The sequence below is a fragment of the Thalassolituus alkanivorans genome, assembly GCF_020447205.1.
GTDB classification, from domain to species: domain Bacteria; phylum Pseudomonadota; class Gammaproteobacteria; order Pseudomonadales; family Oceanobacteraceae; genus Venatoribacter; species Venatoribacter alkanivorans.
Genome location: NZ_JAJAEL010000006.1, coordinates 348,948 through 405,350, shown reverse-complemented (window position 1 = coordinate 405,350; position 56,403 = coordinate 348,948). Strand labels below are relative to the sequence as shown.

The window sequence follows — 56,403 nt, the reverse complement described above, 5'->3', positions numbered from 1 at the left end:
GCTATTGGCTGGTATTGCGTATAGCCAGCGGTGCAGCCACAGCGTGTCGGGTTGTTGTTGCGGCTGTTGCAGTGCTGCAAAGAAGGCGCTCAGCAGTTCCTGTTGCACCAGCTCACGCGGGGCATCGGTATGCTGGCGGCTCCATTCGTGGCTGGCCTGAATCGCCCAGGCCTGTTTCTTGTCCCGTCCGGGCTTGCTGCTGTTGCGCGCAATCCAGCTTACCGGGCCCTGTTTAACAAAAACGGCATCTGCAGCGCAGTTCATTGCCTCTGGCAGTGTCAGCAGCAGTGTCCAGCAGGGCAGCATATCCACCTGTTCACATTGCGCTGCCAGTTGTGGCGCGGCGCTCAGCAGCGGTATGGCCTGTTGTGGTGGTGTGTTGATCAGCAGGCCGTCGAACGGGCCGAATGTCTTACCATCATCGCAGCTCAGTGACCATTGACCCGTGCTTGCCCCGCGGCTGGCGCTGACAATGCGGGTGCTGGCGATAAAGGCCGCCGCAGGCTCCAGCAACGAGCGGCTTAGGCCGGTCATGCGCGGCATGCCGACATAGCGCAGCACAGTATCCGGCGAAGGGTGCAGACCTTTGGCATCGGCAATCCAGGGAGTCATATTCCATTCCTCAACCCAGCCGTAGTGCTGCCATTGCTGCAGTTGCGCGGTAAAGGCAGCGCTGTGGGCACGGATAAACTGCGCCCCCATATCCCAGCTGGCATCGCCAACTTTTTTAGTGGCCATGCGTCCGCCGGAACCGCGGCTTTTATCAAATACCGTCACCTCGTGCCCCTGTGCGGCAAGAAGTTGCAGTGCGCTCAGTCCGGCCATGCCGGCGCCAATGATTGCTATGCGGGCCATATAAAATCCTTATCGGCTCTGTATAAGTTTTCCATTGTAGCGCTTTTCCTTGTGATGTATAACTATTGCATAGCTTTGAAAATGCTTTGCATCGTTTCAGATGCCTTGCATAGCTGTATGAAAATAAACTGCCGTTAGCGGCCCGTTGAACAACGAGGATACCCCATGAGTTATCAGGCTCCCCTGCGTGACATGCAATTTGTACTGTATGAACTGTTGAAAGGTGATGAAATTTTACCCGCATTGCCAGGCTATGAAGACGCAACCCGCGACATCATGGACGCCATGCTGACTGAGGGTGCGAAGCTGGCACAGAATGTTATCGCACCAACCAACACCAACGGCGATCGTCAGGGTTGTCATTACGACCCGGAAAGCAAAAGCGTCACCACGCCCGATGGTTTTAAAGAGGCTTATAAGCAGTTTGCTGAAGCGGGCTGGACGGCATTGTCTGCGCCGGTGGAATACGGCGGTCAGGGTATGCCGCATACGCTGAACACGCTGGCCGAAGAAATGATGTGTTCGGCTAACCTGTCGCTGGGTATGTATCCGGGCCTGACCCACGGTGCAGTGAATGCGCTGATTGGCTATGGCACCAACGAACAGAAAGATTACTTCCTGCCACGCCTGATCAGCGGTGAGTGGACTGGCACCATGTGTCTGACGGAACCGCATTGTGGTACAGATCTGGGGCTGATCCGTACCAAAGCAGAGCCGCAGGCGGATGGCTCTTATGCGATCTCCGGCACCAAAATCTGGATTACCGGTGGTGAGCATGATCTGGTCGATAACATCATTCACCTGGTGCTGGCCAAACTGCCGGATGCGCCGGCGGGCTCCAAGGGGATTTCCCTGTTCCTGGTGCCTAAAGTACTGGAAGACGGCAGCCGTAACCCGGCATTTTGTGGCGGTCTGGAACACAAAATGGGTATCAAGGGTTCTGCGACCTGTGTGATGAACTTTGAAGAAGCCAAAGGCTGGCTGATTGGCGAGCCGCACAAAGGTCTGCAGGCAATGTTCGTCATGATGAACAGCGCACGTCTGATGGTCGGTCTGCAGGGGCTGGGGGTTGCTGAAGCGGCTTATCAGGTATCTCTGGGCTTCGCCAAAGACCGTCTGCAAAGCCGTTCACTGGCGGGTCCACAGGCGCCGGATAAGCCAGCCGATCCGATCATCGTGCACCCTGATGTACGCCGTATGCTGCTGCGTCAGAAAGCCACCATTGAAGGCAGCCGTGCGCTGGCATACTTCACCGCACTGAATCTGGATATTGCCCACACTGCAGAAGATCCGGCCGAGCGTGAACATGCCGATGACATGGTGCAGTTGCTGACGCCGGTGGTTAAGGCCTTCCTCACCGATGAAGGATTTTTCTGTGCCAACGATGGTCTGCAGTTAATGGGTGGCTCCGGCTTTACTCAGGACTGGCCGCTGGAACAGCTGGTGCGTGATGCCCGTATCACCCGTATCTACGAAGGTACCAACGGTATTCAGGCGCTGGATCTGGTGGGCCGTAAAATCGGCATGAATGGCGGACGGGCACTGAAGCGTTTCTTTGCCATGCTCGACGGTTTTATCAACGACAACCCACAGGCTCCGCACCTGCCACAGCTGAAAGCGGCCATTGGTCGCCTGCAGAAAGCCACCATGTGGCTGATGCAGAATGGCATGAGTGACCGTGAACAGGCCGGTGCTGCTGCAACGCCGTATCTGCGTCTGTTTGCCCTGACGGCGGTCGCCTATTTCTGGAGCCGTATGGCCCTGACTGCACAACAGCAGCTGGATGCCGGTTCAACCGAAACCGACTTCTATCAGGCAAAAGTGCACAGTGCCCGCTTCTTTATGGACAAACTGCTGCCGCAAACCGAAGCTCTGATGAGTGAAATTGAAGCCGGTAAAGACAGCCTGATGGAAATGGCCGTCGGCCAGTTCTGATTCGATCAGGCAAACCACCGGTAAGGAGAACACGATGACAGAACAACGCATTCTGATTACCGGTGGCACCGGCTTTATTGGCCAGACACTGATCAACCGCTGGCTGGCACAGGGTGCGGTTATTACCGTGCTCAGCCGCCGCCCGGCCTGGGTGCAGCGGCGCTGGGGCGGCAGGGTGAAATCGGTGTCTGGGTTTGAGCAACTCAGCGGTCAGTTTGATGTGTTAATCAATCTGGCCGGTGAGGGCATTGCTGATAAACGCTGGACACGTGCGCGTAAGCAGGTACTGCAGGACAGCCGTATCGCGCTGACCCGCGATCTGGCGGCCTGGGCCAGCCGCAGCGGGCAGCGTTTCCGCGTGGTGCTCAGTGGTTCAGCCATTGGCTATTACGGTGGCTACAGTGGCGCAGATGACAGAGCGCATGGAGAACAGGATGCACAGGGGAGTGATTTCTCCGCGCAGCTTTGTGCGGATTGGGAAGCGGCGGCAGAACCCCTGCGGCCGCTCACTGAACGTTTTCTGATCCTGCGTACGGGTATTGTGCTGGGTGTGCATGGCGGCATGCTGAAGCGTTTATGGCTGCCGTTCAGTCTGGGGCTGGGAGGCATCATTGGCGATGGCCGCCAGAATCTGTCGTGGATTCATCTGCACGATTATTGCCGGGCTGTTGATTTATTGCTCAGTCATGATGCTGATAGCACTGTTAATGGCGTCATCAATATGACGGCACCACATCCTGTGACCAATCACGACTTTACCCTGAATCTGGCGCGCGAGCTGCAGCGGCCGGCGTTATTACCCATGCCGGCGATGGTGGTTAAACTGCTGTTTGGCGAAATGGGTGAGCTGCTGTTGAAAGGTCAGGATGTACGGCCGCTGCGGCTTCAGGAACTGGGCTTCAGCTATGACTTTGCAGACAATCGTGACGCACTCAAAGATATTGTCCGCCACTGGTAGCGGACAATAACGGGGTTTTTAGCCGAGGGTAAATACAGCAAAAAAATGGGTATTTATCCTCTTTGTAATATTCTGTTCATCTCCTGTAACACAACAAAAGATTGACGCCTGACTTTCCTATCAATGCTCTCCATCCGCAGGTAAATAACGTCGTTTTTTAACTGAAAAATGACACTTACAAAATATCTGTAGATTTGTGTTATTCCGCATTGCGATGCCTCCCCGCGACGACTAAACCTAAAGGTAACTCGCCAGTCACCGATATAGGTTTATTTATTCATGAGTATCAGCCGCCAAACACTCGATCAATATCTGTACGAATTCGATCAGGCGTATCGTGTAACCTACGTGAATTATTCACGGGCTAACGAGCTGACCGATGCCCAACTTATCCTCACATTGGAACGTGGCTGTGAACGTAAGACTTTTGCTTTTTCTCAGCCGCACTTTAACGATGTCGATAAAAACCTGATTGCCTGCCACGGCCTGTATATTGCCGCAATCAAAAGCTCACCGCTTGCTCCTAACCGGGTGGAAGTGGGCGATATAGAAGGTGGGTTCTCTTACTTCACCGCCAAAAACGTGAAAAACATTACGCCAACGGCGTAAGCCTGCGGTACGGATACCGCCAGCCAGGAGGCGGGCAGAAACGTCCTTGCACTAACCGATTCAGCACCCTGATGTCCTTTGATCACAGCACCCGATCAAACTTCGTTCTCCGAGCAGCCTGGCTGCTCTTTTTTTTGCCTGTCTTTTTTAAAATGTCGAGTCTGATCCTTCAGCGCACTACAGCGTTTTACATGACAGTAATGACAGTTAAACCTCCAGCCTCTAAGCTGTGACCTCAGTCTGCTCAGTTCAATTGCCGGAGATGGATAATGTCTGATGAAGTATTCCTGATTGCCGCTTATGGCGTCATCGTTTTAGTCGGTTTGTTGGGGCTGGTGGCGCTGGCGGTTACAGGCTGGATACTGGTGGCCTATGTGGTGGATATTACCCAGACCCGCCATACCGTTCGCCGTAACTTTCCGGTTATTGGCCGTTTCCGTTACTTCTTCGAACATCTGGGTGAGTTTTTCCGGCAGTACTTTTTTGCACTGGACCGGGAAGAGTTACCCTTTAACCGCGCTGAGCGGACCTGGGTTTACCGGGCTGCAAAAAAAGAAAATACGACAGTAGCCTTTGGTTCCACCCGCCGGCTGGATGTGCCCGGTACCATCCTGTTTGTTAACAGTGCTTTCCCGGCACTTAAGCATGACTTTGCCGATACCGGTCCGATTACTCTGGGTGAGCATTGCCGCACCCCTTACACCACCTCTTCGCTGATTAATATTTCCGGTATGAGTTTCGGAGCTATTTCCCGTCCGGCGGTACTGGCTTTGTCCAAAGGTGCCAGCCTGGCCGGTTGTTGGATGAATACCGGCGAAGGGGGCCTGTCGCCCTATCACCTTGAAGGCGGAGCCGACATCGTCTTCCAGATTGGCACCGCAAAATACGGTGTGCGTAATGAGTTCGGAGAACTGGATGAGGAAAAATTACGTACGATTGCCGCCCATGAACAGGTACGTATGTTTGAAATTAAACTCAGTCAGGGCGCCAAACCCGGTAAAGGCGGGATTTTACCCGGAACAAAAGTAACGGCTGAAATTGCGGCGATCCGTCATATTGCGGTGGGCGAAGATTCGATTTCTCCCAATGGTCATCCGGAGGTTCGTTCGGTTGACGACTTACTCGACATGATCGGTCAGGTTCGGGCCATCACCGGTAAGCCGGTCGGTTTTAAAGCGGTATTGGGTGATATTGGCTGGATTCGGGATTTATGCCGGGCTATTCAGGTGCGGGGTGTTGAGTGTGCACCGGATTTTATCACTCTCGACGGTGCTGAAGGTGGTACAGGTGCAGCACCACAATCGTTAATGGATTATATGGGCCTGCCGCTGGCTCAGGCGTTGCCGATGCTGGTTGATGTGCTGGATGAATATAAATTACGGCCGCGTATCCGCGTTGTCGCCTCGGGTAAATTAATTACCCCCGACCGGGTCGCCTGGGCATTGTGCGTGGGTGCCGATTTTGTCACCAGTGCACGTGGCTTTATGTTTGCCCTCGGCTGTATTCAGGCGTTGCAGTGTAATAAAAATACCTGCCCGACCGGCATTACCACCCATAATCCACGTTTGCAGCGTGGGCTGGTGCCAACGGATAAAGCCGCACGGGTTGCGCATTTTGTTGAAACCCTGAATCAGGAGGTTGGCATTATTGCCCACTCCTGTGGTGTAGATGAACCGCGTAAGTTAACCCGCCATCATGCGCGTATGGTACAGCCTAATGGCGAAGCAAAATTACTGTCAGAACTGTATGGCAGTGATCAGTTCCACCCGGGAACTGAGCCGGTCTTTGACGGTGAATTATCCTCAGAGTCTGTCAGATAAAGGCTGACAGGCCCTGAACAGCAACTGGTAACGTCGTTGTTATTCCATCCTGTTACTGCTGCAATCCAGATTCAGTTCCTGCACCGTCATGGTTAATATCGCCGTGGCGGCAGAAGCACATTCGTAATAAATCAGCGCGCTGTTGCCGTCGTTGTTGGTGATGGTCAGTTCGCTGTTCAGCTCCGGCGCATCGTAGGCGATGCGTATTTCGCTGCCGTTATCCAGATACCACTTTTCGCTGATCAGCTGATTATCGTCAGTCAGTTGCTGCTGATGTACCCGGCCATTATCAAGGTATGTCAGCCGTAATGCCGGGCTGCCGTTTTCGCCGAACATTTCGAACACACCCGCTGTTCCGGGCTCTGTGCTGTAGCGCCAGCGCTGGGCCAGAAAATGATTGTACAGGGTGTTCAGCGTTGTATGACGGCCATGCATAGTGATACTCCAGCCGTCGGGGTCCGAACGGGTCAGAGTGTAGGTGATGCCGTTGGCAATAAAACTGTTTGCTTCTGCAGGAAACAGCAAATAAGGAAACTGCCAAGCATTAAATACCGAGCCATAATCGCCGCCTTTGGCCTGAAACGGAATATTGAGCGGAGGACTGTTGTCGGTGTTGTTATCTGTATTGCTATTTGCACTGTTGGTTTCATCGTTGTTGCTGTTATCGCCACCACAGGCACAAAGCAGGGAGGCGATTAATAATACGGAGGGCAGGTGCATAGCACTGCGGGTCAGAGCTGACATAACGGTCTCCTGAGAAATCGGCAGAAAAGGCCAGGGTTGTTAGCCGCTGGCCTTTAACGTTTAGGTGCGGGTTAAAATGCAACCGCGCTGGTGCAACTGCTGCTATCCGATGCGAGCGTAAACAGGTCGTCTGTACAGCCTTCATAACCTGTGCCGCTGCTGCCGTTGGCATCATTGAGGTCAACGATGGTTGCCGATGCTTCGCTGGCATCTTTGCTGATAATGCGGATGCCGCCATTACTTTTTGGTACCAGCAGCGCAGTGCTCTCCGTTGTACCGCTGTCATCCTGAACGTTCAGAAAAATACGACCATTGCGGTAATAGCTCAGCTCGCTGTTAATCACATCGCTGTTGTAATGATAAAAATAGAAGCGCCCGATCAGGTCGTTACTGGCTGGCGTTTCTTCATAGCCGAAGGCGGTCCAGTCAGAAAAAACATCACCTTCATATTCGCCGTCCCAGCTGACGTACCAGCTGCCATTGCCAGAGGATATGTGCAGTGTCTGGGTCAGTCCGCCGACGGTAACCTGAAAGCCATCAACGGCAGAAAAAGCTGAGCTGGAGGCATAACCCAGATTAAATGCCTGTGCATAGGCATTGTTACCAACACCGGGTAATGACAGCGTCTTGCTGTTATTGCTGCCGCTGTCTGATCCGTTGTCGCCACCACCACAGGCGCTTAATAACGCTGACAGGCAGATACATGCAGTGAATAACCATGAATTTTTCATAAATATTTCCTCACAGATTTTCGGCAGAATTGCTGTCGCAGGTGCTGTTCAGCGTGGCGGCTGCAGCGTTCTGTAATGTTGTCAGGTTGCCTTCACAGCCGATGTAGCTGGTGGCGATACGGTTGTTGATAATAACGACGGTATAGCCGTTATGGATCTGGTTGGAACCTATGGTGATATAGCCAAAGTCGGTAATAAATCGCTGGTCATTCTGGCCGGGAAAATAATAGGTATCCGGCGCAGAACTGCTGAAATCATAGTGCGCCCGGCCGTCACGGTAATAGGTGGTCTGAGAAAAGAGATCGGTGCTGCCCGCAGCGTAATAGTAAAAAATGCCCTCAATATCGCCGCTGTCGAATGACTGATAACGGAAAGCCACCCAGTTACTGAAACTGCTGCCGCCCGTAGTTGATGTACCGTTTTTAATCAGCACGAAATCACCGTTATTTTCCTGGCGGATGGTGGTGGTGACACCGTTGACCGAGCTCTGGTATTCACTACCGCTGTATTGCTGAAACGCCGCGCAATTACCATCGAAGGTATTGGCAAATTTACCGTTAATACCATCATTAATTTCCGGCAGCGGAATGCCGGCCTGCTGAATGCGGCTGCAGATACTGTTTTGGTTGTTGTTGCCGTTATTATTGTCGCCACCGGTATCTGTGGTATCGGATGAACCACCGCAGGCCGTGAGCAGCAGACTGCTGCAAAGCAGCGCCGGTAAATAAACTGAGCGAGTGTCGAGGCCCTTCATAAATCTTTCCCTAAAGCATCTTTTATGGATGACAGCCACAGGCGATTGCCTGTGTTTCTCACTCTGATAATGGGAGAAAAGACGCAGGGACTTAACTGAGGATTTCCTTAGGTTTTGTTAAAGCGAGATCAGTTCGAGCTTTATTGCCAGGTAAATCGCGTGTTCCCTTGTGCGGGCGCCGAGTTTTTCCCGCGCGTTACGCAGGTGAAACTCAACGGTAGCTTCCGAGCGTTTCAGCAGGTCGGCAATATCACGGGTGCGCAGGCCGCAGGCGCTGAGTTCCAGACAACGCCGTTCGCGTGCGGTCAGCAGGCGGCTGTTGTCGTTGTCGGCAGCGGGGGCGTGCAGGTTACTGGCGAACATGGAGCCGTAGTAACTGATCATCTGCAGGTAGGGCAGTTTTTCCTGCAGAATACGTGTGACCTCGGCAGCACTCAGGTGCGAGCCGATATTCCAGGCATTGACCTGATTACCATCAAAACGCTGCAGGGTGCTGGAAAACCCGGAGCGGAAACCACATTCCGAGGCCTCTTCAATAACCTGCATTTCAGCGTCATTCAGATAAGGGTGCTCGCGGATATGATCGATGCCGGTGCGTACCGTGCGGTAGCTGGTGGTGCAGTAACGCAGAAAAGGGTCGCGTTCCATAAAGCCCTTTTCTACATAGTATTCGTTCCAGCTGGCATCAAAGTTGGACACGATCTGCATACGGCGGGTCGTACCGGAGAGGTGGATTATTCGGTCGAAGCCTTCATCGGAGAACGAACGGAACAGGCATTGCCACAGCTGTCTGGCGCTCTGCTGCTTTTCCATCTGTTCGATGATGTGTTCGCGCTGGCGATGCATATGTGCTCCTGATGCTTCCTTTCATCGGCGTGAGCCGCCATTTTACCGCTGGCGCAAACTCTGGCGCTGGTTATTTTTACGTCAGGCAGGTGAGGCACCGACCTTTTGCCGGGTCAGAGTGCGGTTGTTTCCGGACAAAAATAACAAGTGGCGTATTTCGTCTTTTTTTATCTCTCTGTTTTGTCCGGGGTGCTAAGATGCCCCCGAGCAGAGAATCAGGTATAAACAGCGCTGTTTATACGACATCAGCACTGAAGAGGTTCCCGAATGTTCAGACTCCACCGGTATGGCAAAGCTCCGCTGGCGTTTATCGGTATGCTGCTTTCTTCTTTGCTGCTTTCTTGTTTGTTAGTACCGTCCCAGGCCATCGCGGCCGAAGTCATGGTGGCGGTGGCCTCCAACTTTACCGCACCGATGAAAGACATCGCCGCACGCTTTCAGCAGCACAGCGGCCATCGGCTGGTTATGGCCTTTGGTTCATCCGGTAAATTCACCGCCCAGATTCATAATGGCGCGCCCTTTGAGGTATTCCTGTCGGCGGATCAGGCCAAGCCCGAAGCCCTGATCCGTGCCGGTTTTGCCAGCGCCGACAGCCGCTTTACTTATGCGTTAGGGCGTCTGGCCCTGTGGACAACTACCCCCGATGTGGACGTGCGCGCACAGCTGCACAGCGGCCAGTTCCGTAAACTGGCGCTGGCTAACCCGCGCCTGGCGCCTTACGGTGCCGCTGCACAGCAGACGCTGGCAGCTCTGGCACTGACCGACAGCGTGGCGACCCGCCAGGTGATGGGGGAAAACATCGCCCAGACCTGGCAGTTTGTTTCCAGCGGCAATGCCCAGCTTGGTTTTGTTGCGCTGTCGCAGGTGATGAGTGGCGGCCATATCAATAACGGCAGTGTCTGGATTGTGCCCGACACTCTGTATCAGCCGATCCGTCAGGATGCAGTACTACTGAAGAAAGGCGAACTGAAGAAAGGCGAACCGAATCCGGCGGCCAGAGCATTTCTGGCTTTTCTGCAATCGGCGGAAGTAACGGAGCTGATCCGTGGTTATGGTTATCACCGGGAGTAACGCATGTTGTTAACTGCAGCAGACTGGCAGGCGGTCTGGCTGACGCTGAAGCTGGCGACACTGGTCACGATGTTGCTGTTGTTAATCGGCACGCCGCTGGCGTGGTGGCTGGCACGTACCCGCTCTGTCTGGCGCGGCCCGGTATCGGCACTGGTGGCCTTGCCGCTGGTTCTGCCGCCGACCGTGCTGGGGTTTTATCTGTTGCTGGCGCTGGGCCCAAACGGTCCGCTCGGCCAGCTGACGCAGACACTTGGGCTGGGGCTGTTGCCGTTCAGCTTCAGCGGACTGGTGCTGGCCTCGCTGCTGTATTCGCTGCCCTTTGTGGTGCAGCCGGTGCAGAACGCCATTGAAGCCATGGGCGAGCGGCCGCTGGAAGTTGCGGCGACACTGGGCGCAGGGCCCTGGGATCGCTTTTTTACCGTGGTTCTGCCGCAGGCCAAACCGGGTCTGCTTACTGCGGCAGTGCTTGGCTTTGCCCATACCGTCGGCGAGTTTGGTGTGGTGCTGATGATTGGCGGCAATATTCCCGGTGAAACGCGGGTGATCTCGGTACAGATTTACGATCATGTTGAGGCCCTGAGTTACGCTCAGGCGCACAGTCTGTCGCTGATGATGCTGCTGTTTTCTTTTGTGGTGCTGCTGCTGATGTACAGCCTGAACCGCCACAGCCGCCTGAATTTTTCCATGAGCCGCCCATGACCGATTTGCACCTGAATCTTGATCTTCGCCGTGGCGACTTTCGCCTGCAACTCAATACGGCACTGGCCGGGCAGGGCGTGACGGCGGTATTTGGCCCCTCCGGCTGTGGCAAAACCACGCTGCTGCGTTGCATTGCCGGACTGGAGCAGGGTGGCGAGATTCGTCTGGGAGAAGAACTCTGGAGCAGTGCGCGGCAAAGCCTGCCGGCGCATCAGCGTCCGCTGGCACTGGTGTTTCAGGATGCCGGTCTGCTGCGTCATCTGAATGTGCAGGGCAATCTTGATTACGGCGTTAAGCGCGCGCGCAAACGTGGGCTGACCCCCTTACCAGCAGAGCAGGCCCGGCAGGTACTGGAACTGCTCGATCTGCTTCCCCTGCTGCAGCGTCCGGTGCAGCGTTTGTCTGGTGGAGAACAGCAGCGTGTGGCGCTGGCGCGGGCACTGCTGATTAATCCGCGGCTGTTATTACTCGATGAACCACTGTCAGCACTGGACAGCGCACGTAAGCAGGAGGTGTTGCCCTATCTGCGTCGCCTGCATCAGGTCTATCAGGGGCCGATACTTTATGTCAGTCATGCGCTGGAAGAGGTGGTGCAACTGGCCGATCAGCTGCTGGTGCTGGAAAAGGGTACGCTGAAAGATCAGGGCAGGCTGGGCGATGTTCTGGCACGGCTCAGCCTGGGCGATGAAACCGGCGTGGTGCTCGAAGGTACCGTGGCTGCTCAGGAAACGGACGGGCTGGCGCGGCTGGCTCTGACTGCAGACGGAACAGCCGCTGGCAGCGCAGAGCTGTTACTGAGCGCGCCTCAGGCGCTTGTGGGTGATCACTTACGTGCGCGGGTGCTGGCGCGGGATGTGAGTATCAGCCTCAGCCGTGCGGACGACAGCAGTATCCTCAATATTCTGCCGGTCAGGGTTGAAAGCCTCAGTCAGAGTGGCGCCTCGGTACTGCTGAATCTGCGCTTGCCGGATGGTGAATTACTGCGTGCCCGGCTGACGCAGCGTTCGGTGACTCAGCTGGGTTTACAGACGGGCATGTCCGTCTGGGCGCAGGTTAAGTCGGTCGCGCTGGCCGGTTAAATTGTGCTCCATAAAAAACGCCGCTGCGGCAAACCACAGCGGCGTTTTCAGTTGCATGACCCTGTTCAGTGAATCAGGCCAGAGGCCCGGCCACCCGTTGCAGGCGGTTATCGCCGCTCAGGGTGCGGTAACTGCGGGCATGGTAAGTGTCGGCAGAACGCTTAAGGATCTGTGGCACGTAGTACCAGTCGGCCTGAACCTGTTCGCGGTCAGCGCTCAGCAGGATAAACCCGTGCTGGCGCAGTTCGGCAAACTTGATGTGCGGGCTGGCATCCATAATGGTCTGTGCGCCGGCTTCGGCAATCACCGGCGGGAAACCCGGAGAGGTGACCGACGGGCAGACAAATTCCACCGCCAGAGAGCCTTCACCGCTGTAGCGGTTGTAGTTATTGCGGTCGTAAGGGTTATCGCTCAGGTCGGCAGCAAAGGAGCTGTGTACGTCGCCGGTGAGAATGACCACGTTATCAATCTGTTCATTGCGCAGCAGCGCCAGCAGACGGTCGCGGGTGGCGCTGTAGCCATCCCAGCTGTCGAGCCAGAGTGACGCCCCGCCGCCAAAATGATCCGGTAGGTTAATAAAGTAGCGCTGCGCCATCATCACCTGCTGACCTACGATCTTCCAGCGTGCGCTGCTGCTCTGTAATTGCTGATGCAGCCAGGCTTCCTGTTCAAAACCAAGCAGGGTGCGGTTTTCGTCTTTGGCTTCGCGCTGTTTATCGCTGCCGGATGGTGCTTCGTCACGGCCTTCAATACGGGTATCGAGCATCAGCAGATCAAGCAGATCGCCATAGCGCAGGTTACGGCTTATGCCGCCGTTGCTGTTTTCGCGGATCGGCATCCACTCAAAATAGGCTTGCTTGGCGGCGGCTTTACGCTCGTTCCAGTCACCTTCGCCGTCGTTATGGTTTTCGGCGCCGTAGGCATTGGAGTCGTTGGCAAATTCGTGGTCATCCCAGACGGTGATAAACGGATGACGCTGGTGGGCGGCTTTTAAATCTTCATCCAGTTTGTACATGGCGTGGCGTCGGCGGTAATCGGACAGGCTGACAATTTCGTGAGCCGGAGCCAGCGCACGTTTTTCGCGCAGCAGCAATTCGCCGTATTCGTCCTGAGCGTATTCGTAGATGTAGTCGCCGAGGTGGATGACGGCATCCAGATCGTTGCGGTTGGCCAGTGCGCGGTACACGTTAAAGTAACCGTGCGGGTAGCTGGAGCAGGACACCACGGCAAAACGGGCACTGTCGATATCGCCTTCCGGGGCGGTGCGGGTGCGGCCGATTTCGGAATCTTTGCCCAGGGCACTGAACTGGTAGAAATAGGTGGTGCCGGGCTGCAGGCCGTCGGCATCGACTTTAACGGTGTAGTCGCGGCTGGCGTCGGTGCGGAAGTCGCCGCTGCGTACCACCTGAGTCATGCCTTCATCCAGTGCGACTTTCCAGCTGACGGTCAGTGGCATATTCACTTCCGGCAGAAAGTGAGTCCAGAGGATGACGCGGTCGGCGCGCGGGTCGCCGCTGGCAACGCCGTAGTTAAAATGGCCGGGATCATTGGCTTCAATTGGCGTCGGGCTGCTCATCGCCATGCTCAGGCCGGACTGGCTCAGGGCTCCCATACCGGCAACGCCGGCGCCGGTGCGGGATAGAAATTTACGGCGGCTGATATCCATGTCGGACTCCTTTTTTATAGGTGGATCGGCATACAATCCACGCGACGGGTGAGTGTGGTGCGTGCTGCATTGATGAAAGAATGCGCGAGTCTAGGCAGGCTCTGTGTCAGCGCGGTGACAGTTTTTTGAAACTTTGGTACTTACGTTTTACAACCTTGGCCCGATTGTTCGCATGGCTGGCGTAAGTGGTGTAAACAGCCGATGGCGGTGCAACGTAGCGTTGCTATGTGGTGTTGCAACGCTGCGCTGCAGAACGGAGAAAAGAACGTGGCATTAGAGCTGCTGGCTGAAGAGCAGGTTGAGATTTCCGGTTTTGGCGGTATCCGCGAACGGGTGCTGGTAATGGACCCGCGCCTGTTTGGTCATCATGTGCGCGAGGAATGCTGGCCCGGTTTTGGCGCCTGTGTTTATTTAGCCAATGCCTGGTTTTTACCTGGTGGTTCGACCGGACTGCACAGCCATGAGCAGATTGATATCGTCAGTGTGATGACCCGTGGTGAGCTGCATCATCAGGGCAGTATCGGTGATGGTGAAGTTTTGCAGGCCGGCCAGGTGCAGTTACAGCGCAGTGGCATCAAAGGCTTTCGCCATAACGAGCAGAATCCGGGCGCAGATTATCCGGCCATGGTGCAGATCTGGCTGCTGCCACAAAGCCACGAAGGCGAGTCGTACTATCAGGTTATTGAGCTCAATCCGTCCGGCCTGACCTGTGTGTACGGTGGCGAATTGTTTGCGGCTTCAACCCGGGTGGATGTGCTGCAACTGGCGGCAGGCGATGAGTGGACGCTTGACGATGATGCGCTGGGTTATGTATTCCGTGGCACGGCCATCAGTGCCGACGGGCAGCGTTTACAGCGCGGGGATTTGTTCAGGCTCAGCGGACAGTCACTGAGCCTGATGGCGGAAAGCGGTTTTGCGCTGGTGATGATCCGCGAGGCCTGATTGCGGAATTACCACTCAATACCGGCCTGAGCTTTCACTCCGGCTTTAAAGGCGTGTTTTTCCATTTTCATATCGGTGACGGTATCGGCCAGATCGCGCAGAGCCGTTGGCGCACCACGGCCGGTCAGAATAACATTCTGCTCCGGCGGGCGGTTTTCCAGCGCGGTTTTTAATTCGTCAAAATCCAGCAGATCGTACGCCAGCATATAGGTGATTTCATCCAGCATCACGGTGCGCAGCTCTGGATTGCTGAGCATGGCTTTGGCTTTTGGCCAGACCGCATCAAAGGCACGCTGATCCTGCTCTTTATTCTGTGTTTCCCAGGTAAAACCTGAGCCCATCACTTCATGGGTAAGGCCCGGCAGGGTGGCGAGAATTTTGGCTTCGCCGCAGTCCCAGGTGCCTTTGATAAACTGCACCAGCCCAGCCTTATAGCCATGGCCCAGCGTGCGGATAACGGTGCCGAAGCCGGAGCTGCTTTTCCCCTTACCATTTCCGGTGAGCACGATGATAACGCCACGTTCTTCCTGAGCACGGGCGATGGCGGCATCGACCTTCTCTTTATGCTTCTGCATTTTCTGCTGGTGGCGATCGGTATTGGCTGTTTGCTCGCTGTTACTCATACTTTTTTGTGATTCCTGAAAGGTGGGATTTCCGCTGGCTAACGGGTGTTCACTCAGTCCTTAACTATACTGGATTACAACCATCGCCTGAACCGGGAATGCACAATGGATGAACGCAAGTTAAATCAGGATGTTACGGTCGATCCTGATCCACAGGAAACCAAAGAGTGGGTCGATGCCATTCACTCTGTGATCCGTGCCGAAGGGGTCGAACGCGCCCATTTTCTGATCGAACGTATCGCCGAACGTGCCACCCGTGATGGCATGCCGCTGCCTTATGCGCTGAATACGCCTTACCGCAATACCATCGCTCCGGAAAATGAAGCGCCGATGCCTGGTGACCTGTTTATGGAGCGTCGCATCCGCTCGCTGGTACGCTGGAATGCGCTGGCCATGGTTCTGCGCGCGAACAAAGAAGGCGCCGGCGATTTAGGTGGCCATATCTCCAGTTTTGCTTCCAGTGCCACACTTTATGATGTGGCCTTTAACCATTTTTTCCGTGCGCCTAATGCCAGCAGTGACGAATCACCACTGGGTGATCTGATTTATTACCAGGGCCATGTGGCACCGGGTATTTATGCCCGTTCTTATCTGGAAGGCCGTTTTCAGGAATCCGATCTGGAGCGCTTTCGCCGTGAAGCGTTAGCGCCGGGCTTATCCTCTTATCCACACCCGAAACTGATGCCGGATTACTGGCAGTTTCCGACTGTGTCTATGGGCCTTGGCCCATTGCAGGCAATTTATCAGGCGCATTTTATGCGTTATATGTCCGCGCGCGGACTGGTGCCGCGTAAAGGTCGCAAGGTATGGGCTTTCCTTGGTGATGGCGAATGTGACGAGCCGGAAACCCTGGGAGCTATTGGTCTGGCCGGACGGGAAAAACTCGAGAATTTAATCTTCGTTGTTAACTGCAACCTGCAGCGCCTTGATGGCCCGGTTCGTGGGAACGGTAAAATTATTCAGGAGCTTGAAAGTCAGTTCCGCGGTGCCGGCTGGAATGTGATTAAAGTCGTGTGGGGGCGGCACTGGGACCCACTGCTGGCAAAAGACCGTAAAGGCATGCTGCAGAAGCGCATGGACGAAACCGTTGATGGTGAATACCAGAATTACAAAGCCAAAGGTGGAAAATACACCCGCGAGCATTTCTTTGATAAATACCCGGAGCTGACGGAATTAATTAAAGATTTATCCGATGAAGATATTTTCCGCCTGAACCGTGGTGGCCATGATCCTTATAAAGTTTATGCCGCCTATCATGCGGCAGTAAATCATAAAGGACAGCCAACGGTTATTCTGGCTCATACTATTAAAGGCTACGGCATGGGTGCCGAAGCTGAAGGGCAGAATCAGGCGCATTCGGTTAAAAAACTCGATATAGAAAGTATTAAAGCCTTCCGCGACCGTTTTGATATTCCGGTTCGTGATGAAGATCTTCCGCATATGCCATTTTACCGGCCACCGGCAGACAGTCCGGAGCTGACCTATATGCGTAAACAGCGGGAAAAGCTTGGCGGCTATTTACCGCAGCGCACAGAAAACTGGACGGCATTAACCGCACCGGATCTGGAGTTTTTTAAAGCCCAGACCGAAGGTAGCGGTGAACGTGAAATATCCACCACCATGGCCTTTGTGCGCATTATGTCGCAGCTGGTGAAAGATAAAATCATGGGCGACCGCGTAGTACCAATCGTGCCGGATGAAGCGCGCACCTTTGGTATGGAAGGTTTATTCCGCCAGTTGGGTATTTATTCATCCGAAGGTCAGTTATACGAGCCGGTCGATCAGGGCCAGGTGATGTATTACCGCGAGGATAAAAAAGGCCGAATTCTGGAGGAAGGCATTAACGAAGCCGGTGCTTTTGCGGCCTGGATGTCAGCGGGCAGTTCGTACAGTACCAACGGTCTGGCGATGATTCCGTTTTATATTTATTACTCAATGTTTGGCTTTCAGCGCATCGGTGATCTGGCCTGGGCAGCTGGCGATATGCAGTGTCAGGGATTTCTGATTGGTGCAACTTCAGGGCGGACAACCCTGAATGGTGAAGGTTTACAGCATCAGGATGGTCACAGTCATATTCTGGCATCCACCATTCCCAACTGTGTCAGCTACGATCCGACTTACGCCTATGAGCTGGCCGTGATTATTCAGGATGGTCTGAAGCGCATGTATGAGAAGAAAGAAAAAGTCTTCTATTACATCACCAGCCTGAATGAAAACTACGTTCATCCGCCGATGCCGGAAGGTGTGGAAGAAGGTATTAAACGCGGGCTGTATCGTCTGAAAAAATCGGCAATTAAAGGCGCGAAAAACAAGAAGCCGGCACGTATTCAGCTGCTGGGCAGCGGCTCTATTTTACGCCAGGTTGAACAGGCGGCGCAGTGGCTGGAAGGTAAGGGCATTGCTGCCGATGTCTGGAGCGTAACGTCCTTTAATGAATTACGCCGTGATGGTCTGGCCTGTGAGCGGACAGCGTTATTGTCCGCGACGGAACAGCCTCCGGTTCCCTGGGTTACCCGTCAGCTGGCGGACAGCGAAGGCCCAATCGTTGCCACAACCGACCATATGAAAACCTATGCTGAACAGATACGCGCCTTTATTCCTGAAGGACGGCGTTACCGCACGCTGGGTACCGATGGTTTTGGCCGCAGCGATTCGCGTGAAAATTTACGCCGCTTCTTTGAGGTGGACTGGCAACATGTAGCCTGGGCTGCGGCAAGCGAACTGGTCAGGAGCGGTGCGTTAAAAGCCGCTGATCTCGAACAGTGGCGCAGCGAACTGAATATCGATGCCGCAAAACCTGACCCACTGTACAGCTGAGGATGGATGCATGACGACTTTAAAAATTCCGGATCTCGGTGGTGCCAGTCAGGTTGAAGTGATCGAAATTCTGGTCAGCCCCGGCGATACGGTCGAAATGGAACAGGCATTAATTGTTCTGGAAACCGATAAAGCAACGATGGAAATTCCGGCCGAAGCCGCCGGCGTGATTAAAAACCTGAGTGTTAAAGTGGGCGATAAAGTCAGTAGTGGTGATGTATTCGGCGAGCTGGATGGTGATGCCTCAGGTGCTGAAGAAAAAAACGCTGAAAGCGCTCCTGCTGCAGAACAGAAAACGACAGAAGCTCCGGTACAACCTGCTGTAGAAAGTGCGCCGTCACCGAGTGCTGAACCTGTTGCAGCCGTTGATATTGCTATCCCGGATCTTGGCGGTTCTGAGCAGGTGGAAGTGATTGAGGTTCAGGTCAGTGCCGGTGATGATATTGATGCCGAACAAACAGTGCTGGTGCTGGAATCGGATAAAGCGTCGATGGAAATTCCGGCCGGTCAGGCTGGTACTGTAATCAGTGTCGCCGTTAAAACCGGTGATAAAGTCAGTGCCGGTGATGTCATGCTTAAATTACAGCCGGCTGCTGGTAATGCTGTGTCTGCGGAAAACAACGCCGCTGAATCTGCAGTGGCTGAGGTGGCGCCAGCAGAAAAAACAGTACAAACAACAGTCGCAGCAACTGCCGCTACAGCAACGATTCCTGCTGCTGATGTGCGCTCTTCCGCTGCTGAAGTTCATGCCGGCCCGGCGGTACGCAAGCTGGCGCGCGAATTTGGTGTCGATCTGGCACAGGTCAGCGGCAGCGGGCCAAAACAGCGTATCACTAAAGACGATATCCAGCGTTATGTAAAACAACGGCTGAACGGTGAGCCAGCCTCTGTGTCGGGTGGTTCAGGTATACCTGCGGTGCCTGTGGTGGACTTTGCCAAATTCGGTGCCGTCAGTGACAGTCCGCTGAATAATATTAAACGGGCAACAGCGCGGGCGATGACAACGGCCTGGCTGAATGTGCCACAAGTCACGCAATTTGATCAGGCCGATATCACTGACCTGGAAAATTATCGCAAACAGCAGAACGAACGTTATGCGCGGCAGGGAATAAAGTTTTCTATTGTTCCCTTCGTGCTGAAAGCCATTGCCAAGGCGCTGGAGGATTTTCCATCTTTTAATGCCTCGCTCAGTGCCGATGGCGAAAAGCTGATTCTGAAGCACTATGTGCATGTCGGCGTGGCGGTCGATACGCCGAAAGGATTACTGGTGCCTGTCATTCGCGACGTGAATCAGAAATCGGTTACACAAATCACACAAGAGCTTACCGATAAGGCCGAATTGGCCCGACTGGGTAAGCTACCATTAGCTGATATGCAGGGTGGCTGTTTCAGTCTGTCCAGTCTCGGTGGTATTGGTGGTACAGCGTTTACCCCCATTGTAAATCCACCGGAAGTTGCCATTCTTGGCTTATCGAAAGCATCGATGCAACCGATATGGGATGGTACGGCTTTTATACCTCGCCTGATGCTGCCTTTATCTCTGTCTTACGACCATCGGGTGATTGATGGTGCCGAGGCGGCCCGATTCAGCCAGCGCCTGGTAATGTACCTGCAGGATTTACGTAATGTTCTGATGTAGTGATATCGCAGACACTGTCAGGCGTTGCCAGAGTAAGACGTTGTAGACAGATAATATTTTATAAATTAAGGGTACCCAGAGCGTCGTCGGTGAAAGTTTTTTTTACACCGGCGGATCTCCAGATAACAAGCATAAGTAAGGGTGTGAGGAGTCTATGCTGAAAGCACTAATGTGGCCGGCAATCAAATTTATGGGGCAGCTGAGTTATGCTGCCAAATTCGGCCTGATCAGTTTTTTGTTTATGGTGCCTCTGGTGGTTCTGAGCGGGCAGGTTTTTCTTGCTGCATTTGAATCGATGAAGAAAACGGAGCTGGAATTAAGCGGGCTGCAGAGCACTCAGCAATTATTTAATTTTGCCCATGAGCTTGAAGCATTCCGTGATCTGGCTGCGGTGGTTCCGCATCAGAATAATGCTGAACTCCGAGCCCGTGCAGAACAGCGCATGAACGATATTCCCCAGCAGATTCAGAAGTTACTGCAAAGTACTGACGATGAAGAGCTGCTCTCGCTGTTAAAAGGCTGGGAGAAAAAGTATGCCCATCGCCTGAAAATGACCGGTGAGCATCGTCAGCCGACCTTCCGTGATCAGTATAAGTATTATCAGATTGTAATTGACGAGCTGTATCTGGTTATTCGCCAGTACACCCAGTCGTCCGGTATTTCACTGGATTCTGATGGTGATATTCAGCGCCTTGTCGGCATTGTTATGACATTACCGGAAGCTCACCTTGTCGGCGGTATGGGGCATGCTGCAGGGGTGTATGCCTTTGTAGAACAGTATCTGCAATCAGCTACCTATGACCTGATGAACGTTGTCTACGACCAGCTGCTGGCCGCGCACCCCAATATGCAGCTGATGGTCAGCAGTGCGGAAGCGGTTGGTGATGCTGACTTGCTGACTGCAGCTCAGGCTGCTGTTAAGGCAGTTGACAGTATCCGTATGAAAATAGATGAAGAAATTATTGCGGCAGCAACTATCGAATCCAGCTGGCAGGATTATGATAAGTTCTATCAGAGTCAGCTACAGGTATTAAAAGACATAGAAAATAAAGCCTTCCCGCTGATCAGCCGTAAATTACAGTCGCGTCTGGACGGGCAGCAAAAACGCATCGGAATACTGGCTCTGGTTCTGCTGTCAGCGTTGACCATTATTGTTTACCTGTATCTCGCATTTTTTATGTCTATCCGTTACACCATTAAGCGTTTTTCCGGTACTGCCCGTGATATTGCCAATGGCGACCTTACCCATGAAATCAGCTTCAATGGTCGTGATGAAATGGGGCAGCTACGTGACGCTTTTAATGAAATGATCAGCAATATCCGCAATACCCTGACCGCAGTAAAAGACAGTGCCGGCTCGGTCAGCGCGAATGTTAATGAGGTAGAAAGCATTGCCAACCGCAGCCGTCAGGCCGTACAGATTCAGCTTGAACAAACCAATCAGGTTTCACAGATTATCAGTGATATGGCAGACCGTGCTGTTACGGTAACCCACCTGGCCGAAGAGGCAGAAGAAGCGGCGCACAGTGGCCATAAAAAATCGGATGAAGCCGGACAGGTTGTTACCCGGGTGATGGATCAGGTACGCAGTCTGGCCGATGAAATGGCTAACTCAATGGAGGCGGTGAACCGTCTGGCAGAGAATTCTTCTAGCATCAGCAGTATTCTGGCGACCATTAAAGGTATTGCGGAGCAGACCAACTTATTGGCATTGAATGCGGCCATTGAAGCAGCCCGGGCCGGTGAACAGGGCCGTGGTTTTGCTGTGGTTGCTGATGAGGTACGCACACTGGCCAGCCGCACTCAGGGATCAGCACAGGAAATTGAAGGTCTGATCAGTGAAGTGCAGAAAAATATTGTCAGTGCAGTGGATACCATGGAAGTGAACCGCAAAATGGTCGAAAGCACCGTCTCTCACTCTGAACAGGTCAGCACCACGCTGAATGAAATTCAGATCAGTATGGGTGATATTCAGAAGAAGACGACGGATATTGTCGTGACGGCCAATGAGCAAAAACGCAGCGCAGCTGATCTCGAACATAACCTGGAAGCAATCCGTAACAGTGGCCAGCAGACGTCCAGCAACGCCGAAGGAACCGTGCAGGCCGTACGTCAGACTCAGGCCATTACCGATTCACTTGCGCAGCGGGTTGAGCAATTTAAGGTCCGATAAATACCAGCGATATGTCAATAAAAAACGCCCACGATACAGTGGGCGTTTTTTCTTGTGCAGCAGCCTGGCGGAGTCAGGCATTATCGTTATCGTCACTACGTTTATGCCGGCTTTGCCAGATAACCTCCTGACCATTATCACGCCGCGCAAGAACCCGGGCGAGAATAAACAGCAGATCTGATAAACGGTTGAGATAACGCAGCGCCAGCGAGCTGACAGTTTCAGTGCGGGCCATTTCTACCAGAGAACGCTCAGCACGGCGACAAACGGTACGTGCCATATGGGCACAGGCGGCGCAACGGTTGCCTCCGGGAAGAATAAAATCTTTCAGCGCTGGCAGAGTATCGTTAAGAGCTTCCAGATTATCTTCAATATCCTGCAGTAACTCTTCACTGAGGGCATAAAATCCCGGTACTGAAAGTTCACCGCCAAGGTCGAACAGATCATGCTGAATCTGATGCAGCAATGGCTGCAGGTCGTCATCAGCACTCAGTTCGGCGCGCAGTAATCCCATCCAGGAATTCAGCTCGTCCACATCGCCGATGGCATGGATACGTTCGCTGCTTTTACTGACACGGGAACCGTCGCCCAGACCGGTTTCACCACCGTCGCCGGTTTTGGTTACGATTTTGGATAAACGGTTGCCCATATGATCTCCGTTCAGTCGATACTCAGGAAACTAATAGATTTAGGTGGCATTTGCAGCTCAATACGATTACCGCTTTGAGTGTTGGTGTCGGTGTCTATCACGACGATACCAGGGTTTGTTTCATTGGAAACTCCTACCCAAAGGCGTTGGTTAGTATCGATCGCAATATCTGAAATAATGACTTCATTCAATGAAGTTATATTGAGCGGCTGACCTATTGTCTTACTAGTTGGATTAAATTCATACACTTTTGACGATAGTGTATCGTAGTTTTTTTCAATATTTACCGTGACATAACCGTGTTGATCGCTGGCCAGTGCAACATCAGTGATATGGAAGTAAGTGTTAGTTTCAGTATTATTCAGAGATGTAAACGTAGTGTTGTTAATAATATTACTGGAAACAAATGTTGTCATATCAATTTTTTCCAGACCACCAGTGTCAGAACCGTAGTTGCCGCGACCTGCGATGTAGAGATAGCCATTGTCAGCTTCTGCTGAAATCGGGTTGGTGACAGATAGTGGAATACCTTTTAATCCGCTCGTGCTTGGATCGGTATCAATTTCTGTGTTATCAGCAGTATCTATCACGGCAACATAAGCTGTTTGTGGATTATAGGCAGCATCAAGACGTTGCATAACTACAAACAGTTTGTCGTTATAGAGTGCGGCTTCACTCATACGGGGAAAGTCTGAATCAGGATAGTTGTAGGCTGAAAGATCAATGGTGTCGACAACCAATTGGTCGGCATTTTCTGCTTGAGGATTAATTTGCCATACCGTCTTGGCGCCGTAACGGATTACGTAAGCCTTATCATCGGAGACATGAACGATTTTATATGGGTTAGATTTCTCCGCACCATTATCATTAGTACTGTACTCCCATTGGGCTACGTTCAGGCTATTGGTAGAATCATAGCGAGCGATACTGTCTGTGTTGTACCGACCGATATGGTAGAGGTATTTTCCGTATGTATTAACGGTGAAATCCGACTTGTCTTTTACCAGAATGGTTTGTGAAACAGATCGATCACCCAGAATATTTCCGGTAACGACGGAGCTACTTGTGTAATCAGCTGCTACGGTTTGTACGGCATAGGAGCCTTCAGTCAGTGGAGTTGATTTTTTATCATCGTCACCAAAGCATCCTGCTAATAATGCGCTGGCCAGAAGCATGAATGAGTACTTTTTCATCTCTTTTCCTTTTTAAAAACGGGTGTTAAGAAAGATCAACCATTCCCTACCAGTCGTCGGGCGATTGGTAAAATCAAGAAAACGGTTATTGCTGATATTGATTATACGAAGACCTGCTTCGTGATCTGTTGCCTGGTAGCGGTATGATAGATTGATCAGTGCGCGCGCTTCGCCCTCGATCAGATTGCTCCTGTCTATGTATAAATCGTCACTGTATTCAACGCTGGATTCGATGTGATGTTTTGAAATGTTGAATCCAGTACTGGCTTTCAGGCTGGTGTGGTAAGTGCCAGGCAATTTCTTCTCATCAAACGATCTTATCTCACTGGTTGTCAGGCTGTCATAATGACTTCCTGATAATGTGCCGAACCAATAATCGGCACAATAGGCTGCATTCCATTCAATTCCGGTCAGGATTGCCTGACTGGTGTTTTCGTAGCGGCCAATACCGCGTGCGTCATAGACAGGTACAATGGCATTATCAAGGTCGCGATAAAAGGTAGAACCGGATATCTGCATTTTTTCAGTAATGTGCCATAAACTATTCAGCGTGAGCGTATTGCTTATTTCCTGTTGCAGGTCAGGGTTGCTTAAAAAAAGTCCATGATTGCCATAGCGTTCATACAAGGTTGGAGTTCGTGCAGCACGCTTCCAGGTTAAACTCCAGTCGCTGCGATCTGAATACCAGAGATAGCCGATAGAAGCACCGATAAACGCATTACTCTGAGTGCGTTCGTCTGCGATAGCATAACGCTGACGACTGATATCGCTGGTATTCTGTCTGTATATATCGATATATGCCTGTTGTTGCTGGCTCTTGCTGTTCCAGTTAAATTGCGATCCGATACTTGTACTTCGCTGAAATGAAAAAGCATCACAATTGCCTTGAGGCGTTAGACAGCGCTTACTGTCGTTATCCAAACGGTAGTCACTGCGATAGGTTTCTTCGCTGAATTTCAGGTCAATGCGGTGTTGCCATTGTGTCCAGGTCTTTTTATTGGAGACGGACAGATAATTTTTTTCATATCGATAGCGGTTATCATTTTGGCTCAGTCCTATCAGACCCAGTGTATTTCGAAAATTTTCAAAACGTTGAGAGTGTCCTATCCGCCATTGTTGTTGCATGCTGGAAAGGCTCTGTTCACCATTTAATTCCAGAACAGCATTACGTTCACTCAAATATGCACTATTGTCAGGATGATTACGGTAATAATCAGGGATGTTCTTTTTTTGTTGAGATAAACGCAGACGTGCCGTTAACTCCTCAGATCCACTATTAACCTGTACTGATTGACGCGAAAAACCGGCATTATTCAGTGCTTCTTTATTATTGCGGTTTTGACTATCGAAGGCTGGGCTTGCGACCGGATACAGATAGTTGTTGTCACTCTGTTCGTGTTCCAGTTGAATATTGATATTTCTGGCCGTTTGTTGGCTTAACGATGCCCGGTAGGTTCCATAAGAACCTGCCTGAATGCCGAACTGAGAATTACTTTTTGTCTTACGGGTAATAATATTGATAGTGCCGCCGATAGCACGATCAGCGTAGCCATTACTGCTACCATCCTGAGAAATTTCAATGCTATCAATCTGGCTGATTGGTAACTGGTTTAGATCATAGCCACCATTTTGTGCATCAGCATTCTCGATGCCATTAATTAACACTTTTGTTTGCTGTGCTGTTGCACCACGGATTGAGATAAGTGCCGGATTACCCAGTCCACTTAACTGCTGTACCTGTATCCCATTTATTTGACTGAGGAATTCACTTAGATTGGCAAAGCGACGCTCAAGATCTGTCCGCGAAAAAAACTGATATCCGGGTCGATTTAACGTCTGCAGCGAAGACGCACGTGTCTCTACTGTGCTCAGCTGAGCTTCTTCAGCATGTAATGGTGCTCCACTGGCTAAACAAGCCAGTGTGACGAGAGAATAAAAACCACAGCGTCGTAATAAAGCAGTATTCAGAGTGCTCACCCGCAAACCCAAAACAGGGTTGCAGTGGCGGAGGTGCAAAAAGCAAAGTGCGCTGCAGTAAGGCAACGGTTTGCGATCACCCTCCGTCGCCCACCGCAACGTCAGTATCGTTATTCAGGCCGGTATCCGGGCTTACGACCTGAGCATTAGCTCGCTGACAACACCTTCCCATGCAGAGCACAGTGGCATTTGTTATCAGTATGGTCGATCACCGTTGCGGGGGCAGCGCTGGATTGGCGGTAAGAACACACGACACCAGACTTCCCGTTTAACCCTCGTCAGTAAAAAGGCTGAGGGCACCTGAAAGCGCGAAGGGTATAGAGCCCTGTGCGATGGGTCAATAGCGCTGGCATAAAAGGCAGTGAATTATCCACATGGTTGGTTTGAAAATAATTCACTTAGGTTTTGGGGTAAGGCGGTTGCATAGCGGATTCAATCGCCGGCAGGCAGGGCAATCTCAAAGCAGGCGCCACCATGTTGTCTGCCAGGCCGGTAACGCAGCTGACCATGGTGATGACTGGTGATAATAAAATAGGAAACAAATAAGCCCAGGCCGGTGCCTTCACCGACGTCTTTGGTGGTGTAAAAAGGCTCGAAAATATGCGCAGCAATGGTTGAGGGTATGCCCGGTCCATTGTCTTCCAGCACAATTACCTGCTGCTGGTCGCGCTGTTCGATGCTGAGGTGAATATTGGGCTGCCACTGAGAATCGTCAGGCTGGTACTCGCTCAGCGCCTGGACCGAGTTTTTCAGTAAATTCAGCAGAACCTGTTCTATTTCACCGGGCAGACATTCGACCCAGGCCGGTGTTTCTGTTGGGGAGAACTGCAGCTGAATATGACGCAAACCAAAATCACCCCGGGCAATACTCAGGGTGTTGTTGATCAGTGCATTAAGGTCGGTACGCTGTTTCTGCTGCTTATCACTGCGCGAGAACTGCAGCATATTGGCAATAATATTGGCGGCACGTTCGCCGGCCTGCTGGATATTATCCATAAATTGCAGGATATCGCGTTGCTGCAGATAGAGCTCAAGATTGTCCAGTGGCAGGCCGGTTTCTGCTGCTACACGTTCATTGGCCGTCAGGCCGGGTTGCAGGCGCCGGCGGATATTCTGCAGGTTCTGCAGAATGGCTCCCAGAGGATTATTAATTTCATGGGCGATGCCGGTTGCCAGTCCGGCAACTGTCATCATCTTTTCGCTGTGTACCATGATTTCTTCCAGCTGCAGACGCTGTGATACGTCATCAATACGCAGCACCAGTTTGGCCTGCTGTTGTTCCGGCAGAGGATAGATCATGGTGTCGGTCATCAGTGGCTGCATAAAGCTGTTGATCGCCAGTCTTTCCAGTTTATGGACAGCACTGTTCTGTTCGGCGGCGTTCAGCAGATCGGCATGGGGAGCAAGCTCCGGAATCAGTTGCAACAGATGGCGGCCGGTTAATTGCTGGCGTTGCTTACCCAGCCAGTCTCCGGCTTGCTGGTTGCACTGCACGATGCGCAGCTGGGCATCCAGAGTGAACAGGGCTGACGGCATGGCATTAATAATACCGTCGAGCAGGGTCTGGGTATTTTTAAGCTGGGTTTCGATACCGCGGCGGACCGAAATCTCCTGCGCCAGGTTTTCGTTAATCTGACGGGTTTCAGTCGACAGACGTGTCGCACGCAGACGGGCACTTTCGGCCTGCTGATGAGCATTGCGTAAATTCAGGGTGCGCTGATCGTACTGCCAGAGCAGATCATTCAGGGCATTGGTCAGCGGCTGTACATCGGGGTCATCGCTGCGGATGGTAATGGCTTCTTCTTTTTCGCCATCGCGGGTGGCACGGCGCACGCTGCTTAACAGTTGCAGGTAAGGGCGTTTCTGCCAGCGCCGGGTCAGGGCATAGAGTGCAAAAATCAGCAGGGCAGAAATACTGACCACAAACAGCGTGGTGGTTAATGTATCGAGGATAAAAAAGCCTGGCAGGGAACGGTCGCTGATCACCAGTAATTGCAGTTCCCCGCGCGGACTGCTGAGCCGGTACTGGTGCAGTTTGTCGATCAGCAGGCTGTCTTCGAGACGTGCCGACAAGAGTGGTGAATTGCGATAACTGTGGCTCAGGCGTTCTCCGTGGTTGTTGTATAACGCGGCTTCACGGATCTGAAAGTGGCGGGTAAAACGCTCCAGCATCGACTGCAAGGTCGGCAGGTCAGTGATGTTATGGGTCAGCTGAATCTGCAGGATATCGGCAAAGGCATCGCTGATTTCGGGGGCCAGTTGTTCACGTCCTACACGGTCAGCGGCGGCAATGTAGGCCAGTGTGGTGAGGATAATAATCAGCGCACAGACTGTCACAGTGGCGAGCATGGTTTTTTGCCGTGCTAATAACATGGTGACTGCAACCTCCTGTGCGGATACATCCTATTACTCCTGTTTCAGACCTGCAGCTGTTGCATCAGCCGGTCGGTCAGCGGTAAAGACAGGCCGAGATTGTGCGCCTGTTGCTGCAGGTAGCCACAAATATAGGGCAGCTCGGTTGTTCTGCCGGCCAGAATATCCTGCAGGGTCGAGGAGCGGTTAGCAGCGGTCGCCAGGGCGACCTGTTCTACCCGGCCGGTCAGATCCTGTGACAACGGCCAGTGCAGCTGCTGATACAGGTTATCCACTTCTGCTGCCAGTGCCTGTAACTGTGGCAGATAAAGCGGGTTGCTGACCAGCTCGCCGTTATGGCAACGCAGGATGGCCGTCAGCGGATTGATCACGGCGTTTACGGCAAGCTTTTCGCGCATTCTGTTGTGGATATCGCTGACGGCTTCGATGTCCGGCGGCAGTTGTGTGTCTTCGCTATCATTTCCGCACCAGCGTCCGGCAATGGTTTGTCCAGCTCCGGCATAGACCACTTCGCTGCCCTGAGCATTATTGGCTGTGCGCCGGTAGCCTCCGGCGGTGGAGATGCCGGCCCAGAGCCTGACCGGCAGCTGCTGCCGTGCCAGCCAGTCGGCGCATTGTTGCTGCTGTCCCATACCATTCTGCAGTAACAGCAGGTTTTTCACCTGCGGCAAATAACTCAGCCAGGGTTGCAGGGCGCTCAGGGTATCGGCGGCTTTGGTGGTGACTACCAGCCAGTCGAGGGCCTCTCCCTGCCAGCACGGCAGCGCCCATTGCAGCTGTTGTTCTCCCGCTTCGTTGTTGGGGAGATAAAGGTTGAGGGTTACTGCAGACGCCTTATCGCGCGGCAGGGCAAATACCCTGTGCTGGCGCCAGTGGCTGGCCATCAGTGTGCCAACCGCCCCTGTACCCAGCAGACCAATGCTGAGCGGGGATTGCCGGGATATGTTCTGAGCAGAAGGGGATGAAATCGTCATCGCGCGATTATAGGCAGGCCGGGCGCGGAAAGCAGCCTCAGCCTGCAGGGTTGGAGATTACTGCGGCGTGACGCTGGCGGCTTCGGTTTCGACGGCGTTCAGATTATCAGGCCCGGCGCTGTTGTTCGCTGCCGCAGGATCAGCAGCTGAGTTATCGGCGCTTTCGAATTCTGATCCTGATTCTGGCTCAGCTTCAGGTTCTTCAACCACCGTGCCGGCTGCCGCTATGGCCGTCAGTCCCGGCGCCGATGGTGACCACTGGCGGGCCAGTTTGTCACGGATATTGCGGGTATGGTCGGCGGGCAGGTTGCGTAACCAAAGCTGCAGCCGCACTTCGTCTTCGTCGACCAGTTTGGTCATGGCATCCAGATGCACACCGCGTTCACGGAGCAGCCAGATCACCAAAGGCATCAGGTGATGAAAACGGCGACGGTTATGTTTGTCACAAAGCTCGGCGGTGGTCAGATTAAATTGCCGGGCAACCAGCTGGCAGGCATCGTCGAACAGGCGCTGCACATCACTGCGTGAGTAGGCAGATTGAGTTAAAGCTTCTCTTTTCAGGTGCTGATCCACCCACTGATCGCGGGCCAGCGCCTGATACAGCGGATGGCTGCCGTGGCTCAGATCGAGCTTAGGGCTGAACGGTGCCTTCATTACGTCAATATAATGCTGGGCGCGGTTACGGCGGCCATTTACCAGCAGATTGAGCATGGATTCGGTATCCAGCCAGGCCGGCGGAGTCGGTTCGCGATAGTAGCGGTCACTGCTCCAGGGCCAGAGGCTGGCATCGGCCACTTTACCCTTGTGCACCGGAGAGTGATGCAACTGCAGTATCAGTTCGGTCAGTGCGACACGTTCATCGACCAGCAATACTACGCCCTGATCGGATAACACCTGACGGCGCTTGTGCCAGCAGCGTTCGTGCATGCTGTCGAAGGCGGCCTGAATATCGTCCATCACCTCGGTCCAGTCGCGCTGGCAGCGCAGCACAAACTGCATCTGACGCTCGTCCAGCACGTAGGCAAGCAGACGGGTTCCGGTCACTCTGGACAGAATTCTGAGGCCATATTCGTACTCGAATACCGAGTTGAAGATGGGCTGGTCTTTCGCTCCGGTCACTGCGAAGTAATACACTCCGGCGCCGTGCAGGGTCATTTTGGTTTGCATAGCAAAAATTTTAGCTGACTTTTGTATAGTCGCCAGTGAGGACATACCGCCAGCACTGCTCTCCGAGACTTTGGCTTTATCGGCGGCGGACGGTATACAATGCGGCACTTTCATTATTTCGGCAGTGCTGTTCCGGTTGTGTTGTTGCGCCGGCAGGCATACCGGACACAGATTTATTAGCGGCCGCTGTCGGGCCATAAGCAGGAGAATTTTTTATGCCTTCATTTGACGTCGTATCTGAAGTCGATAAACACGAAGCCCAGAACGCGGTCGATCAGGCCAACCGTGAGCTGAGCACCCGTTTCGATTTCCGTGGCGTAAGCGCCAGTTTCGAGCTGAAAGAACTGGTGGTCACCATGACCGCTGACCATGAGTTTCAGATTGATCAGATGAAATCCATGCTGACCGGCGCCATGACCAAGCGCGGCATTAAAGTCACCTGTCTGGAGTTCGGTAAGCTCGAAGGTGCAGGCAAGCAGGTTAAAGTAAAAGCCACCATGCGTCAGGGCATCGACAGCGATCTGGCGCGTAAAATGGTGAAGATGGTTAAAGACAGCAAAATCAAAGTGCAGGCCTCTGTGCAGGGTGAAACCGTGCGCGTACAGGGCAAAGCCCGCGACGATCTGCAGGCCGTGATGGCCATGTTCCGCAGCGACGAAAGCATTGATATGCCACTGGCGTTCAAGAACTTTAAAGACTGATGATCATCCCTTATTTCCGCATCCCGCCGGAGGTAAAGCGCTGGCTGAAAGAGGCCTGGGACATTTACCGGCAAAAGCCGGTTCTGGTCATCGCCTTGCTGGGGTTCAGCGCCGGGATGCCCTATCTGCTGGTGTTTACCACGCTGACGGCCTGGCTGCGGGATGAAGGAATAGAACGTACGACTATTGGTTTTTTTGCCTGGGTCGGTATTACCTACTCGGTCAAAGTGTTCTGGGCGCCGGTGGTCGACCGCCTGCGTCTGCCGTTGTTGCAGCGGCTGGGGCAGCGTCGCAGCTGGATTCTGCTCGGCCAGTGCGGCATCGCCGCCGGTCTGATGCTGATGAGCATCGCCCATCCGCAGAATTCCTTATTACTGATCGCCCTGGCCGCCTTGCTGGTGGCGTTTTCGGCAGCCACGCAAGACGTGGCACTGGATGCGCTGCGCATCGAATCCGCCGCCGATGAACAACAGGGTGCGATGTCGGCTGCCTATGTCTTTGGCTATCGTCTGGCCTTACTGGTTACCGGCGCCGGAGCTTTGTATATCGCCGAATTTACCAACTGGCATATCACCTATCTGGTGATGGCGTTGCTGATGGTGGTTGGCATGCTGGCCATTCTCTGGGCCGATGAACCGCCGCATCAGAGTGATGCTGAGCGGATGCGTAATGAACTTCTGCTGGTCGATGACATCATGGGCCGGCCGATGCATCTGCAGCAGCGGCCGCGCTGGCAGCGCTGGTTGCTGAGTGCGGTGATCTGTCCGGTGCTGGAGTTCTTCCAGCGTAACGGACGTTTTGCGCTGCTGATTCTGGGCTTTATTGCGCTGTACCGTCTCAGTGATATCACCATGGGCATTATGGCCAACCCCTTTTATCTGGATCTGGGTTACAGCAAGCCCGAGATCGCCAGTGTGGCCAAGGTGTTCGGCTTCTTTCTGACGATTTTCGGTTCGGTGTTGTGCGGTGTGCTGGTGGTGAAGTACGGTATTTTCCGGCCTTTGCTGCTGGGCGCGGTGATGGTGGCGGTTACCAATCTGCTGTTTGCCACACTGGCCATGCTCGGTGATCTGGGTACGCCGCCACTGCCGGCGCTGGCGCTGGTGATCAGTGCCGATAATCTCAGCGGCGGTATTGCCAGTACGGCGTTTATTGCGTATCTGTCGAGCCTGGCCAATAAAAACTACACCGCCACACAATATGCGTTATTCAGCTCGCTGATGACCCTGCCGGGTAAATTTATCTCCGGCTTTTCCGGCTGGGTGGTGGATGTGGCGGGCTACGCCGAGTTCTTCGTGCTGGCGGCGGCGCTGGGCCTGCCGGCGATTGTGCTGGTGCTGGTGCTGATGCGCCATCATAAGCGCGAGCAGCAGAATCCTGAATCAATACCGGAAGCGCCCTGACGCTTCCGGCTCTCTTCATATCAGCTCTCTGAGCTGCTGTTAAACAGCGCGTACATCTCCGCTGCGGTCATGTTTTTGGTGTCGTTGGCGAAGGAGTAATAATGCGGTTTTTCGTCAATAAACACCTGATGATCGAAGGTCGCTTCCGGGCCGCTGTCGAATAAACCCGCCGGCACAATATATTGCTGATTGTGCTTCAGTCGGTAAAACAGATGGCTGCCGCATTCTTTGCAGAAACCGCGCTCAGCCCAGTCGGATGACTGGTACACGCCAATATGTTCCTGCCCCTGAAATTCAATATCCTGACCGCAGTCGACCGACATAAACGGGCCGCCGCCCCAGCGCCGGCAGGTGGCGCAATGGCAGGCGCCGATATGTTCACTGGGATTTCTGGCGCTGAAGGTCACGGCCTTGCACAGGCAATGGCCGTGGTGGGTATTGCTTTGAATGGTATCCGGGCTGGTCATGATGGCTTCCTCCTGAAACGGGTGTATGCCTCAGTTCTATCAGCCCGGCGCTGCCGCGACAAGGTCTACATAGAGTGAGCTGCTGTCCGCTTGCTTTCAGATGCGATTTTCCGGCCTTTGCTGGCAGCCTGTTGCAGCCACTGTTCGCGTTGTTTCGCGCTGGATTTGATCACCGGCCCGAACAGCGTGGTGGTGACCGGTTTGAAACCACAGAATCCCAGGGTGGCATGGTTCAGCTGATACACCGCCGGAGCTTTCTGAAACCAGCGGAAATACCAGGGCGGGGTATCCAGCGTCAGAAACACTTCGGCATTTTTGCCGCGCAGCAGCTTTTCCTGCAGCGTTTGTCCTGCTTCATAGCGGAAGGCAAAACCGGGCAGTAAGGTGCGGTCAAACAGGCCTTTCAGGCGGGCCGGAACACTGCCCCACCAGACGGGGGCGACCAGCAGCAGATGATCGCAATCACGCAATGCCTGCTGAAAGCTGAGCAGATCGGGCTCCAGCGGAGCTTCTTCAGCATAACCCTGGCTGAGGTTGGCATTAAACTGCATGTCGGCCAGATCAAAGCGCTGAATCTCAGCCCTCTCAGCCGCCGCGTTCTGGTAAGCGTCAGCCAGCGCCCCGCACAGGCGGTTACGATCCGGGTGGCCGTTCAGGATCAGAATGTGTTTGGGCATAAACAGAAAACTCCGGTAGGTATGGTTGGGTTTTCAAGTATCGGGTCTGCCCCTAAGGGCAGAGTCAAGAGTGGGCCGGATTAAGCGGCAGAGTCATATTTTTTCTGCTGGTACCAGCGGACAATCGCTGATGCTGTGCAAACAATGGTCGAGCTGCTGCAGGCGTTGTTGCTGCCGTACCACTTCGGCTTCGACTTCGCCACGGAACTGCAGCAAAAACGTGCGCAGTGTGGTCCAGTCAGGCTGCTGATTCTGATAACGGATGGCGGCTTTCAGCCGTTGCAGCGGAATACCCAGAGCGCGGGCTTCGCGGATCAGCAGCAACAGATCGATATCGGCAGCCGAAAAGTGACGGTAACTGCCGATCCGTTGCGGCCGGATCAGTCCCTGCTGTTCGTACAGGCGGATGGCTTTCTGGCTCAGCCCGGTCTGTTTTGATGCCGCTCCGATCAGCATGCCGCCGCTCCCAGCCAGGCGGCACCGCGTACACCGCTGGAATCACCGTGCAGTGCCTGTTTCAGCGGTGTGCTGACGGTATCGGAGAATACATAGTCCGCCCAGAGCGCAGGCACTTCCTGATAAATGCCGGGCAGGTTGGAGACACCACCGCCCAGTACAATCACGTGCGGGTCGATCAGGTTGATGACACCGGCAAGGGCTTTGGCCAGACGGCGGTAGTAGCGTGCAAGCACCGCCTGCGCCTGTGGGTCCTGTTGTTCAGCCAGCGTGTTCCACTCCTGCGCGCTGAGGCTGAGGCCGGTTTCCTGTGCGGCCTGCTGGCGCAGTCCGGGGCCGGATAGCAGGGTTTCGAGGCAACCTTTCTGGCCGCAGTAACAGTCAATTTCACTGTCAGAGGCTTCACGCCACAGCAGCGGGTTGTGCCCCCATTCGCCAGCGATAGCATTGGGGCCGCTGAGCAGGCGGCCGTTGATTACCCAGCCACCGCCGCAACCGGTGCCGATAATCACCGCAAACACCGAGGCAAAACCCGCACCGTTGCCATCGCTGGCTTCGGACAGGGCAAAACAGTCGGCGTCGTTGGCCAGTACCAGTGGGCGTTGCAGCAGAGGGTGCAGTCGCTTTTGCAGATCGCCCTGTAAATCGCGGCCGATCAGGCAGGTGGTGTTGGCGTTCTTGATCAGTCCGCTGGTGGGGCTGACCGCTCCGGGAATACCGATACCCAGGGAAAAGTCATTGCAGCCGAGACGACCGGCCGCACTTTCCACCATGGCCGCGATATTGGCAACTATGGCGTCATAACTTTGTGCCGGAGTAGCACTGCGCTCACGCAGCAGGCTGTTACCCTGCGGATCGAGAACAATGATTTCGGTTTTGGTGCCACCCAGGTCGATGCCGAATTGCAGCATGGTGAAGGCTCATCAGAAAGAAACTGGCGGCAGTGTAACAGTCTGCAGGCGCAGGCCAACAGACTGTCAGGAGGAAGAATTAAGAGAAGAATTAATCGTGTGCGTGACTGTAGCTTTTCAGCATCACACCGAGAATGTCGTCCTGCTGGCTGATGCGGCAACCGCTGCCATACAGGCTGGGGGTTATTTTATCGCACCAGACAACCTCAGCACTGCACTGTCCGGTACGGCGGGCATTCACATTAGGGGCGATATCCACCAGATCGAGCTGCAGCTGCGTGCCGGGCTGCAGTTGTTCATAAGTTGAAATCATCACCCCCTGTTCTGAGCAATCGACCAGCAGGCCGAGGTATTCCTTACTTTGCCGTTCGAATACACTGACGTTGCTTTTCAGAATCCAGCGTGGATGCATACGTTGTTCGTGGTCAGAGTTCGTACTCATTGATCTTTCTCTGGTAAGTTTCCATTTTTTTAGTGTAGACCCAAGGTTCGTAAACAACATGAACAGGCTTGAACTGATTCTGGGCGGCGCACGTTCCGGCAAAAGCCGTTACGGCGAGGCTCAGGCAGAGCAGCTGGCCGGTGAGGCCGCAGAGGTGGTGTATATTGCCACCGCACAGGCGCTGGACGGCGAAATGCAGCAGCGCATTATCCATCATCGTGAGCAGCGCCCGGCGTACTGGCTGACGCTGGAAGAACCCTTACAGCTGGCCGCCGCGCTGCAGCGTGTGCGTAAAGAGCATCCGGCGGCGGTGATACTGGTCGATTGCCTGACCCTGTGGCTGACCAACTGCCTGCTCAGTGATCAGAACGATTACTGGGAACGGCAGAAAGCAGCGTTAATGGATGAGCTGCAACAGCTACAGCAGCCGCTGCTGCTGGTGTCCAACGAAGTGGGCTATGGCATTGTGCCGATGGGCGAGCTGAGCCGGCGCTTTGTTGATGAAGCCGGGCGGCTGCATCAGGACATTGCCCGGCTGGCGCATGATGTAACGCTGGTTGTTGCGGGTATTCCCATGGCGGTTAAGCGCAGTTAAGGTACCCCGCTTTTTTTCATAATGTAATCAATAAGACAGGTGTTATGACCGTTGAATTCTGGTGGCAACAGGCCACCGCTCCTCTTTCTGCTGAAACCCAACAACAGGCGCTGGAGCGTCAGTCACAATTAACCAAGCCACCGGGTTCTCTGGGCCAGCTGGAAGACGTTGCCGTGGCTTTTGCCGCCTGGCAGGGGCAGGTTAAACCGCAGATTAATAACCCGCAGTGCGTGGTGTTTGCCGGTGATCATGGCGTGGTCGCGCAGGGTGTATCGGCGTTTCCGCAGGCGGTTACGGTTGAGATGCTGAAAAACTTTGTTGCCGGCGGTGCGGCGATTTCTGTACTGGCACGCTTCCATGAGATGGGACTGTCAGTGGTGAACTGTGGCACGGCGTTCCCGGCCGATCAGCTCAGCGGCGTGATTCAGCGCGCGGTGATGCCGGGCACCAACGATTTTTCACAGCAGGCCGCGATGAACAACGTTCAGGCGCTGCAGGCTCTGCAGATTGGCGCCGAGCAGATCGACCGTCTGCATGGCGAAGGCTGTGACCTGTTTATTGCCGGTGAAATGGGCATTGGTAACACCTCCGCAGCCAGCTGCCTGAGTGCGCTGTTACTCAAACAGGATGTGAATGCACTGGTTGGCCCGGGCACCGGTGTTCAGGGCGAAGCCCTCAGCCATAAACAGCAGATTCTGGCGCAAAGCTGTGAGCGTGCCCGTGCGCTGGCGGATTCGCCACTGGCCGCACTGGAGCAGGTGGGCGGACTGGAAATTGCCGCCATGGCCGGTGCTTATCTGCGTGCTGCGCAGCTCGGTATACCGGTGCTGGTGGACGGGTTTATTGCCAGCTCTGCAGCCTTGCTGGCGGTGCAGCTGAATGCCGGCGCCCGTGACTGGATGCTGTTTGGTCACAGTTCAGCCGAACCGGGTCATCGCGCCTTACTGACTGCGCTGGATGGCAAGCCGCTGGTACAGCTGGGTCTGCGTCTGGGCGAAGGTTCCGGTGCGGCGGTGGCGGTGGGTCTGGTGCAACAGGCGCTGGCGCTGCATAACCAGATGGCGACCTTTGCTGAAGCCGCGGTACAGTCCGGTAACTGACATAAGGGAGTCGCTGATGAGCACCACCCGTATCGATCTTATCCGCCATGGCGAACCGGAAGGTGGCAACGTCTTCCGTGGCCGTACCGACCATGCCCTGACAGAGCTTGGCCGCTGGCAGTTTGCCGAACGGGTGCGCCGCTTTGACAGCCGCTGGACACGGATTATCAGCTCGCCGCTAAACCGCTGCCATAGTGCGGCAGAACAACTGGCCAGCGCCCGTAATCTGCCGCTGCTGTGTGATGAGCGCTGGGCGGAGATTGATTACGGCGACTGGGAAAACCGCGATGTCAGCGAAGTGATGGCTGAATATGCCGATGATTCGCGCCGCCTGTGGGCTGATCCGCTGAATTTCTGCGCCCCTAATGGCGAGCCGGTACCACAGTTGCAGCAGCGGGTCGGCGCAGCCTGGCAGGAGCTGCTCAATGATCATCGTGGTGAACATCTGCTGCTGGTCAGCCACGGTGGCGTGATGCGGGTGCTGGCGCAGCAGCTGCTGAGCCTGGCGCCGGAAGCCATGAACCGGCTGGCCATTCCTTACGCCGGCTTGCTGCGTTTTAAAATTGATCACAGCGAATATCAGGGTAAAGAACAGGTCTGGGTCAGCCTCGAAGGTATGGACGGCTCGGTCTTACGTCCGGACGATCAGGAGGCTGTGTGAATCTGCACTGGTGGGCATTCTGGTATGCCATGGTTTTTCTGACGCGTCTGCCAACGCCGTATTTAAAACGCGTCGACGATACGGTCGCGGCCCGTTCGCTGGTGTTTTATCCGCTTATTGGTTGCCTGCTCGGCCTCAGCCTGCTGGCCTTTACTGCCGCCTGCGTTTTTTATAATCCGCAGGTTTCGCTGCTGTTGCTGGCGGCGTTGTTATTATTTATCTGGGTTGTATTCAGCGGTGCTCTGCATCTGGATGGTTTGGCTGATAGTGCCGACGCCTGGGTGGGTGGGCTGGGCAATAAAGAACGCACGCTGGCGATTATGAAAGATCCGCAAAGCGGGCCGATGGGCGTGACCGTTATTGCTGTTATTCTGCTGGTTAAATTTGCCGCCATTTATGCGCTGTTGGATAAAGCCCAGAGCGGCAGTGGCAGCTGGAATATCTGGCTGTTAATCGCCGGTTTTATGCTGGTGCCAATGCTGGCCCGTGGCGCGGTTCCTGGGTTGCTGGCAACCACACCTTATGTGCGTAAAAAGGGCTTAGCCAGTGCACTGGTGGCGGGGGCAACGCCGTTAGTGGTGGGCATTAGCGGAACGCTGCTGGCGTTGCTGGCCGGTGTGTTTTTACAGACCCAGGCGCTGTTTATTCTCGCCCTGTGGCTGACCATTCTGATGATGGCGCGTGCGGCTATGATAAAACGTCTGGGTGGCTGTACCGGCGATACTCTGGGCGCCACCATTGAAATTCAGGAAGCACTGCTGCTGGCGGCTATTGCGCTTTAACAGGGTTATTGATCGTATATTTTTTCGGTAGATTTTATTTGTAATAAAAAATTACTGGCGGCTGGCCAGTAACTTAATACCCAGTGCAATCATGGCTCCACCTAAAATACGGTCAATCCAATGACCGAAGCGTTTAAAACGTGCTGATACCGCCGGGCGGGACAGCATCATCACTACCGCAGAAAACCATGCCATCTGAATCAGCATGATCCACACGCCGTAAATCGCTAACTGATACAGCGGCATATCGGCCGATAAAATCAGCGTAAATAATGAAACAAAATACACCGGTGCTTTAGGATTCAGCGCATTGCATAAAAAACCGCTGCCAATACTGCGCGCGGCCGTTCTTGGTTTTGCCGTTATTGCTTCTGTGGGAGCATTGTCCATACTGCTGGCTTTACTTTTCAGTCCCTGAATCCCCAGATATACCAGATAACAGCCACCGACAATTTTCAGTATCAACAGTGCGAATACCGAGTTGGCAATCAGTGCTGCCAGGCCAACGGCCGAATACAGGATATGGACAGATAATCCCAGTGAAATACCCAGACTGCAAAGCAGCCCGGTTTTACGTCCGTGGCGCAGAGTCTGCTGGCTGACCAAAACAAAGTCAGGGCCGGGAGAGGCGGCCGCGAGCAGATGGATTGAAGTAATCAGCAATAAGCCCTGTAATAAATCCATAATTCCTCAGTGAGAAACGTTTTGCCTGGTGATCAGCAGGAACTCGGATATTGAAAAGTAAACATGGGCCCCGCAGGCCAGAACGGGCCAGCTGTCTGTCAGCGCCAGGGTTTATGGGGCTGGCAGATGCCGGGCTGTCGATTAAAACACCAGTTAACTGCGCTGCGGTTCCGGTCTTTTTTGTCGGATCGCAGCTTTTACTGGTCGTACATGCTCTGAATCATTTCAATTGCCGGACGCAGTGTGGCACGCCAGATACGTTCCAGCTCGGCATCAAACAGCGGATCGTGTTTGCTCAGCGTTTCCATCAACGCGTCCATCCACAGGCTGTAGTGTGCCGGATTAATGTTCATATTTTTGCGGCTGTGGCTTTCACCCAGCGCGCGGATTTTGCTGTCAGACATACCGCGTGCGTGCATCACCAGCCACATAATACCGCCACGTAATAAGCCACGCTGAGATTCCATGTTGGTGTTAATGAACATGGCCCGGATATCGGCGGACTTATTCATAAATGCGTTGTAAAAATCCTCATAAAAAACAGGGTTATTACAGCTGCGCCCATAGCTTTGAAAAACCTTATCGGCATCGCCCATGATTCTGTACCTTGTTGATAGCGCTATTATGGAGTGTGAAAAAGCGGCGCAGGGTACGGATTTTTGGCGCAAATTGCAAAGGCGCTTTAGTCTTAATGCTGTGACATTGTGTTACGCCCCTGACGGGTTAAATGCCTGCAGAGCTGCATTAAATTTTTGCCAGTCGATATTCTGTTTTACGCTGAGAGCCAGACGATCGATTTGTTGTTCGCGGATAGCATTGAAATCAATGGTCTGACCATCGGACAATCCGGCCCAGTGTAATATTTGCTGCAGGGCTTCCGGCGTATCAAATACACCGTGCCAGTAAGTAGCCATAATCTGGTTATCATCGCTTAGCCAGCCGCAGCCAATATCCTGAATATCGTCGTTGCTGAGTGAAATTCCGGCATGAATTTCATAGCCCTGAGCCGCAACAACGGGCTGATCCGGCAAGCGCAATTCGCCGCTGATCAGACGCAGGGTTTTATCGGCTTTTAATTCGCTGATTAATGGCAGATACCCCAGACCCGCGCTGCTGCCGGCTGTTCCTTCAATGCCATGCGGATCGCTGATGCTTTCTCCCAGCATCTGTAAGCCACCGCAGATTCCCAGCAGTTTGCCGCCATAACGCAGATGACGCTGCAGATATTGTGGCCAGTTACCGGGCTGGGTTTGCAGCCAGCTAAGATCGGCGCGGGTATTTTTAGAACCGGGCAAAATAACAAAATCCGCCGGCGGTGGTGTTTGTTCCGGGCCGACCAGAATTAAATTTACCTGCGGATGTACGCGCAATGCGTCGAAATCGGTGTGGTTGCTGGTGCGCGGGTAAATCGGCACCACCACATTAATGACTTTATTTTTATCCTGCTCTACCTGTTGCTGGCTGACGGCATCTTCGGCATCCAGGTATAAACCGTGCAGGTAAGGCAGAACCCCTAATACCGGTTTACCGGTTTTTTCTTCCAGCCAGTCGAGGCCATCCTGCAGCAGGGCAATATCACCGCGGAAACGGTTAATCACAAAGCCAACCACGCGCGCGCGTTCGCTGTCACTTAGGCAGGCCAGTGTGCCCAGCAGGTGAGCAAAGACACCGCCGCGATCAATATCGGCAATCAGAATCACCGGACAATCGACGGCTTCGGCAAAACCCATATTGGCAATATCATTGGCGCGCAGATTAATTTCCGCCGGACTGCCGGCACCTTCGACCAGCACCCAGGGATAGCTTTTCTGCAGACTCTGGTACGAATCCAGTACCGCATTCATGGCGGTTTTTTTATAGGCGTGATAATCCTGCGCCGGCAGATTACCGACCGCTTTGCCCTGAATAATCACCTGGGCGCCGGTGTCGCTGTTGGGCTTAAGCAATACCGGATTCATATCAGTGGTGGGGGCCAGACGACAGGCCTGTGCCTGTAATGCTTGTGCGCGGCCAATCTCTCCGCCATCGGCCGTTACTGCGCTATTGAGTGCCATGTTCTGCGGTTTAAAAGGCGCGGTGTGGATATGTGCATCAGCCAGAATACGCCCCAGTGCGCAGACCAGCGTGCTCTTGCCGGCATCGGATGTGGTGCCCTGTACCATCAGGGTCTGGTGTGAGGGAAGCGTTGGCATAACAGCGGAGAAGTCGGACATCTGGTACACTTGGCGTCTGAAATTTACCGGCCATTGTATGACATGATTCCCCTGTTCAGTGGATTTTTTCCCGCCGGCGTTAGCCATCTTCCCCCGTTGTTGCTGTTGTTCTTTATGGGCGGGCTTATGCTGCTGGCATTGGCCTGCGACCGCCTTTTCGGCGAACCGGCGCGTTTTCATCCGCTGGTCGCCTTCGGTCGCTGGGCGGCCTGGCTGGAGTCGCGTTTTAATCGTCCTGAAAAAGTAACTGAGCCTGCCACCATCGGGCGTGGCTTATTGGCGCTGCTGATGGCTTTGTTGCCTCTGCTGCCGCTGGCCTTATTGTTTATCTGGCTGGCGCAGCAATCCCTGCTGCTGTGGGTAATCGTACAGGTGCTGGTGTTGTACAGCTGTATTGGCTGGCAAAGTCTGCAGCAGCATGTACTGGCCGTAGCCAGTGCACTGGAACAGAAGGATATTATCTCTGCCCGGGAAAAACTCGGCTGGATTGTCAGCCGTGATACCGCGCAGTTATCGGCCGATGAAATTGCTCAGGCCGATATTGAAAGCCTGCTGGAAAATTCATCCGATGCCTTATTTTCCTCATTATTCTGGTTTGCTATTGGTGGTGCATTACCGGTTCTGCTGCATCGCTGGGTAAATACGCTGGATGCGATGTGGGGCTACCGTAATCCGCGTTTTAATTACTTTGGCCGCGCGGCCGCACGACTGGATGATGTGCTGGCTTACTGGCCTGCGCGTATTACCGCCTGGTGTTTTATGCTCGCCGGGCCGAACAGAAAAGATGCCTGGCGTTGCTGGCGTACACAGGCAAAACACTGTGCCAGCCCGAATGGCGGTGCGGTAATGACCGCCGGTGCCGGTGCATTAAATATCCGCTTAAGCGAGCGAGCCTGTTATCACGGCGAGTGGAAGAATAAGCCGCCGATGGGTTGCGGTATCGCCGCGAAGCCACAGCATATCGTACCGGCGGTGAAACTGGTTAAGCGCAGTCTGTCTCTGTTTTTCCTGTTCTGGCTGTTTGTCACTCTGCTGCTGAACGCCATTATTCAGATGGTTTTCGGGGGCTGATATGCAATTAATTAACGTAGCCGAAACCGTTATTCATGGTGCTGATCTGCAACGCGCGATCGAACAATTTGGCGGTGAACCACAGCAGTGGCTGGATTTATCCAGTGCGGTCAGCCCTTACTGTTGGTGGTCTGAACGCGGGCAGGGGTTATCCTGCCCGGCGCAGTTTATTCACGATTTACCCGGCATTCAGCCTGACTTAAACCGTGCAGTCCGCACCTATTATGGCCATGACGGTTTGCTGGTTCCCGGCAGCCAGCGCGCCATTGCGGAATTACCCGGCTGTTTCAGTCGTGGCAATGTGTGGATTCTGGCCGGTACCTATGGTGAACATGCATTGTGCTGGAAAAAAGCCGGGCATTCTGTGTATGAAAAAACCGCAGACGATATTCATCAGGCATTTAATGCGGCTACCGATAACGACCACAAATTACCTGATATGCTGGTGCTGGTTAATCCGGGAAACCCCGGTGGTGAACGCTTCAGTGCTGCTGAATTACACGGCTGGGCTGAACAGTTACAGCAACACCAACGCCAGGGGTGGTTATTGTGTGACGAAGCCTTTATGGATTGTACGCCAGACGACAGCCTGTTAACTCAGACGCTGGCGGATAATATGCTGGTATTACGCTCGCTGGGGAAATTTTTTGGTCTGGCGGGGCTGCGTATTGGTGTGGTGTTTGCCGCGGCCGATGTGCTGCAGAATCTGGCCAACAGACTCGGCCCCTGGCCGGTGGCCGGGCACAGTCTGTGGCTGGCGCAACAGGCGCTGAGTGATCATCAGTGGATTGCCCGGCAGCGTGTGCGTTTGAAAAAAAATCATGAATTAATGGCGCAGTGGCTGAACGGTTTTTTTCTGGCAGGGGAAAGTGATTTATTTTTTACCCTGAAATTTTCCGATGCCGAACGGGTTCAGACTTTTTTAGCCGAACGCTATATATGGAGCCGCTGTTTTAAACAGCAGCAGTTAATCCGCCTGGGATTGGTGGGCGACGATGCCTGTAAACAACAGCAGCTACAGCAAGCGCTGAATGACCTGAGAGAATTCCTTTTATGATACTGAATACATTACGGATACCAGCCGCATTGATCGTACTGTCTTTCTGCAGCTCTGTGCTGTTTGCTGCGGCAGATAATAATCCGGAAAGTCCGGTTGCTATGCACAGCAAGGCATTCAGTCTGACCGACGATGCCGGTACTGTGCATCATTTTTCACAACCGGCGCGGCGCATTGTCAGCCTGATTCCGCACAGCACCGAACTGTTGTTTGCGGTGGGTGGCGGTGATGCCATTGTTGGTGCCGTGCAGTATTCGGATTATCCGCAAGCGGCCAAAAATATTCCACGCGTTGGTGGCTATTCGGCCCTGAATATCGAAGCTATTGTGGCTCTGGAGCCTGATCTGATTATCGCCTGGCCGGAAGGCAACCCGACCCGCGATTTGTCGCGCCTGAAGCAACTCGGCTATGAAATATTCGTCAGTGATCCGAATACCTACGAAACCATCGCCCGTAATCTGGAAAACTTTGCCACGGCGTCTGGTCATAAAGCAGAAGGCGAAAAGGTAGCGGCCGATTTCCGCCATCAGGTGGCGCAGTTACGGGCGCAGTATTCCGATAAAAAGCCATTAACGGTTTTTTATCAGGTCTGGCATCAGCCATTATTAACTCAGAATGGCGATACCTTTATTTCCCGTGCCATTGAACTTTGCGGTGGCCGTAACGTGTACGCCGATCTGGATATTAAAGCACCGCAGGTCAGTATTGAGTCGGTACTGGAAATGAACCCGGATGTGATTGTGGCCAGCGGCATGGGCGAAAGCCGCCCCGACTGGTTAGACGCCTGGGGGCAGTACCAGCATCTGACGGCGGTTAAAACCAGCAGTCTTTATCATATTCATCCGGATTTATTGCACCGGCCGACGCCGCGTTTTTTACTGGGTACCCGTCAGCTGTGCGAAGCCATGGAGCAAACGCGGAAAAAGCAGCAAACCATGGCTGATTAAGGCCGGGTATACATTGTCAGTCTGTTTCGCGCCGCTGTCTGATCCTGATGCCGCAGATCAAGAGGCCGGCAGCACTTTTCCGCTACACTGCGCTTAACGTTACTGGTGTGGTGCTCTGTCGGGCACAGCTTAGCTGACGATAAGCGGAGACTGATATGTTGGAAATCTTCACCCGTCTGGCCGACTGGTTGGTATTCGATTTAGCGGGCTTGTCGGCCCAGAGTAAGTGGGGCGATGTGCTGCACTTCTTTGTTGAAGACGTCAGTAAAATCTTTGTCCTGTTACTGCTGATGATTTATATCATCGCGCTGCTCAGAGCCTCGCTGAATGTTGAGCGGGTGCGCGATTATCTGGCGCGCAAACATACCGGGCTGGGTTTATTACTGGGCTCGGCCTTTGGTGCCATTACGCCGTTCTGCTCCTGCTCCAGCATTCCTGTTTTTCTCGGATTTACTTCTGCCGGTATTCCGGTGGGTATTACCATGGCATTTCTGCTGACGTCACCGCTGATTAATGAAGTGGCCGTACTGTTGCTGATGAGTCTGCTCGGCTGGAAATTCACGCTGCTGTATATCGTTACCGGCATGGCCGTCGGCGTAGCCGGTGGTCTGGTATTGCATTTGTTAAAAGCCGAACGCTGGCTGCAGCCTTTTGCCGCCCGTGCTTACAATCAGGCGCAACAGGCCGGTCATACCGGAACCGCGTCCGCCGGCAGTATGACTCTGAAAGAACGGCATGAATTTGCCAAAGAAGAAATGACCGATATTTTTTCCCGCGTATGGAAGTGGGTCATCTTAGGCGTGGGGCTGGGCGCCGGATTGCACGGTTTTGTGCCCGATCAGTGGGTGTCTGACACCTTGGGGCAGGGAGAATGGTGGTCTGTACCGGCTGCGGTACTGGCGGGTATTCCGCTGTATTCCAACGCCACCGGGGTGATTCCGGTGATGGAGAGTCTGATTACCAAAGGCCTGCCGGTGGGTACTACGCTGGCGTTTTGTATGAGCACGGTTGCCGCCAGTTTTCCCGAATTTATCCTGCTGAAACAGGTCATGAAAATCCGTCTTCTGGCGCTGATTTTTCTCATGCTGCTGGTGGCTTTCACCCTGATTGGTTGGGTATTGAATGCGCTCACTCCCTATCTGTAAAAAGTCATAGTCGTGGCTAAGGAGCAATAATGAAAGTGATTAAAGTGCTGGGCTCAGGATGCAGTAAATGCGAAAAAACTGCGCAATCGATCAGCGCTATTGCCGCAGAAAAACAAACAGAAATTGAATTAATTAAAGAAACCAGCCCGGAAGCCATGATGAATTATGGCGTTATGCGTACACCGGCGGTGGTGGTGGATGAGCAGCTGGTACACAGCGGCTCGATTCCACACCGTGAGGATATTGAAAGCTGGCTGCAATAACACAGCCAGCCTTATGGGCCTGAGTGATTATTCTTCCAGTTGGGCGCGCAGCATCCAGGCGGTCTGCTCGTGAATGGCCAGCCGCTGGGTTAATAAATCAGCGGTCGGTTCGTCGGATGCTTCCTCCACCAGTTTAAACAGGTGGCGTGCTGTGCGGGCGGTGGCTTCGTGGCCATCGGCCAGAATGCGGATCATCTCTGTGGCCTTTGGCGGCACCTGTGGGGCATCCGGTAACGATGCCAGCTCGGCAAACTGTGCGTAGGAACCCGGTGCCACATGGCCAAGCGAACGGATGCGTTCGGCAATCGGATCGACGGCGTTCCACAGTTCGGTGTACTGGGTCATAAACATGGCGTGCAGGCTGTTGAACATCGGCCCGGTAATGTTCCAGTGAAAATTATGGGTGGTTAAGTACAGCGTATAGGTGTCGGCCAGTAAGCGGCCGAGTCCCTGGCTGATGGCTTCACGGTGTTCGGCACTGATGCCAATATTGACGGTGGTCATAAGCTGCTCCTGCGGTTGCTTTGATAAAAGTAGTCTTTTTGCCTCGCTCTTAACCGAGCGTGGTATCCAAAATCATCATTAAGGCAAAACCGGTCATTAATCCCAGTGTGGCGACGGTCTGGTGGCCGTTGCGGTGTGTTTCCGGAATCACTTCATGTGACACCACAAACAACATAGCACCAGCGGCCAGTCCAAGTCCGATCGGATAAGCGAGTAATAACCCGCCGCCCAGGCTTACGCCCAATAATGCTCCGACCGGTTCCAGCAAACCGCTGCCCGCGGCAACCAATACCGCAAACAGTGGGCTGAAGCCGGCGGCGCGCAGCGTAAGCGCAACCGCCAGACCTTCGGGAATATCCTGCAGGGCGATGGCCGTCGCCAGTGGCAGACCCACGGTTAAATCACCCTGGGCAAAGCTGACACCTACGGCCATGCCTTCCGGCAGATTGTGCAGAGCAATGGCGAACACAAATAACCAGGCTCTGCCGCAACGTTCATGGCCCGGGCCGCAGGGGCCGGTTTTGTCGTGCTCATGCGGGGTAAATTCATCCAGCCCGAGCATCAGCGCCACGCCCATAAACATGCCGAACACCACAATGAGTCCGCCCTGTGTGGCGCTTTGCAATAACTCCGTACCGGCTTCAATGCCAGGTAACAGCAGCGAAAATGCTGAAGCGGCGAGCATCATGCCGGCGGCAAAGCCGAGCATGGCATCTTCCGCAGCCTGCGGGATTCTTTTCAGCATTAAGGCGGGTAAAGCGCCCAGCGCGGTGGCGATAAAGCCGGCGCTGCCACCCAGCAAGGCATAACGGCCGAACAGGCTGCTGTCGGTGGTCAATACCTGAATCAGACTCTGCACCAGCAACACGCTGACCAGTGCCAGTGCCGCCGCCAGCGCTGCGGCGATATAAGGGTGCTCAATCGCATGCTGGCGGAAAATCGCCAGCCATTGGTTGTTGGAGCGTTGGCCGATGTCCATGAAAACCTCACTGAGCGGAATCTGCTGTTTGAATCCCCCCATTGTAGAGTGGCTGTTCATAGAAGCTATTTTATTAAAATGATACGTTCATAAGTTTTTAGCTATGAGTCGGAGCGGCTGGCGCTGCACAGGTTGCTGCTGGCCACAAAGGCAGCGCCGGGCCACCGCTCTGATGTTGCTGCACCTGGCTCAGGGTTACGCTGCCCAGTTCCGGCAGCCATTGCCGCAGGTGCGTGAGGTGCGGGTCATACAGTTCCAGCTGTTTGTTGAGGTTAAAACAGCGCCCGCCGCGCGGGTCCTGACCGCAACCGGCGATATAGGCCCAGTTGCCCCAGTTACTGGCGACATCAGCATCGATCAGGTGTTGCTCAAAGAAGCGTGCGCCAAGGCGCCAGTCGAGTTTCAGTTCATGGATAAAAAAGCTCGCCAGCCACTGGCGCATACGGTTGGAGCTGAAGCCGGTGTGGATCAGCTCACGCAGGCCGGCATCGATCACCGGATAGCCGGTGTGCGCTTCACACCAGGCCTGCCAGCGTGTGTCGGCGAACGGCTGAGGTGCGGGGTTACGGAACAGCGCGGATCCTTTGAGGCGCAGCGTCCAGTGAAAATACTCGCGCCACAGCAGTTCTTTTTTCAGCCAGCTACTGTGTTCGCTTGCGCCATGCAGACTCTCCCAGCGCACAATATCAGCCCATACCTTACGCACCGATAATGCACCCCAGGCCAGCCAGGGGCTGAGCTGGCTGGCAAAGCGGCTGCCGGCGTAAGGGTTGTCAGCCTGACTGAGCGGCGCCGTGCAGAGCTGGTTGCGTGTATCACGGTAGTGACGAATGGCATTTTCCCGCCCCAGATAGGCCGCAAGATGGCGTAATCCGGCGTCTTCGCCTCCATGAAAGGTTGTTGCCGGAACGCGCCCGGCCCAGGACGGCACCTGATGCAGCTGATGATCCGGCCACTGCACGGCGGCTTTGAGCGGTGCTTCGAGGGGATCGGCACTGAGCATGGTGGGCGGCAGCGGCGCGGCTATAGCGCCGGGTAAGCCGTGCTTATCGAGCCAGCGGCTGAAGGCGCTGTAGCTGTCGGGCCAGTTTTCTGAGCTGAGCAATTCCGCCAGCTGTTGCTGGCTGAACAGCGTCTGGGTTTCGTAGGTGCTGACCGGTGCAAAGGCGGCAATGGCATTCAGCCAGTGTTCTTCTTCCGGCGCCTGAGCGACGCTGGTGTGCAGGTGAAACGGCTGTTGGGCATACCAGTCACGCAGCAGGCTGACCGGGTCACCGCCGAGCAGGCTGAGGCGGATATTCTGCTGATACAGGCTGCGCTGCACATCAATCAAACAGGCGCGCAGGAAGCGGGCCCTGGCCAGTCCCAGTCGGGTCAGGCCCGGATATTCTGCCGTCGGCTGCTGCCAGTGTTGCGGCAGAATAAACACCACCGCCATACCCGGGCATTCGCCCTGAGCGGCCAGATGCTGAAAAACAGGATGGTCGTGCAGGCGCAGATCGTTGCGCAGCCACACCAGATTGATGGGGCGGGACGTCATCAGAATTCATCCTCCACGGACGCGGCGGCGCATATATTGGCCGGTGTTTTTTGTGCCCTGTGTTTGCAACCTTTGCTGCAGTACTTCACGTCGTCCCAGCTGCGCGCCCATTTACGCCGCCAGCAGAACGGCCGGCCACAGTGCGCACAGGTTTTGACCAGCAGGTTATGGGGATTACGGAAACCACTCAGCAGGCCCATGGTTACAGAGTCTCCAGATGGATCAGACAGTGCTCCGCCCGGGCCAGAATCGCCTGCTGTTTAGCCGGCGCCATGCGGTCGTAGCTGCGGTACATCATGGCCATGCGCGGATTACGTGCGAAGCTGTCGCGGTGGCGGATTAAAAAGTGCCAGTACAGGCTGTTGAACGGGCAGCTGTCGGGCTGCTCGGCGGTTTTCACGTTGTAGCGACAATGGCCGCAGTAGTCTGACTGGCGGGCAATGTAACTGCCGGAGGCGCAGTAGGGTTTGCTGCCCAAAAGGCCACCGTCGGCGTGCATCATCATGCCCAGCGTATTGGGTAATTCCACCCAGTCGTAGGCGTCGGCGTACACGGCCAGATACCAGTCGCAAATCTCCTGCGGGCGGATTCCGGCGAGCAGGGCGAAATTCCCTGTCACCATTAAGCGCTGAATATGGTGCGCGTAGGCGTTGGCTAAGGTGGTGCGGAAGCACTCACTCATGCAGTGCATCTGCGTTTTTCCAGTCCAGTAAAACCAGGGCAGCGCACGCTCGTTGTGCTGGCTGTTACGCCCGGCGTACTCCGGCATAAAGGCCCAGTAAATACCGCGCACGTATTCGCGCCAGCCGATGATCTGGCGGATAAAGCCTTCCACCGCCGCCAGCGGCGCCTGACCATGGTAATAAGCGGCTTCGGCGGCTTTGCACACTTCCAGCGGGGTCAGCAGGCCGCAGTTGAGGTAGGGCGACAGCAGGCTGTGAAACATAAAGTCGGCGCGTTCGCCCAGGCTGTTGTGGCTGACCATAGCATCCTGATAACGGCCGAAGTGCGCCAGGCGGTGCTGAATAAAGTGCTGCAGCGCAGTAAGTGCCTGCTCACGTGTTGTCGCCCAGCGGAAGGGCTGAAGCTTGCCGGGGTGGCGGTTGTCTGGCCCGGAGAAGCGGGTGCTTACCAGTTGCAGTACGTCGTTATCGATGGCATCGCGGCTGAAGCTGAGCGGCGCCGGTACCGGTACTTCGCCCTTATAGGCTGCACGGTTGTCGGCATCGAAATTCCATTGCCCGCCGACGGGCTTGTCGCCCTCCATCAGCAGGCCGGTTTTGCGCCGCATATCGCGGTAAAAGTATTCCATACGCAGCTGTTTGCGGCCGGCAGCCCAGTGCGCGAAGTCGGCGGGCGGGCAGATAAAACGGTCGTCTTCAAATACGCTTACCGGGACGCTAAGTGTTGCTGACCACTGATTATCCATCGCTGTTTGCAGGCGATATTCTCCGCAGCGTGTCAGCATCAGGCCACTGCATTGCTGTTCCTGCAGGGTTCGGCGAACGACATCGAGCAGGCTGTGGTCATTATCCGGTGCATCCAGCGGACGGTAGATTACGGTCCAGCCGGCACGGCGCAGCTCCTCGGCAAAATGGCGCATAGCCGAGAACAGCAGGGCAATTTTCTGCACATGGTGGGCAACGTAGGTGGCTTCTTCAGCGACCTCGGCCATTAACAGCACGTCCCGCTGCGGATTCAGTGCGCGCAGACTGGCCAGTGATGAGCTCAGCTGATCGGCGAGGATAAGACCCAGATATTTCATTAGTTATACAAAAATCTGTTTGTGTACAATTAGTGTATAGCTTTTTGTTCGTATTGCCAGTGGAGACTCATCCGCTGCAGGTTATTTTTTGTTGGCCATCAGGGGCGCTGCAGCGGCTCAGCTATGCTTATCGGGCAGCGGCATATCGGGGGGTTATATGCTCAACACACGTATTCAGCATGGCGAATTTGTACTCAGTACCAACGGTAATATTCTGGTTGCCCGTTTGTCCGGCAGCTGGAATGAAGAAGCGGCCAGAGCCTTTGACCGTCACTTCCGCGAACATGCCGCCGGGCTGGCCTCTGCGCCCTGGGGACATATGGTTTTACTCGATGACTGGCAGTTAGGCGTGCCGGAAATGAGGCCGGTGATTGAGGCGCTGGTGCACTGGTGTATTGATAATGGTCTGCGGCGCGCAGCCCATGTGTACCAACCATCGCTACTGAAAAAACTGCAGCTTGAGGATTTGGTCACCGGCTCTGAGCAAGGTTTTCAGCGCCGGGCGTTCAGCAGTGTTGATGTGGCTCTGGCCTGGCTGAAAGAAGAAGGGTTTGAACTGAATGATGAACTGGACCCACTGCTAGGAGCCGACAGCCATCAGGGCAGATCATAACTCTGGCGGATAGCACGGATCACTTCCGGGTTCTCACGCATAAAGCGGTCGAAGCGTTCAATCAGGCGGGGATGACGGATACTGGAAAGGTGGTAAGCATAACGGTAGGGGGCAATGTCTTTCAGCATGGTCAGTTGCAGCGGTTGTGTACGCCTGGCGGCCGCTTCCTGTGCTACCCGGACGTTGAAGTAGATACCGTCGATGCGACCGGAGTCGAGCATTTTCAGCAGCTGTTCCATACCCGTGACTTCGGTCAGGGCGATATCTCCGCGACTCAGGGCAGAGCTGATGCCCGGCGTGGTAAATCCCATAATAGTGCCGACATTGCGCACGGGTCCCTGATGATCGTTGAGTATCATTACGGCTTCACTGACCTGGAATACCGGCTGACTGTAGTGAATGGTGAGGCCGGCTTTCAGGTTTTCTGACCACTGTGGATTATCGGGAAATTTGAAGTCGAGCTGGTTATGAGTGAACTGCAGAAACAGGCGTGGCACCGGTAACGGGTGATAGTCGGCTAACAGGTGCGCATCGGCGAGAAAAGCATCCAGCAGATCACGCGCCATGCCGCTGTAGCGCTCATCCTGCATATGGTAATAGGGAGCGTAGTCGGTGGTTTCTACGCCGATCAGCAGGGTGTCTGGTGCTGCATTTGCCGATACCGGCGCGAACGCCTGATTGCCTGCCAGCGGTTCTGCAGTAGTGCTCAGTGTCAGGCAGCTCAGTATGAGCAGGCCCAGATGCAAAACAGTATTCATATATTGGTTATTTGTTAGCCAATGTATCAGAAGATTAGCAGAAATATGTGTCCGGACTCATAACTGAGCATGACTTTAATCCGTCAATCGCCACCGTCTGTACTTACGGACTTTCCTCGCCCTGTGTGGCCTTCTATGATGCTGGCCTTTTTCCTGCCGGATACCCTTGCATGAGCCTGATGCCCGACCCGACTTCACAACGCCACTGGCACCTGTTCTGCCGGGTGATCGATAACTTTGGCGATATTGGCGTGTGCTGGCGTCTGGCGCGGCAACTGCACCAGCAACATGGTCAGCAGGTAACGCTCTGGGTGGATGACCTGAGCAGTTTCCGCGCGTTATGCCCGGCGCTGGATTACTCTCTGGCAGAGCAGCAACAGCAGGGGATTGTGATCCGGCACTGGGCTGAAGATTTTCCACTGCTCAGCCCGCAGCAGACCGGTGATGTGGTGATTGAAGCCTTTGCCTGTGAGTTGCCGCAAAGCTATATCGCAGCCATGCAGCAGCGTGAGCGCACGGCCTGCTGGATTAATCTGGAATACCTGAGCGCCGAAGACTGGGTTCCCGGTTTTCACCTCAGTCAGTCGCCGGTGCACGGGCTGAGCAAAACCTTCTTCTTTCCCGGTTTTGTTCAGGGGACCGGCGGCCTGTTGTGCGAACCGGAACTGGCACTATTGCCACACCAGATGGCCGAAGGTGCGGCACGTCAGGCTTTTCTGAGCAGCTTTGGTTTGGCTCCGGCTCTGGCAGATTGTGCGCTGCAGATCAGCTTGTTTGCCTACGAAAATCCGGCCCTGGCCGGTTTGCTGGATGCGCTGCAGGCCTGGCCGCAGACAGTACACCTGCTGGTTCCGGCAGGACGGGTATCGGCGGGGCTGGATGACTGGCTGGGTGAAACGACGCAGGCCGGGCACACCTATCAGCGCGGCAGACTGAGTATTTCGCTGCTGCCATTTATGTCACAGCCACAATACGACCAGCTGCTGGCCATGTGTGATCTGAATCTTGTGCGCGGAGAGGAATCCTTTGTCCGTGCGCAGATGCTGGGCAAGCCTATGTTGTGGCATATCTACCGCCAGGAAGAGGATGCGCATCTGGATAAACTGGAGGCTTTTCTTGGCCTGTATTGTGACCGCAATAACCTGTCAGACCGCATGCTGGCGGAGCATCTGGTGGGGGCATTCCGGCACTGGAATCAGGCACCGGATAGTGCGCTGGCAGCAGGCGCTGAGGCGCATGAACACTGGCACGGGCTGCTGCAACAGCTGCCAGCATGGCAGACCCATGCTGTTGCCTGGCAACAGCAGCTACAGGCGCTTGGCGACCTTGCATCAAATCTCGTGCATTACGCCACGGATCGGGTATAGTGCAGCGCATTTTTAACGACTGATATCCGGTAATTCTCTATGAAAACTGCTAACGAATTTCGTGCCGGTCAGGTACTGAGCCTGAACGGTCAGGCATGGGTTGTCCTGAAAGCTGAATTCAACAAATCCGGCCGTAACGCCGCTGTTGTAAAAATGAAACTGAAGAACCTGCTGACCGGTGCGTCGCAGGAGCCGGTTTTCAAGGCTGATGACAAGCTGGAACCCATCATTCTGGAACGCAGCCAGGTAACCTACTCTTACTTCGCAGATCCGCTGTACGTGTTTATGGATGAAGAGTACAACCAGATCGAAGTGGAAAAAGAAAACCTGGGTGACACCCTGAACTTCATGACCGACGGTATGACCGACGTATGTGAAGCGGTTTTCTACGAAGGCAAAGCCATCAGCATCGAACTGCCTACCACCATCGTCCGTACCGTGTCTTACACCGAGCCTGCGGTTCGTGGTGATACCTCCGGTAAAGTGATGAAAATGGCCACTCTGGAAAACGGTTATGAACTGCAGGTTGCTGCGTTCGTTGAAATCGGTGATGCCATCGAAATCGATACCCGTACCGGTGAATTCAAAGGCCGTGCAAAAAACTGATTGGTTTTTTGCGTGCATAAAAAAAGCTGCTCCGGCAGCTTTTTTTATGTCTGTCTGAAAAGGACGGGTGTTGTTTTTCAGCTCATATAATAGGTGCGGATCGTCAGTTTGCCGAAGGCATGGTCACACATTTTTTCGTGTACCTGCATATCGGCCGGCAGGTTCTGATAGGCCGCTTCGGTCAGCAGAATTTCCCATGCAGCAGCGGTGTCTTCTCCCAGCTTGCTGGCTTCATTAACCGGGTCGCCGAAAATTTCGCGGTCATGAAAATTAAGCAGCTCACCAAAGGCAATACCTGCGGCAATTTCAATATCGTGATGCTGCGGAAATTGCTGATTATCCTGCTTCAGACGCTGACGGATTTCGCGCAATGCATTCAGGGCAGAAGCGCTGTCGGCAAATAATACAAAGGCATCGTCAGCCACGTATTTAATCAGCGTACCATTAAACTGTGTGGTAACGGCTTCAACGATATCCTGCATACGCTGAATTAATGTCAGGTAATAAACAATGCCTTTTTCTTTGGTAATGGCCGAGAAGCGGCTCATATCGGTAATTAATACCGCCGCGGTTGTGCCATAGGCCTGCCATACCGCCTGTGCCGATTCCGGGCAGCCATGGCTTAAGTGATGTTGCTGCAGCAATTCTGCCAGCGGTGAGTGATCATTAACCCGCATCGTGAGTTCCTGATTTTTAGTCCCTTGCCTGATGTTAATCCCTCATGTTATTGCCGGATTCCGTGAGCGATAACAGCGCGTATTTTATTACATCAGCAGGCGTCTGTCCCCGGCGTTCTTTTTACCGGGAGGATGTGTCTGTATGGGAGCGGATTTCCGTTGAGTAACCGATGATCGGCATTGGCGGGCATTAATGCACGCAGGTGATCCTGTGTACATTAATGCCGGATTTTCAGCTCAGACGAAAGCTTTGAATCATGGTTTTTAATTTGTCGGCGATATTTGCCAGCTCCGACGATTTACTGCCGGTCGATTGGGCGGCCTCGCGGGTATAAACCGCAATTTCTTTGGCTTCCTGCAGGTGTTGGTTAATACCACTGATAACGGTGCTTTGCTCTTCACTGGCGGCAGCAATTTCAGAGTTCAGATCGTTAACGGTGTTCAGGCTGCCGAATAATCCCAGAATCTGTTCGTTGGCTTTGGCGAAGGATACGGCCATGGACGCGCTGGCCTCGGTGCTGTTGGTCATGGCCTCAATTGAACGACTGGCGCTTTGTTTCAGGTTTTCAATCAGCCCCTGGATTTCTCCGGTACTGCTCTGGGTTTTGCTGGCCAGGTTACGCACTTCGTCGGCGACCACAGCAAAACCGCGACCCTGTTCACCGGCCCGTGCCGCTTCGATGGCGGCGTTAAGGGCCAGCAGATTGGTTTGTTCTGCAATGCCACGGATGGTCTGCAGGATGCCGTAAATACCGTCGACCTGATTGCTCAGCTCGGCGACATCGGAAGAGCTGCTGTTAATAATATTACCCAGCTCTCCGAACTGATTATTCAGCGCTTTAATATCGTTACTGAGTGCGCGGCCGGTACTGTTGACTTCAGATACCTGAGTATGGGCCTGATGAACGTTGCGGGTAATTTCGGCAGACGCAGAAATAAGTTCACTCATGGCGCCGGACACGCTGTCCATAATGCGTGACATATTCTGCGCATGATGGGTATTTTCGCTGGAGTTTGAATTGAGTACCGCAGAGCTTTGATTCAGTGCCTGCGAAGCTTCGGCCATGCCCGCCACCATATTATCAACACGCTGCATAAAATCGTTCAGGCGTACGGCCAGAGGGCGCAATTCATTCATATCCTGTAGCGGAACACGGTAAGAAAGTGGTGTTTCCGGTCTGGACAGGGTTTCAACGGAGGCGGTCAGATGGGTAAAACCATTGGTGATTTGACGCACGGTGAGCAGGGCAAAAATAATCAGCACAATGGACATACCGGTCAGAACGGGAATGGCAATGCTGGCCTGTTGGCTGAAAATCTCCTGCCATTGCTCGGCCATAAAGCGCTGCAGATCCTGCTGCTCTACGGCGCCATTCTGTTTCGACAGATAAAGACCGGTCTGTTCGATAAGATAATCACGCTGTGTCTGCATATCGGCAATGGCTTTGCTCATTACCAGAATAATGGTGAGGATAGCGGGCAGGGCAGCTGCAATTACCAGCTTGCGTTGTACTGTCATAACGAAAAGCATCCATTCAGCAGAAAGATGCTTTAAGTGTAGACAACGGCGTCAGATATGCGTTTAAAGCCGGCAGTTTTGCAAATAAAAAAGCCCCTGACGCAGTGCGACAGGGGCCTTTAATATGGTGATGGCGGGATTTGAACCCGTTGCAGTGTGTAGCATTGTGCTCCACTGTGAGTGAAATCAAGGGGTTAGCAATTATT

At 54.1% G+C, this 56,403-nt stretch carries 54 protein-coding genes and 1 riboswitch (1 of these 55 cut by a window edge); of the genes, 25 read left to right on the top strand and 29 right to left on the bottom strand.

Annotation, left to right across the window (positions count from 1 at the left end; translation table 11 throughout):
• A protein-coding gene (locus LGT44_RS03780; protein ID WP_230331286.1) for an NAD(P)/FAD-dependent oxidoreductase crosses the window boundary here: on the bottom strand, positions 1-855 show its 5' portion. 156 nt of this gene lie to the left of the window's left edge; 855 of the gene's 1,011 nt are visible here — the first part of the coding sequence; its start codon is at positions 853-855; its stop codon lies beyond the left edge, outside the window.
• 165 nt (positions 856-1,020) lie between these two features.
• On the opposite strand from LGT44_RS03780, the gene LGT44_RS03775 reads away from it, so the two are divergent.
• The 4 genes from LGT44_RS03775 (at position 1,021) to LGT44_RS03760 (ending at position 6,177) form a co-directional block, all read left to right on the top strand.
• Positions 1,021-2,790, top strand: coding sequence for an acyl-CoA dehydrogenase C-terminal domain-containing protein (locus tag LGT44_RS03775; protein WP_230331285.1), 1,770 nt, complete (start codon positions 1,021-1,023; stop codon positions 2,788-2,790).
• 34 nt (positions 2,791-2,824) lie between these two features.
• Positions 2,825-3,748: a TIGR01777 family oxidoreductase gene (locus LGT44_RS03770; protein ID WP_230331284.1), complete on the top strand. Its 924-nt coding sequence runs from the start codon at positions 2,825-2,827 to the stop codon at positions 3,746-3,748.
• Between the two features lie 279 nt (positions 3,749-4,027).
• Positions 4,028-4,357, top strand: coding sequence for a hypothetical protein (locus tag LGT44_RS03765; RefSeq protein ID WP_145466250.1), 330 nt, complete (start codon positions 4,028-4,030; stop codon positions 4,355-4,357).
• Between the two features lie 269 nt (positions 4,358-4,626).
• Positions 4,627-6,177: an FMN-binding glutamate synthase family protein gene (locus tag LGT44_RS03760; RefSeq protein ID WP_230331283.1), complete on the top strand. Its 1,551-nt coding sequence runs from the start codon at positions 4,627-4,629 to the stop codon at positions 6,175-6,177.
• Between the two features lie 39 nt (positions 6,178-6,216).
• Here LGT44_RS03760 and LGT44_RS03755 read toward each other — a convergent pair whose 3' ends face one another.
• The 4 genes from LGT44_RS03755 to LGT44_RS03740 all read right to left on the bottom strand — a co-directional run bounded on the left by LGT44_RS03755 (position 6,217) and on the right by LGT44_RS03740 (position 9,252).
• Positions 6,217-6,921, bottom strand: a complete 705-nt coding sequence (locus LGT44_RS03755; protein WP_230331282.1) for a hypothetical protein — start codon at positions 6,919-6,921, stop codon at positions 6,217-6,219.
• 71 nt (positions 6,922-6,992) lie between these two features.
• Positions 6,993-7,652 carry a hypothetical protein gene (locus LGT44_RS03750; protein WP_230331281.1) on the bottom strand — a complete coding sequence of 220 codons (660 nt, stop codon included), beginning with the start codon at positions 7,650-7,652 and terminating at the stop codon, positions 6,993-6,995.
• 10 nt (positions 7,653-7,662) lie between these two features.
• The gene (locus LGT44_RS03745) at positions 7,663-8,406 is read right to left on the bottom strand and encodes a hypothetical protein (protein WP_230331280.1); all 744 of its coding nucleotides are present in this window, start codon (positions 8,404-8,406) and stop codon (positions 7,663-7,665) included.
• 117 nt (positions 8,407-8,523) lie between these two features.
• Complete coding sequence (locus tag LGT44_RS03740; protein ID WP_145466240.1) at positions 8,524-9,252, bottom strand: helix-turn-helix transcriptional regulator; 729 nt, start codon at positions 9,250-9,252, stop codon at positions 8,524-8,526.
• A 267-nt stretch (positions 9,253-9,519) separates the two neighbouring features.
• Between LGT44_RS03740 and modA the strand changes: the two genes are divergently transcribed.
• From modA to modC, 3 genes are read left to right on the top strand one after another with little or no spacing between them, the layout of a single operon-like run.
• Positions 9,520-10,323, top strand: coding sequence for a molybdate ABC transporter substrate-binding protein (gene modA, locus LGT44_RS03735; RefSeq protein WP_230331279.1), 804 nt, complete (start codon positions 9,520-9,522; stop codon positions 10,321-10,323).
• A 3-nt stretch (positions 10,324-10,326) separates the two neighbouring features.
• Positions 10,327-11,022: a molybdate ABC transporter permease subunit gene (gene modB / locus LGT44_RS03730; RefSeq protein ID WP_145466238.1), complete on the top strand. Its 696-nt coding sequence runs from the start codon at positions 10,327-10,329 to the stop codon at positions 11,020-11,022.
• A complete protein-coding gene (modC, locus tag LGT44_RS03725; protein ID WP_230331278.1) occupies positions 11,019-12,101 on the top strand; it encodes a molybdenum ABC transporter ATP-binding protein in 1,083 nt (360 codons plus the stop codon). Before modB ends, modC begins: the two co-directional genes overlap by 4 nt.
• Positions 12,102-12,174: 73 nt before the next feature.
• Here modC and LGT44_RS03720 read toward each other — a convergent pair whose 3' ends face one another.
• Entirely contained in the window at positions 12,175-13,767 is a 1,593-nt protein-coding gene (locus LGT44_RS03720) for an alkaline phosphatase D family protein (RefSeq protein ID WP_230331277.1), read from the bottom strand.
• Positions 13,768-14,034: 267 nt separating this feature from the next.
• Here LGT44_RS03720 and LGT44_RS03715 point away from each other — a divergent pair, with 267 nt between their 5' ends.
• Positions 14,035-14,709, top strand: a complete 675-nt coding sequence (locus LGT44_RS03715) for a pirin family protein (RefSeq protein WP_230331276.1) — start codon at positions 14,035-14,037, stop codon at positions 14,707-14,709.
• 8 nt (positions 14,710-14,717) lie between these two features.
• Here LGT44_RS03715 and cobO read toward each other — a convergent pair whose 3' ends face one another.
• Complete coding sequence (cobO, locus tag LGT44_RS03710; protein ID WP_145466230.1) at positions 14,718-15,332, bottom strand: cob(I)yrinic acid a,c-diamide adenosyltransferase; 615 nt, start codon at positions 15,330-15,332, stop codon at positions 14,718-14,720.
• Between the two features lie 105 nt (positions 15,333-15,437).
• Between cobO and aceE the strand changes: the two genes are divergently transcribed.
• The 3 genes from aceE (at position 15,438) to LGT44_RS03695 (ending at position 21,961) form a co-directional block, all read left to right on the top strand.
• Positions 15,438-18,149, top strand: coding sequence for a pyruvate dehydrogenase (acetyl-transferring), homodimeric type (gene aceE, locus LGT44_RS03705; RefSeq protein WP_230331275.1), 2,712 nt, complete (start codon positions 15,438-15,440; stop codon positions 18,147-18,149).
• A 10-nt stretch (positions 18,150-18,159) separates the two neighbouring features.
• Positions 18,160-19,788: a dihydrolipoyllysine-residue acetyltransferase gene (gene aceF / locus LGT44_RS03700; RefSeq protein ID WP_230331274.1), complete on the top strand. Its 1,629-nt coding sequence runs from the start codon at positions 18,160-18,162 to the stop codon at positions 19,786-19,788.
• 154 nt (positions 19,789-19,942) lie between these two features.
• Positions 19,943-21,961, top strand: a complete 2,019-nt coding sequence (locus tag LGT44_RS03695; RefSeq protein ID WP_145466224.1) for a methyl-accepting chemotaxis protein — start codon at positions 19,943-19,945, stop codon at positions 21,959-21,961.
• A gap of 73 nt (positions 21,962-22,034) precedes the next feature.
• Here the strand turns inward: LGT44_RS03695 and LGT44_RS03690 are convergent, their stop codons facing one another.
• The 6 genes from LGT44_RS03690 to LGT44_RS03665 all read right to left on the bottom strand — a co-directional run bounded on the left by LGT44_RS03690 (position 22,035) and on the right by LGT44_RS03665 (position 30,294).
• Positions 22,035-22,610, bottom strand: coding sequence for a cob(I)yrinic acid a,c-diamide adenosyltransferase (locus LGT44_RS03690; RefSeq protein WP_230331273.1), 576 nt, complete (start codon positions 22,608-22,610; stop codon positions 22,035-22,037).
• A gap of 11 nt (positions 22,611-22,621) precedes the next feature.
• The gene (locus tag LGT44_RS03685) at positions 22,622-23,803 is read right to left on the bottom strand and encodes an NHL repeat-containing protein (protein ID WP_230331272.1); all 1,182 of its coding nucleotides are present in this window, start codon (positions 23,801-23,803) and stop codon (positions 22,622-22,624) included.
• A 12-nt stretch (positions 23,804-23,815) separates the two neighbouring features.
• Complete coding sequence (locus LGT44_RS03680) at positions 23,816-25,780, bottom strand: TonB-dependent receptor plug domain-containing protein (protein ID WP_230331271.1); 1,965 nt, start codon at positions 25,778-25,780, stop codon at positions 23,816-23,818.
• A 100-nt stretch (positions 25,781-25,880) separates the two neighbouring features.
• A riboswitch (cobalamin riboswitch) is annotated at positions 25,881-26,100 on the bottom strand.
• A 112-nt stretch (positions 26,101-26,212) separates the two neighbouring features.
• A complete protein-coding gene (locus tag LGT44_RS03675; protein WP_230331270.1) occupies positions 26,213-28,153 on the bottom strand; it encodes a two-component system sensor histidine kinase NtrB in 1,941 nt (646 codons plus the stop codon).
• A gap of 44 nt (positions 28,154-28,197) precedes the next feature.
• The gene (locus LGT44_RS03670) at positions 28,198-29,127 is read right to left on the bottom strand and encodes a ketopantoate reductase family protein (RefSeq protein ID WP_230331269.1); all 930 of its coding nucleotides are present in this window, start codon (positions 29,125-29,127) and stop codon (positions 28,198-28,200) included.
• Positions 29,128-29,184: 57 nt separating this feature from the next.
• A complete protein-coding gene (locus tag LGT44_RS03665) occupies positions 29,185-30,294 on the bottom strand; it encodes a hypothetical protein (protein ID WP_230331268.1) in 1,110 nt (369 codons plus the stop codon).
• Positions 30,295-30,509: 215 nt separating this feature from the next.
• Between LGT44_RS03665 and LGT44_RS03660 the strand changes: the two genes are divergently transcribed.
• Positions 30,510-30,995, top strand: a complete 486-nt coding sequence (locus LGT44_RS03660; RefSeq protein ID WP_225693200.1) for a YajQ family cyclic di-GMP-binding protein — start codon at positions 30,510-30,512, stop codon at positions 30,993-30,995.
• Positions 30,995-32,398 (top strand): AmpG family muropeptide MFS transporter, encoded by a 1,404-nt coding sequence (locus tag LGT44_RS03655; RefSeq protein ID WP_230331267.1) that lies wholly within the window; start codon positions 30,995-30,997, stop codon positions 32,396-32,398. Before LGT44_RS03660 ends, LGT44_RS03655 begins: the two co-directional genes overlap by 1 nt.
• 20 nt (positions 32,399-32,418) lie before the next feature.
• Here LGT44_RS03655 and LGT44_RS03650 read toward each other — a convergent pair whose 3' ends face one another.
• The 5 genes from LGT44_RS03650 to LGT44_RS03630 form a co-directional block, all read right to left on the bottom strand.
• Positions 32,419-32,865: a GFA family protein gene (locus LGT44_RS03650; protein WP_230331266.1), complete on the bottom strand. Its 447-nt coding sequence runs from the start codon at positions 32,863-32,865 to the stop codon at positions 32,419-32,421.
• Between the two features lie 65 nt (positions 32,866-32,930).
• The gene (locus LGT44_RS03645) at positions 32,931-33,542 is read right to left on the bottom strand and encodes an NAD(P)H-dependent oxidoreductase (RefSeq protein ID WP_230331265.1); all 612 of its coding nucleotides are present in this window, start codon (positions 33,540-33,542) and stop codon (positions 32,931-32,933) included.
• A 93-nt stretch (positions 33,543-33,635) separates the two neighbouring features.
• Positions 33,636-33,998 carry a MerR family transcriptional regulator gene (locus LGT44_RS03640; RefSeq protein WP_230331264.1) on the bottom strand — a complete coding sequence of 121 codons (363 nt, stop codon included), beginning with the start codon at positions 33,996-33,998 and terminating at the stop codon, positions 33,636-33,638.
• Complete coding sequence (locus LGT44_RS03635) at positions 33,992-34,909, bottom strand: ROK family protein (protein WP_230331263.1); 918 nt, start codon at positions 34,907-34,909, stop codon at positions 33,992-33,994. The genes LGT44_RS03640 and LGT44_RS03635 overlap by 7 nt, the downstream gene beginning before the upstream one ends.
• A 91-nt stretch (positions 34,910-35,000) precedes the next feature.
• Complete coding sequence (locus LGT44_RS03630) at positions 35,001-35,351, bottom strand: PilZ domain-containing protein (protein ID WP_186435744.1); 351 nt, start codon at positions 35,349-35,351, stop codon at positions 35,001-35,003.
• Positions 35,352-35,409: 58 nt separating this feature from the next.
• Here LGT44_RS03630 and cobU point away from each other — a divergent pair, with 58 nt between their 5' ends.
• The 4 genes from cobU to LGT44_RS03610 are packed head-to-tail and all read left to right on the top strand — an operon-like array spanning position 35,410 to position 38,489.
• Entirely contained in the window at positions 35,410-35,946 is a 537-nt protein-coding gene (cobU, locus tag LGT44_RS03625) for a bifunctional adenosylcobinamide kinase/adenosylcobinamide-phosphate guanylyltransferase (protein WP_230331262.1), read from the top strand.
• A 44-nt stretch (positions 35,947-35,990) separates the two neighbouring features.
• Complete coding sequence (gene cobT / locus LGT44_RS03620; RefSeq protein ID WP_230331261.1) at positions 35,991-37,046, top strand: nicotinate-nucleotide--dimethylbenzimidazole phosphoribosyltransferase; 1,056 nt, start codon at positions 35,991-35,993, stop codon at positions 37,044-37,046.
• A gap of 16 nt (positions 37,047-37,062) precedes the next feature.
• Positions 37,063-37,707, top strand: a complete 645-nt coding sequence (locus tag LGT44_RS03615; protein ID WP_145466192.1) for a histidine phosphatase family protein — start codon at positions 37,063-37,065, stop codon at positions 37,705-37,707.
• Complete coding sequence (locus LGT44_RS03610) at positions 37,704-38,489, top strand: adenosylcobinamide-GDP ribazoletransferase (RefSeq protein WP_230331260.1); 786 nt, start codon at positions 37,704-37,706, stop codon at positions 38,487-38,489. Before LGT44_RS03615 ends, LGT44_RS03610 begins: the two co-directional genes overlap by 4 nt.
• 51 nt (positions 38,490-38,540) lie before the next feature.
• Here the strand turns inward: LGT44_RS03610 and LGT44_RS03605 are convergent, their stop codons facing one another.
• The 3 genes from LGT44_RS03605 to LGT44_RS03595 all read right to left on the bottom strand — a co-directional run bounded on the left by LGT44_RS03605 (position 38,541) and on the right by LGT44_RS03595 (position 41,386).
• Positions 38,541-39,173 carry a LysE family translocator gene (locus LGT44_RS03605; protein ID WP_230331259.1) on the bottom strand — a complete coding sequence of 211 codons (633 nt, stop codon included), beginning with the start codon at positions 39,171-39,173 and terminating at the stop codon, positions 38,541-38,543.
• A gap of 197 nt (positions 39,174-39,370) precedes the next feature.
• Positions 39,371-39,769, bottom strand: a complete 399-nt coding sequence (locus LGT44_RS03600) for a globin (protein ID WP_145466185.1) — start codon at positions 39,767-39,769, stop codon at positions 39,371-39,373.
• Between the two features lie 111 nt (positions 39,770-39,880).
• Entirely contained in the window at positions 39,881-41,386 is a 1,506-nt protein-coding gene (locus tag LGT44_RS03595) for a cobyric acid synthase (protein ID WP_230331258.1), read from the bottom strand.
• A 9-nt stretch (positions 41,387-41,395) separates the two neighbouring features.
• Between LGT44_RS03595 and cbiB the strand changes: the two genes are divergently transcribed.
• The 5 genes from cbiB to LGT44_RS03570 all read left to right on the top strand — a co-directional run bounded on the left by cbiB (position 41,396) and on the right by LGT44_RS03570 (position 45,869).
• The gene (cbiB, locus tag LGT44_RS03590; protein WP_230331257.1) at positions 41,396-42,457 is read left to right on the top strand and encodes an adenosylcobinamide-phosphate synthase CbiB; all 1,062 of its coding nucleotides are present in this window, start codon (positions 41,396-41,398) and stop codon (positions 42,455-42,457) included.
• 1 nt (position 42,458) lies between these two features.
• Positions 42,459-43,514, top strand: a complete 1,056-nt coding sequence (locus LGT44_RS03585) for an aminotransferase class I/II-fold pyridoxal phosphate-dependent enzyme (RefSeq protein WP_230331256.1) — start codon at positions 42,459-42,461, stop codon at positions 43,512-43,514.
• Positions 43,511-44,461 carry a cobalamin-binding protein gene (locus LGT44_RS03580; RefSeq protein WP_230331255.1) on the top strand — a complete coding sequence of 317 codons (951 nt, stop codon included), beginning with the start codon at positions 43,511-43,513 and terminating at the stop codon, positions 44,459-44,461. Before LGT44_RS03585 ends, LGT44_RS03580 begins: the two co-directional genes overlap by 4 nt.
• 155 nt (positions 44,462-44,616) lie before the next feature.
• Positions 44,617-45,606, top strand: coding sequence for a permease (locus LGT44_RS03575; protein ID WP_230331254.1), 990 nt, complete (start codon positions 44,617-44,619; stop codon positions 45,604-45,606).
• Between the two features lie 29 nt (positions 45,607-45,635).
• Positions 45,636-45,869 carry a thioredoxin family protein gene (locus tag LGT44_RS03570; RefSeq protein ID WP_145466180.1) on the top strand — a complete coding sequence of 78 codons (234 nt, stop codon included), beginning with the start codon at positions 45,636-45,638 and terminating at the stop codon, positions 45,867-45,869.
• 27 nt (positions 45,870-45,896) lie between these two features.
• On the opposite strand, the gene LGT44_RS03565 is transcribed toward LGT44_RS03570, so the two are convergent.
• The 5 genes from LGT44_RS03565 to LGT44_RS03545 all read right to left on the bottom strand — a co-directional run bounded on the left by LGT44_RS03565 (position 45,897) and on the right by LGT44_RS03545 (position 50,657).
• On the bottom strand, positions 45,897-46,373 hold the full coding sequence (locus LGT44_RS03565) for a Dps family protein (protein WP_230331253.1): 477 nt from the start codon (positions 46,371-46,373) through the stop codon (positions 45,897-45,899).
• 49 nt (positions 46,374-46,422) lie between these two features.
• Positions 46,423-47,352 carry a ZIP family metal transporter gene (locus tag LGT44_RS03560; protein WP_230331252.1) on the bottom strand — a complete coding sequence of 310 codons (930 nt, stop codon included), beginning with the start codon at positions 47,350-47,352 and terminating at the stop codon, positions 46,423-46,425.
• Positions 47,353-47,449: 97 nt separating this feature from the next.
• Complete coding sequence (locus LGT44_RS03555; RefSeq protein ID WP_230331251.1) at positions 47,450-48,892, bottom strand: FAD-binding domain-containing protein; 1,443 nt, start codon at positions 48,890-48,892, stop codon at positions 47,450-47,452.
• A complete protein-coding gene (locus LGT44_RS03550; protein ID WP_230331250.1) occupies positions 48,892-49,092 on the bottom strand; it encodes a DUF2256 domain-containing protein in 201 nt (66 codons plus the stop codon). The genes LGT44_RS03555 and LGT44_RS03550 overlap by 1 nt, the downstream gene beginning before the upstream one ends.
• A 2-nt stretch (positions 49,093-49,094) precedes the next feature.
• A complete protein-coding gene (locus LGT44_RS03545; protein ID WP_230331249.1) occupies positions 49,095-50,657 on the bottom strand; it encodes a cryptochrome/photolyase family protein in 1,563 nt (520 codons plus the stop codon).
• Between the two features lie 157 nt (positions 50,658-50,814).
• Here LGT44_RS03545 and LGT44_RS03540 point away from each other — a divergent pair, with 157 nt between their 5' ends.
• Positions 50,815-51,270: a hypothetical protein gene (locus LGT44_RS03540; RefSeq protein ID WP_230331248.1), complete on the top strand. Its 456-nt coding sequence runs from the start codon at positions 50,815-50,817 to the stop codon at positions 51,268-51,270.
• Here the strand turns inward: LGT44_RS03540 and LGT44_RS03535 are convergent.
• Positions 51,255-52,028 carry a type 2 periplasmic-binding domain-containing protein gene (locus tag LGT44_RS03535; RefSeq protein ID WP_230331247.1) on the bottom strand — a complete coding sequence of 258 codons (774 nt, stop codon included), beginning with the start codon at positions 52,026-52,028 and terminating at the stop codon, positions 51,255-51,257. The genes LGT44_RS03540 and LGT44_RS03535 overlap by 16 nt on opposite strands.
• A gap of 170 nt (positions 52,029-52,198) precedes the next feature.
• Between LGT44_RS03535 and earP the strand changes: the two genes are divergently transcribed.
• Entirely contained in the window at positions 52,199-53,395 is a 1,197-nt protein-coding gene (earP, locus tag LGT44_RS03530) for an elongation factor P maturation arginine rhamnosyltransferase EarP (protein ID WP_230331246.1), read from the top strand.
• A 39-nt stretch (positions 53,396-53,434) separates the two neighbouring features.
• Entirely contained in the window at positions 53,435-54,001 is a 567-nt protein-coding gene (efp, locus tag LGT44_RS03525; protein WP_145466170.1) for an elongation factor P, read from the top strand.
• Between the two features lie 77 nt (positions 54,002-54,078).
• Here efp and LGT44_RS03520 read toward each other — a convergent pair whose 3' ends face one another.
• A complete protein-coding gene (locus tag LGT44_RS03520; RefSeq protein WP_230331245.1) occupies positions 54,079-54,678 on the bottom strand; it encodes an adenylate/guanylate cyclase domain-containing protein in 600 nt (199 codons plus the stop codon).
• A 232-nt stretch (positions 54,679-54,910) separates the two neighbouring features.
• A complete protein-coding gene (locus LGT44_RS03515) occupies positions 54,911-56,197 on the bottom strand; it encodes a methyl-accepting chemotaxis protein (protein WP_230331244.1) in 1,287 nt (428 codons plus the stop codon).
• Between the last annotated feature and the right edge of the window lie 206 nt (positions 56,198-56,403).

Excerpts from the sequence above, each read along its gene's own strand:
- LGT44_RS03690 (WP_230331273.1), bottom strand. The coding sequence starts at position 22,610 with ATGGGCAACCGTTTATCCAAAATCGTAACCAAAACCGGCGACGGTGGT.
- LGT44_RS03665 (WP_230331268.1), bottom strand. The coding sequence starts at position 30,294 with ATGCAAACCAAAATGACCCTGCACGGCGCCGGAGTGTATTACTTCGCA.
- LGT44_RS03550 (WP_230331250.1), bottom strand. The coding sequence starts at position 49,092 with ATGGGCCTGCTGAGTGGTTTCCGTAATCCCCATAACCTGCTGGTCAAA.
- modB (WP_145466238.1), top strand. The coding sequence starts at position 10,327 with ATGTTGTTAACTGCAGCAGACTGGCAGGCGGTCTGGCTGACGCTGAAG.
- LGT44_RS03675 (WP_230331270.1), bottom strand. The coding sequence starts at position 28,153 with ATGTTATTAGCACGGCAAAAAACCATGCTCGCCACTGTGACAGTCTGT.
- modC (WP_230331278.1), top strand. The coding sequence starts at position 11,019 with ATGACCGATTTGCACCTGAATCTTGATCTTCGCCGTGGCGACTTTCGC.
- LGT44_RS03600 (WP_145466185.1), bottom strand. The coding sequence starts at position 39,769 with ATGGGCGATGCCGATAAGGTTTTTCAAAGCTATGGGCGCAGCTGTAAT.
- LGT44_RS03555 (WP_230331251.1), bottom strand. The coding sequence starts at position 48,892 with ATGACGTCCCGCCCCATCAATCTGGTGTGGCTGCGCAACGATCTGCGC.
- LGT44_RS03685 (WP_230331272.1), bottom strand. The coding sequence starts at position 23,803 with ATGAAAAAGTACTCATTCATGCTTCTGGCCAGCGCATTATTAGCAGGA.
- LGT44_RS03645 (WP_230331265.1), bottom strand. The coding sequence starts at position 33,542 with ATGCCCAAACACATTCTGATCCTGAACGGCCACCCGGATCGTAACCGC.
- LGT44_RS03655 (WP_230331267.1), top strand. The coding sequence starts at position 30,995 with ATGATCATCCCTTATTTCCGCATCCCGCCGGAGGTAAAGCGCTGGCTG.
- LGT44_RS03670 (WP_230331269.1), bottom strand. The coding sequence starts at position 29,127 with ATGACGATTTCATCCCCTTCTGCTCAGAACATATCCCGGCAATCCCCG.
- LGT44_RS03760 (WP_230331283.1), top strand. The coding sequence starts at position 4,627 with ATGTCTGATGAAGTATTCCTGATTGCCGCTTATGGCGTCATCGTTTTA.
- LGT44_RS03750 (WP_230331281.1), bottom strand. The coding sequence starts at position 7,652 with ATGAAAAATTCATGGTTATTCACTGCATGTATCTGCCTGTCAGCGTTA.
- LGT44_RS03740 (WP_145466240.1), bottom strand. The coding sequence starts at position 9,252 with ATGCATCGCCAGCGCGAACACATCATCGAACAGATGGAAAAGCAGCAG.
- LGT44_RS03515 (WP_230331244.1), bottom strand. The coding sequence starts at position 56,197 with ATGACAGTACAACGCAAGCTGGTAATTGCAGCTGCCCTGCCCGCTATC.
- modA (WP_230331279.1), top strand. The coding sequence starts at position 9,520 with ATGTTCAGACTCCACCGGTATGGCAAAGCTCCGCTGGCGTTTATCGGT.
- LGT44_RS03580 (WP_230331255.1), top strand. The coding sequence starts at position 43,511 with ATGATACTGAATACATTACGGATACCAGCCGCATTGATCGTACTGTCT.
- LGT44_RS03650 (WP_230331266.1), bottom strand. The coding sequence starts at position 32,865 with ATGACCAGCCCGGATACCATTCAAAGCAATACCCACCACGGCCATTGC.
- LGT44_RS03570 (WP_145466180.1), top strand. The coding sequence starts at position 45,636 with ATGAAAGTGATTAAAGTGCTGGGCTCAGGATGCAGTAAATGCGAAAAA.
- LGT44_RS03660 (WP_225693200.1), top strand. The coding sequence starts at position 30,510 with ATGCCTTCATTTGACGTCGTATCTGAAGTCGATAAACACGAAGCCCAG.
- LGT44_RS03575 (WP_230331254.1), top strand. The coding sequence starts at position 44,617 with ATGTTGGAAATCTTCACCCGTCTGGCCGACTGGTTGGTATTCGATTTA.
- cobT (WP_230331261.1), top strand. The coding sequence starts at position 35,991 with ATGACCGTTGAATTCTGGTGGCAACAGGCCACCGCTCCTCTTTCTGCT.
- LGT44_RS03695 (WP_145466224.1), top strand. The coding sequence starts at position 19,943 with ATGCTGAAAGCACTAATGTGGCCGGCAATCAAATTTATGGGGCAGCTG.
- LGT44_RS03745 (WP_230331280.1), bottom strand. The coding sequence starts at position 8,406 with ATGAAGGGCCTCGACACTCGCTCAGTTTATTTACCGGCGCTGCTTTGC.
- LGT44_RS03720 (WP_230331277.1), bottom strand. The coding sequence starts at position 13,767 with ATGGATATCAGCCGCCGTAAATTTCTATCCCGCACCGGCGCCGGCGTT.
- LGT44_RS03775 (WP_230331285.1), top strand. The coding sequence starts at position 1,021 with ATGAGTTATCAGGCTCCCCTGCGTGACATGCAATTTGTACTGTATGAA.
- LGT44_RS03540 (WP_230331248.1), top strand. The coding sequence starts at position 50,815 with ATGCTCAACACACGTATTCAGCATGGCGAATTTGTACTCAGTACCAAC.
- LGT44_RS03585 (WP_230331256.1), top strand. The coding sequence starts at position 42,459 with ATGCAATTAATTAACGTAGCCGAAACCGTTATTCATGGTGCTGATCTG.
- LGT44_RS03755 (WP_230331282.1), bottom strand. The coding sequence starts at position 6,921 with ATGTCAGCTCTGACCCGCAGTGCTATGCACCTGCCCTCCGTATTATTA.
- cobO (WP_145466230.1), bottom strand. The coding sequence starts at position 15,332 with ATGAGTAACAGCGAGCAAACAGCCAATACCGATCGCCACCAGCAGAAA.
- LGT44_RS03640 (WP_230331264.1), bottom strand. The coding sequence starts at position 33,998 with ATGCTGATCGGAGCGGCATCAAAACAGACCGGGCTGAGCCAGAAAGCC.
- LGT44_RS03615 (WP_145466192.1), top strand. The coding sequence starts at position 37,063 with ATGAGCACCACCCGTATCGATCTTATCCGCCATGGCGAACCGGAAGGT.
- LGT44_RS03770 (WP_230331284.1), top strand. The coding sequence starts at position 2,825 with ATGACAGAACAACGCATTCTGATTACCGGTGGCACCGGCTTTATTGGC.
- cobU (WP_230331262.1), top strand. The coding sequence starts at position 35,410 with ATGAACAGGCTTGAACTGATTCTGGGCGGCGCACGTTCCGGCAAAAGC.
- LGT44_RS03595 (WP_230331258.1), bottom strand. The coding sequence starts at position 41,386 with ATGTCCGACTTCTCCGCTGTTATGCCAACGCTTCCCTCACACCAGACC.
- LGT44_RS03535 (WP_230331247.1), bottom strand. The coding sequence starts at position 52,028 with ATGAATACTGTTTTGCATCTGGGCCTGCTCATACTGAGCTGCCTGACA.
- LGT44_RS03560 (WP_230331252.1), bottom strand. The coding sequence starts at position 47,352 with ATGGACATCGGCCAACGCTCCAACAACCAATGGCTGGCGATTTTCCGC.
- LGT44_RS03520 (WP_230331245.1), bottom strand. The coding sequence starts at position 54,678 with ATGCGGGTTAATGATCACTCACCGCTGGCAGAATTGCTGCAGCAACAT.
- LGT44_RS03565 (WP_230331253.1), bottom strand. The coding sequence starts at position 46,373 with ATGACCACCGTCAATATTGGCATCAGTGCCGAACACCGTGAAGCCATC.
- LGT44_RS03635 (WP_230331263.1), bottom strand. The coding sequence starts at position 34,909 with ATGCTGCAATTCGGCATCGACCTGGGTGGCACCAAAACCGAAATCATT.
- aceF (WP_230331274.1), top strand. The coding sequence starts at position 18,160 with ATGACGACTTTAAAAATTCCGGATCTCGGTGGTGCCAGTCAGGTTGAA.
- efp (WP_145466170.1), top strand. The coding sequence starts at position 53,435 with ATGAAAACTGCTAACGAATTTCGTGCCGGTCAGGTACTGAGCCTGAAC.
- aceE (WP_230331275.1), top strand. The coding sequence starts at position 15,438 with ATGGATGAACGCAAGTTAAATCAGGATGTTACGGTCGATCCTGATCCA.
- LGT44_RS03545 (WP_230331249.1), bottom strand. The coding sequence starts at position 50,657 with ATGAAATATCTGGGTCTTATCCTCGCCGATCAGCTGAGCTCATCACTG.
- LGT44_RS03765 (WP_145466250.1), top strand. The coding sequence starts at position 4,028 with ATGAGTATCAGCCGCCAAACACTCGATCAATATCTGTACGAATTCGAT.
- earP (WP_230331246.1), top strand. The coding sequence starts at position 52,199 with ATGAGCCTGATGCCCGACCCGACTTCACAACGCCACTGGCACCTGTTC.
- LGT44_RS03630 (WP_186435744.1), bottom strand. The coding sequence starts at position 35,351 with ATGAGTACGAACTCTGACCACGAACAACGTATGCATCCACGCTGGATT.
- LGT44_RS03605 (WP_230331259.1), bottom strand. The coding sequence starts at position 39,173 with ATGGATTTATTACAGGGCTTATTGCTGATTACTTCAATCCATCTGCTC.